At 40.4% G+C, this 57,671-nt stretch carries 29 protein-coding genes (2 of these 29 running past the window's edge); 24 read left to right on the top strand and 5 right to left on the bottom strand.

All coding sequences use genetic code 11. The features are described from left to right. Positions 1-2,014, bottom strand: partial view of a glycoside hydrolase family 3 N-terminal domain-containing protein gene (locus tag FRX97_RS08160; protein WP_170227078.1) — the 5' portion only. Its footprint begins 998 nt before the window's first position; only the first 2,014 of its 3,012 coding nucleotides appear in the window; it begins with the start codon at positions 2,012-2,014; the stop codon falls past the left edge of the window. A 119-nt stretch (positions 2,015-2,133) separates the two neighbouring features. Here FRX97_RS08160 and FRX97_RS08155 point away from each other — a divergent pair, with 119 nt between their 5' ends. Genes FRX97_RS08155 through FRX97_RS08135 form a run of 5 tightly spaced genes read left to right on the top strand, consistent with a single transcriptional unit; the run spans position 2,134 to position 7,087 of the window. Continuing rightward, the gene (locus tag FRX97_RS08155; protein ID WP_147014707.1) at positions 2,134-2,445 is read left to right on the top strand and encodes a hypothetical protein; all 312 of its coding nucleotides are present in this window, start codon (positions 2,134-2,136) and stop codon (positions 2,443-2,445) included. After that, positions 2,442-4,322 carry a DNA mismatch repair endonuclease MutL gene (mutL, locus tag FRX97_RS08150; RefSeq protein ID WP_147014706.1) on the top strand — a complete coding sequence of 627 codons (1,881 nt, stop codon included), beginning with the start codon at positions 2,442-2,444 and terminating at the stop codon, positions 4,320-4,322. Before FRX97_RS08155 ends, mutL begins: the two co-directional genes overlap by 4 nt. Beyond that, positions 4,322-5,101 (top strand): rhomboid family intramembrane serine protease, encoded by a 780-nt coding sequence (locus tag FRX97_RS08145; RefSeq protein ID WP_147014705.1) that lies wholly within the window; start codon positions 4,322-4,324, stop codon positions 5,099-5,101. The genes mutL and FRX97_RS08145 overlap by 1 nt, the downstream gene beginning before the upstream one ends. 1 nt (position 5,102) lies before the next feature. Beyond that, positions 5,103-6,026: a rhomboid family protein gene (locus tag FRX97_RS08140; protein ID WP_147014704.1), complete on the top strand. Its 924-nt coding sequence runs from the start codon at positions 5,103-5,105 to the stop codon at positions 6,024-6,026. Further along, a complete protein-coding gene (locus tag FRX97_RS08135) occupies positions 6,026-7,087 on the top strand; it encodes an endonuclease/exonuclease/phosphatase family protein (protein WP_147014703.1) in 1,062 nt (353 codons plus the stop codon). Before FRX97_RS08140 ends, FRX97_RS08135 begins: the two co-directional genes overlap by 1 nt. An 18-nt stretch (positions 7,088-7,105) precedes the next feature. Here FRX97_RS08135 and FRX97_RS08130 read toward each other — a convergent pair whose 3' ends face one another. Beyond that, the gene (locus tag FRX97_RS08130) at positions 7,106-8,743 is read right to left on the bottom strand and encodes an ABC transporter substrate-binding protein (RefSeq protein ID WP_147014702.1); all 1,638 of its coding nucleotides are present in this window, start codon (positions 8,741-8,743) and stop codon (positions 7,106-7,108) included. 303 nt (positions 8,744-9,046) lie between these two features. Between FRX97_RS08130 and FRX97_RS08125 the strand changes: the two genes are divergently transcribed. From FRX97_RS08125 to FRX97_RS08085, 9 genes are all read left to right on the top strand, one after another. Continuing rightward, complete coding sequence (locus FRX97_RS08125; protein WP_147014701.1) at positions 9,047-9,952, top strand: tail fiber protein; 906 nt, start codon at positions 9,047-9,049, stop codon at positions 9,950-9,952. A gap of 34 nt (positions 9,953-9,986) precedes the next feature. Beyond that, complete coding sequence (locus tag FRX97_RS08120; protein ID WP_147014700.1) at positions 9,987-18,350, top strand: LamG domain-containing protein; 8,364 nt, start codon at positions 9,987-9,989, stop codon at positions 18,348-18,350. A gap of 22 nt (positions 18,351-18,372) precedes the next feature. Beyond that, on the top strand, positions 18,373-24,426 hold the full coding sequence (locus FRX97_RS08115; protein ID WP_147014699.1) for a cadherin domain-containing protein: 6,054 nt from the start codon (positions 18,373-18,375) through the stop codon (positions 24,424-24,426). Positions 24,427-24,436: 10 nt separating this feature from the next. Beyond that, positions 24,437-25,324 (top strand): PorP/SprF family type IX secretion system membrane protein, encoded by an 888-nt coding sequence (locus FRX97_RS08110; RefSeq protein ID WP_147014698.1) that lies wholly within the window; start codon positions 24,437-24,439, stop codon positions 25,322-25,324. Between the two features lie 22 nt (positions 25,325-25,346). Next, entirely contained in the window at positions 25,347-26,924 is a 1,578-nt protein-coding gene (locus FRX97_RS08105; protein ID WP_147014697.1) for a sensor histidine kinase, read from the top strand. Continuing rightward, positions 26,921-27,577, top strand: a complete 657-nt coding sequence (locus FRX97_RS08100; protein ID WP_147014696.1) for a LytR/AlgR family response regulator transcription factor — start codon at positions 26,921-26,923, stop codon at positions 27,575-27,577. Before FRX97_RS08105 ends, FRX97_RS08100 begins: the two co-directional genes overlap by 4 nt. 269 nt (positions 27,578-27,846) lie before the next feature. Beyond that, the gene (locus tag FRX97_RS08095; protein ID WP_147014695.1) at positions 27,847-35,277 is read left to right on the top strand and encodes a PKD domain-containing protein; all 7,431 of its coding nucleotides are present in this window, start codon (positions 27,847-27,849) and stop codon (positions 35,275-35,277) included. A 141-nt stretch (positions 35,278-35,418) separates the two neighbouring features. Continuing rightward, the gene (locus tag FRX97_RS08090; RefSeq protein ID WP_147014694.1) at positions 35,419-35,994 is read left to right on the top strand and encodes a HupE/UreJ family protein; all 576 of its coding nucleotides are present in this window, start codon (positions 35,419-35,421) and stop codon (positions 35,992-35,994) included. Between the two features lie 89 nt (positions 35,995-36,083). Continuing rightward, positions 36,084-37,226 carry a hypothetical protein gene (locus tag FRX97_RS08085; protein ID WP_147014693.1) on the top strand — a complete coding sequence of 381 codons (1,143 nt, stop codon included), beginning with the start codon at positions 36,084-36,086 and terminating at the stop codon, positions 37,224-37,226. Between the two features lie 58 nt (positions 37,227-37,284). On the opposite strand, the gene sucC is transcribed toward FRX97_RS08085, so the two are convergent. Continuing rightward, positions 37,285-38,475 carry an ADP-forming succinate--CoA ligase subunit beta gene (sucC, locus tag FRX97_RS08080; protein ID WP_147014692.1) on the bottom strand — a complete coding sequence of 397 codons (1,191 nt, stop codon included), beginning with the start codon at positions 38,473-38,475 and terminating at the stop codon, positions 37,285-37,287. 113 nt (positions 38,476-38,588) lie between these two features. Between sucC and FRX97_RS08075 the strand changes: the two genes are divergently transcribed. Beyond that, entirely contained in the window at positions 38,589-39,251 is a 663-nt protein-coding gene (locus FRX97_RS08075) for an ABC transporter ATP-binding protein (protein WP_147014691.1), read from the top strand. Here FRX97_RS08075 and FRX97_RS08070 read toward each other — a convergent pair. Next, positions 39,248-41,971, bottom strand: a complete 2,724-nt coding sequence (locus tag FRX97_RS08070) for a T9SS type A sorting domain-containing protein (protein ID WP_147014690.1) — start codon at positions 41,969-41,971, stop codon at positions 39,248-39,250. The genes FRX97_RS08075 and FRX97_RS08070 overlap by 4 nt on opposite strands. A 108-nt stretch (positions 41,972-42,079) precedes the next feature. Here FRX97_RS08070 and FRX97_RS08065 point away from each other — a divergent pair, with 108 nt between their 5' ends. The 3 genes from FRX97_RS08065 (at position 42,080) to FRX97_RS08055 (ending at position 46,226) form a co-directional block, all read left to right on the top strand. After that, positions 42,080-42,847 carry a TIGR02757 family protein gene (locus tag FRX97_RS08065; RefSeq protein ID WP_147014689.1) on the top strand — a complete coding sequence of 256 codons (768 nt, stop codon included), beginning with the start codon at positions 42,080-42,082 and terminating at the stop codon, positions 42,845-42,847. A 116-nt stretch (positions 42,848-42,963) separates the two neighbouring features. Then, the gene (locus FRX97_RS08060) at positions 42,964-44,976 is read left to right on the top strand and encodes a BatA domain-containing protein (protein ID WP_147014688.1); all 2,013 of its coding nucleotides are present in this window, start codon (positions 42,964-42,966) and stop codon (positions 44,974-44,976) included. Next, positions 44,949-46,226 (top strand): dihydroorotase, encoded by a 1,278-nt coding sequence (locus FRX97_RS08055; RefSeq protein WP_147014687.1) that lies wholly within the window; start codon positions 44,949-44,951, stop codon positions 46,224-46,226. Before FRX97_RS08060 ends, FRX97_RS08055 begins: the two co-directional genes overlap by 28 nt. Here FRX97_RS08055 and FRX97_RS08050 read toward each other — a convergent pair. Next, entirely contained in the window at positions 46,213-46,977 is a 765-nt protein-coding gene (locus FRX97_RS08050) for an MBL fold metallo-hydrolase (protein ID WP_147014686.1), read from the bottom strand. The genes FRX97_RS08055 and FRX97_RS08050 overlap by 14 nt on opposite strands. 97 nt (positions 46,978-47,074) lie before the next feature. Here FRX97_RS08050 and FRX97_RS08045 point away from each other — a divergent pair, with 97 nt between their 5' ends. The 6 genes from FRX97_RS08045 to FRX97_RS08020 all read left to right on the top strand — a co-directional run. Beyond that, positions 47,075-48,520 (top strand): TonB-dependent receptor, encoded by a 1,446-nt coding sequence (locus FRX97_RS08045; protein ID WP_147014685.1) that lies wholly within the window; start codon positions 47,075-47,077, stop codon positions 48,518-48,520. 107 nt (positions 48,521-48,627) lie between these two features. Further along, positions 48,628-49,644: a hypothetical protein gene (locus tag FRX97_RS08040; protein ID WP_147014684.1), complete on the top strand. Its 1,017-nt coding sequence runs from the start codon at positions 48,628-48,630 to the stop codon at positions 49,642-49,644. 41 nt (positions 49,645-49,685) lie between these two features. Further along, a complete protein-coding gene (locus FRX97_RS08035) occupies positions 49,686-50,648 on the top strand; it encodes a hypothetical protein (RefSeq protein WP_147014683.1) in 963 nt (320 codons plus the stop codon). Positions 50,649-50,657: 9 nt separating this feature from the next. After that, positions 50,658-51,674, top strand: a complete 1,017-nt coding sequence (locus FRX97_RS08030) for an endonuclease/exonuclease/phosphatase family protein (protein ID WP_147014682.1) — start codon at positions 50,658-50,660, stop codon at positions 51,672-51,674. 32 nt (positions 51,675-51,706) lie between these two features. Continuing rightward, entirely contained in the window at positions 51,707-56,146 is a 4,440-nt protein-coding gene (locus tag FRX97_RS08025) for a hypothetical protein (RefSeq protein ID WP_147014681.1), read from the top strand. A gap of 256 nt (positions 56,147-56,402) precedes the next feature. Beyond that, positions 56,403-57,671, top strand: partial view of a hypothetical protein gene (locus FRX97_RS08020; protein ID WP_147014680.1) — the start only. Its footprint extends 1,641 nt past the window's final position; 1,269 of the gene's 2,910 nt are visible here — the first part of the coding sequence; the start codon lies at positions 56,403-56,405; its stop codon lies beyond the right edge, outside the window.

Below are 57,671 nucleotides of genomic sequence, written 5' to 3'. Positions count from 1 at the left end.
CCAATCCAGTGGAAAGAACCTTGGTAAGGGACGCCAAATCGTATATAGAAAATCGATTTACGGGCTGATTGTTAGCGTAGGTATAGTGTCCAAAACTCTTGTTGTAAACCATTTTACCCTTGCGCAAAACCACTATTCTACAGCCTGGAGTGGCTTTATCTTTTATCTGTTTTTGGATATAAGCATCTATCTCTTGAAGCTTAATCCCATCCATACCCACTTTTTCTGGAAAGGTTTCTATAAATCCGGTTTCTTTAGATGTAGTCTCACCTTTGTCGGCTACAAATTGCTTATTAAGCGTTACTGGAAGTTTTCCTTTAAAAGGAATTACCCCCAACAAGGCCTTTGCTGCCGCAAGGTGTTGCTCTTTGATATCCTGATAACCCAAAACCAAACCCTTTAATTCTCCCAATAAGTTTTCAGGCATTTCTGTAAGGGCGTATGGGTTACCCATCCACACTAGAATCAGCTTAGTTTTTGGTGCCAATTCCGAAATTAAGCCCAGCTCGGCGGGCCCAAGTCCATAATTCGATTTTCCTTTGTACTGGCTTCCATCCATTACCAATACTACCCGTTCTCTTTTACTAAGCTTAGCAATCAGTGGTTTGTTACTGTATGGATTTTCCGCAAAGCCAGTGGGAATGGCACTTAAGTCTTCCACAACATTTAGGAAGGGTTTGGTACCTCTTCCTACCCCAATAACTGCTACATCCTTGTCCAGCGGATCTATGGGTAAATTTGCCTCGTTTTTAAGTAGCGTAATACTCGCTTCAGCAATTTTAGTCCTTAGACTTTCCATGGACTTAGGAGACTTTATCTCCTCCATGGATGGAGTATCTACAAAAGCCTGTTCCATTTGGTGTTGCTTAGCCTTAAGAATTTTTAAACAGGCTTCATCAAGGCGATCCATAGGAATATCACCGCGCAAAATGGCCGCTTCAATTTCCGCTATCGCTTTGGGGACATCCAACGGAAATAGCAAGACATCGGCTCCAGCTTGCAACGCTTTAAGGTCGGTAATTCCCGCTGGGTATGCATCTGCAACACCCTTCATATTTAGTGCATCGGTAAAGATTAACCCTTTGTAGTTGAGGCTATCTTTTAACCACCCATGTACAATTTTAGAACTAAGGGTAGACGGGAGTCCAGAAGGTTCCATGGCTGGAACATTTAAATGCGCCACCATTACCGAAGAAACACCTGCTTTAAATAAATATTTGAATGGATAGAGCTCTATAGAGTCTAATCTGGCCAAGCCATGGCCAACAGTAGGTAATGTTTTATGCGAATCGCTGTCGGTATCTCCATGCCCCGGAAAATGCTTGGCGCAAGCCATTACACCTGAGCTTTCCATACCGCGGGCAAAGGCACCACTTAATTTTGCCACCCAAAATCTGTCTTCCCCAAAAGATCTGCTGTTTATTACAGGATTGGCAGCATTACTATTAACATCGCATACAGGAGCAAAATTTATGTCTATATCTAAAGCACGGCACTGGGCACCGATAGCAGCACCTGCCTCCTGGGCTAAAATTGGGTTTTGGGTTGCACCGAGCACCATATTTCTCTGAATACCGTAGGTACTATCCAGACGCATATTTAACCCCCATTCTGCATCTATCCCTATTAATAGCGGTAATTTTGACGATTTAGATAGGCGTTTATGCATGTTTAATTGCCTACCGGGGCCACCTTGGAAAAAAATTAATCCTCCAATTCCGTACTTTTCAATTTGCATTTTCAGCTCGGCTTCGTGCTCAGGCCCTCTGTTGCTATAAGCCGCGACCATAAACAACTGCCCAATCTTTTCACGGACAGTTAAAGTATCTAACACCTTTTTTGCCCAGTGCTCGGATTGTATCCTCGCAAAACCAGGCTCCTTATTGGTTGCATTCGCAAATCGAAATAAACTAGCTTCACGGTAATGGTTAGAATTTTGACCTTCGTTTACCGCTTGGGCGGTTAAAAAGGCAAACAACAAAAAAAGTGGGTGGAAAAATTTAATTCTCTTCATGGTCATTGGGCCTGCCAAGGTACAATCTTAAGACCTTTAATTCTTTTCATTTGAACAATAAATTGCACAATAAATTGTGGGTTTCGTTATAGTAATAGATAGATTACCTTTGTTTACCAATGGAAGCACCAAAAATCCCAGGATTATTTAAGTCGAAAGGCCCAAAATCCTTTCATTTCAAACCTCGTTATTACGACGAGCAAAAGGAACGCATTGCAAAGCGAAGAGCTCAAATTAAGAGAGAGCTAGTTGCAGAGGGAAAGCTGGATACCAGTGAAAAAGATCTTTTCAATAGACTAGAGCGTAGACATCGCTCACATATTTCATACCGCAAAAGCGCCAAAAAAAGTAATATCCGAATTACGATGATATTGATAGGGCTGCTTATTATCCTATTTTGGTTATGGAATGAAAGTGGAGGGATTTTATGAACATAATTAGGCTCCTACCCGACTCCATTGCCAACCAAATTGCCGCAGGTGAAGTAGTTCAAAGACCTGCATCTGTTGTAAAGGAATTAATGGAAAATGCCATTGACTCTGGTGCAACCGAAATAAAACTCCTCGTAAAGGACTCTGGAAAAAGTCTTATTCAAGTTAGCGATAATGGATGTGGAATGTCCGAAGGCGATGCCCGTATGGCATTTGAACGCCATGCAACGTCCAAAATAAAGAATGCAGACGACCTATTTAACCTGCACACCAAAGGATTTAGAGGTGAAGCCTTGGCCTCTATAGCAGCAATTGCGCAGGTGGAGCTTAAAACAAAACCCAAACAAGACGCAGTTGGCACCCGATTGATAATCGAAGGCTCCGAATTTACCTTGCAAGAAGCCTGCACTTGTTCCAACGGAAGTTCTTTTGCAGTAAAAAACCTATTCTACAACACTCCTGCGCGCCGTAATTTCTTAAAAAGTGACGCCGTTGAGTTTAAACATATAAGTGAGGAGTTTATCCGGGTTGCATTGCCCCATCCAGAAATAAAATTTAAGCTAGAGCATAACAAACAAGTCATTTTCGATTTACCCGCCGGTAACCTACGCCAAAGAGTGGTCGGAATTTTTGGGAAAAACTATAACGAAAGGCTAGTACCCGTTGAAGAGGAAAGCTTAATGCTTAACCTTTCTGGGTTTACGGGTAAGGCACAATTTTGCAGAAAAACTAGAGGCGAACAGTACTTATTTGTAAATCGTCGATTTATAAAATCAAATTACTTTAATCACGCCATCGTTCAGGCTTATGGAGATTTGATTGATTCGGGTTCCTTCCCCTCCTACTTCTTAATGATGGAGGTAGAACCCAATAGAATTGATGTAAACATACACCCAACAAAAACCGAAATTAAATTTCAGGATGAGCGTGCATTATACCAATTGATCCAGGCAAGTGTTAAAAAGTCATTGGGGATCTTTAATGTAAAACCATCCATTGATTTCGACCAGGGCGAAGTTCCTATAACCCCTGTAAATAAAGGAGACAAAATTGCCATACCTCAAATTAAGGTAAACCCTAATTACAACCCTTTTAAACGGGAAAGCTTTAGCAATAGCGAACGAACTACCACCAAAGCACCAGAAAAACTAAAGGAGCTGTATGATATAGAGCGTGAGTTTAATGTAGACTGGAAAAAAGAAGAAGCCGTAAGACCAACTGCCCCAATAGAATGGACAGAGAAGGAATCTAAGGAGCAAGATAATTCGCGCAAGGATCTGTATGAAGCCTCTTTGGGTGAATCGCCGGATAGGGACAAGGAAGAGTTTGTTCAAATTGGACAGAAATTCATCTTAACAAAAATTAAAAGCGGATTTATACTCATCCACCAACAAAGAGCTCACCAACGGGTACTATTTGAACGCTATTTAACTAAACTTGCAAGTGGACGGAGTGGCAGCCAGCAACAACTGTTTCCGGAACGTATAAAGATCAATCCATCTGATTACCAATTGCTAATGGATTCTAAGGAAGATCTCGAAAAAATGGGACTTCAGTTTGAGCAATTTTCCGAAGATGAAATTGTGATTAATGCGGTGCCCGAAGGATTGGAAATGAGTAAGCTCTCTGCCTTTATGGAGGAGTTTATAGAATTATTAAAAATGCCGAAGTTAAACGCGAATTACAATTTTCAGGAGAAACTGGCATACGGATTGGCAGCTTGTGGTTCCATAAAAACAGGTCGCCAATTAAGTTTTACCGAAATGCAAGCGCTGGTAGGGGATTTATTTAGTTGTAAAAACCCACAACAAGCCCCAAATGGTAAGGCTTGCTCCGTAACAATGAGTACCAACGACATAGACAAACTATTTAATTGATGAACAACTTTGGAGGCGGATTTGGAGGTGGAATAAATACACGCACCGTTGTAATCAACCTGATTATCATAAATGCCCTCGTTTACTTTGCCAGTGTTGTTTTTGGCAATGCGGGACCAGGACTTTCATGGCTGAACTACAAATTTGGATTGTACTTGCCTAATGGGGCAAATTTTGCTCCGTACCAGCTTATTACCCACATGTTTCTACATGGAGGATTAATGCACATCTTCTTTAACATGTACGCCCTTTTTCTTTTTGGGACTGTTTTGGAGAGATCTTGGGGCCCAAAGCGCTTTTTAATTTTCTATTTAACCTGTGGATTTGGTGCCGCACTTATTCACCTTGGAGTTAGCTACTGGGAAGCCCTTTCTTTAAAAGACGAATTACTTAACGCCGGGTTATCATCAGATTTCCTAGCACAAATTCGCGACGGAGTGCGCAACCTAAGCATTCCATCTAATGACCCTTCTGTAATCGACGCCGCCAGAGGGTATTTTGGTAAATATAACTACCCCACCGTGGGTGCCTCGGGTGCTGTATTTGGATTGCTTCTGGGTTTCGGAATGTTATTCCCCAACTCTGAGCTTTACTTACTTTTCTTCCCCTTCCCTATAAAAGCGAAGTATTTTGTAATCGGATATGGGTTGATAGAGTTATTTTCAGGTGTAATGAACAAACCTGGAGATAACGTAGCTCACTTTGCCCATCTTGGAGGAATGATTTTTGGTTTTATCCTAATTAAATATTGGCAGAAGGATAGACAGAATTTTTACTAGCATGTTCGATCAACTGAAATATCAATTTAAAAATGGCAACACCTTAATAAAACTGCTGATAATAAATGCAGGAATATTTATTGCCATAAATGTCATTGGTATCATCGCCTTTTTAGGTGGATTTGACTGGTATACTGCAGGAGGCGGTGTAAAGCAATTGTTTTTGGTTGAGTACCTAAGCGCCAATTCCGATGTGCTGCTTAACTTAAAAAGACCATGGACTTTTATCACCTACATGTTTACCCACGAAGACCAATGGCATATTCTAGTAAACATGCTAATATTCTACTACATCGGTAGCATTTTTATGGATTTGCTAGGGGAAAAACGGGTGCTTCCACTATACATAATGGGTGGATTATCGGGTTTATTACTTTACCTAATTGCCTTTAACCTGCTTCCCGTTTTTCAGGGAGGAAGAAGCCCTATAATAGGTGCTTCGGCTTCAGTAATGGCTGTAATGTTGGCAACAGCCACTTATGTGCCCAATTACCCCATTCGGCTGATGTTAATTGGCCAAATACCCCTTAAATACATTGCTGGATTTTATGTTCTGGTAGACTTATTAGCTTTAAGGGGCAGTGCCAATATGGGAGGCCATATTGCCCATTTAGGAGGCGCAATCTTTGGATTTGTATATGCCAAACAACTAACCCAAGGTAAGGATATCGCAAAATACTTTTACCTGTTCATTAATTTGGTAAGGGGACTGTTTGTGCGCCAGCCTAAGGTAAAGGTTGTTCATCGCAATAAAAAAGCCGACAAAACAAGAACCCCAAAAAGCCAGACTACTAATAAAACAACCACCAATTCGGCCGACAAGCAAGCTAGAATAGACGCTATTCTAGACAAAATTTCCAAATCGGGTTACGAAAACCTGACGCCTGAGGAAAAAGACTTTTTATTTAACGCCAGTAAAGAGTAATGGTTAAAAAACTAGGTAACACTGGTATAATTTTGTTTACGGCAATCTATTTGATTGCCTACTTTGCTCCTCAAGTAAATCCAACTACCTCGTGGCCTATCGCCTTACTTGGACTTGCATTTCCCTACTTGTTCTTGGCAGGTATTCTCTTTATCATCATTTTGGTTTCCTCTCAGCTTAAAGCGAAATGGATCTTATTAATCGCTCTGGTACCGGGATTTTTTAAAATAAACGAGTTTTACCGATTTAAATCCGACCCTACTCCTGCCCTCACGGAAAACCAAATTACAGTACTCACTTACAACGTCCGATCATTTAATCGCTATAAATGGATAGACGACGATGGCGTATTTGAGGATATACTAAGACTAGTAAAGGTTGAAAACCCTGATGTGGTTTTCTTTCAAGAGTTTTATGCATCTAGCGAAGAACAGCTCAAAACCATTATTCAACGTATAAACGAAGTATGCAATTTACCCTACTACAATAGCTTTGATAAGAGCGGTGGAGGAAAGGCAAACGGGTTATATACTTTTTCGAAATACCCCCTTCAACTTTCGAGACAACAACGTTTTAGCAAAAATGGGGTAAATGGAATTTTAGAATCGAAATTAAACTGGAATAACAAGCCCATTACCCTACTAAATTTCCACCTAGCTTCTTATCAGCTAAGCGAATTAAATAAGCAAAGTCAAAGTAAGGAGGAACAGTTTAAAGGAGCATTTTATAAAATTAGAAACGGGTTAAAAACAAGATCCACACAAGTTTCACAACTTATAACCGAGCTTAAAGGCGATTTAGATCGGACCTATATTATTTGCGGAGGCGATTTAAACGATACTCCACATTCTTACGCCTACCAGCAAATAACCGATATACTATACGATTCATACACCGAAGCTGGAAGCGGGGAAGGAAAAACCTATGTAGGTCAATTGCCAGGTTTTAGGATAGATTACCTCTTCCACAATGAAAAATTAGAAGCACTTCGCTACCACACCATTCGCGAAATTAAATCAGACCACTACCCTGTTGTTGTGCGCTTTGGGGTACAGCAATAATATCCTTAAGGGGGTGATTTAATTCACTATTTGCACCCTAGTTAAATCCAAAACATTCATGGCGTCTGTTTTAAGGTGCTTTACCTCTTTCCTTTTCAATTGGAAAATGTCATCGTGAAAAAGGGGAATCAATGGCAATTCCTGATTAACTATCCTTTGCATATCCCAAAGCAGTTGCTCCCTCTCCTCTCCCGTTGCAATATTTGATAGCTCATAAAGTACATCAAACTCAGGGTTATTGTAAAAGAAGTAATTGGGCCCTTTTGGAATAATTAAATCGGAACGAAATAGGCTAAGGAAATTTTCAGGATCGGGGTAATCGGCTATCCAACTTTTTCTGAACAAGGCAATTTGCCCTCCTGAAACTTGTTCTCTATGATGCGAAGATGGCAACACCTCAATACTTACGTTTAATCCGATATTGGACCAGGCTTTTTGAACGAATTCGCATACCTCCATTGCCATGGCAGGAGTAGAAATAACTATTGGATGCTTTTTTAATTGGGGAAGAGACTCCACAATGGCTTTAGCCTTCTCTGGCTGATAGGACAGTTCTTCGGCATTAAAAGATTGGGACCAAAGTACCGGTGGGACAAAGCCGGTTTTTGCTGCAGTACCCAGTCCATTAAGCACAAAGGCAACTAAATCTTCTCGGTTAATAGCCATGGATAATGCCCGACGCACTTGAGGATTATCCAAAACGCTATCCAAGCCCAAGCGAAAACCTAAATAATCGGTTTTAAGAAAGGGCGTTTTTATGGCGTTAAAATCCTCAGCAAATTCTGGAGCCAACTCCCCTTTTGGAGTCAGTACTCGGTGTTTAGAAGCCGCATCCAACCCAGACATAAAATCGAAATCGCCCCTTTGCATTGCCATCAATGCTGCACTTTGATCTTTTATAAAAGACACCGCGATTGCATCAAGGTAGGGCAGAGAATTACCATTTGCGTCTTTCAAGTAATAGCGAGGATTTTTATGCAATACCAGCTTATTCCCTTCTTCCCAGATAAATATTTTAAAAGGGCCAGTTCCAACGGGATGCGACCTAAAGTCCTCACCATAATAATCAATAGCTTCTTTGGGCACTATGGTACAGTATTGCATGGCGAGCAAGGAAAGAAACTGAGGTGCCGACTGCTTTAAATAAAGGGTTAAAGAATCGGAACTATGAACCGTGATATTAAGACTTTCATCCTCATTCCTTGCAACCAAATCCAGCACCCACCTTCCTGGTGAAGCTGTTTTAGCATCTGCAATGCGATTAAATGAATAGACAACATCGCTTGCGTTAACTGCTCTTGTTCCTTGCTTGAAGCAAGCATCCTCGTGAAAAAAAACTCCCGATCGCAGCTTAAAGGAATACCTATCCTTTTTATCGTTCATTGACCAGGAGGCAGCCATTAGAGGCTGTGGTTTTAGGTTGCTATCGAGGGCAACTAAACCATCAAATATTTGATTAACCGCCCAAATATTTTCGAGATTTCTGGAATAGGCAGGATCCAGGGAGCTAATACCACCAGGCTCATTGTAGCGAAAGACCGCCCCCTCCTTTTCCTGCATTTCATTTTGACAGGAAATAGCAGTTGCAGCAACAATTCCCAGACAAAATATGATTGGGTTTACGATAAAGTATTTTTTAATAGAAATATTTTTCACAAAAAACTTTTAATACTCTTTTAGTCAATAATAATACTCTCAAAACAATATAAAACCATTAAAAACACACCCAACCAATCCTTATTGATTTATTTTCGTCACATAGCATCCGTTTAAAACATTTTTTAGCTATTCACAACAAAATTTTGGGGTTAAAAAATGACTAGGAGTTCTTTGCACGTGCTTAAAATAAATTAACAAATCAACCTTAAAGATCTCAAGCCCTTTAAATCCTATGGCTTGGGGTAAATATAGAGCAAAGACTTAAAAGCAAAATCAAATCAACAATCAACTCCAAAAACTATGAAATCACTTTACACCTTTTTGGCTACATGCCTAATTACAATATCTGGATTTGCCCAGGATATTAACATAGCTGGGTTTAACTTTCAAGGTTATGCCATAGACAACGAAGGAAAAGCAATTACTACCGAAAATGTTACTGTAACCTTTACCATAGGTAGTTTTGTGGAAGAACATAGTTTAACTACTGATGCTTTTGGTGTTTTTAATGCTGTGATAGGTACGGTTAAGCCTACAGATTTCAGAAAGCTTGATTTCAAAAACCCCTACGAAGCATTGTCATTAAAAGTCCAGGTTCAAAAAAACAGTGGAGCGCAAGTGACCATATTTAACGGACCATTACAGTCGGTACCCTACGCCAGATCTGCAGAGAACGGAGTTCCCGTGGGAACCATCATTGCATTTTCTGGTGCTGTTGCACCAAAAGGATGGCTTCTATGCGATGGAAAAACTTATAACAAAACCGACTTTCCCAGATTAGAAGGAATTATAGGTTCTTCTTGGGGAAATAATGGTGGAAGCACCTTCAAAGTCCCTGATTTAAGAGGGAGATTTTTAAGAGGAGCAGGAGCTGGGTCTACCGGTTTAACTGGAGCAAATATCCCAGAATTGGGAAAAGCATACGGGGACCAAAATAAAAGTCATAATCATAAGGTTACTGTTCGCCCACATACACATAATTTTACCGACATATTTCACTCTGAAGGTGCCTTTGGAGTTCCAGGAGGAGCAGGAAGTGAAGCAGTACCAGGAAATAAAGGCTCAGGAGCCACAGACGAGGATAATGTTGGATATAATAAGTCTAAAGTAACGAACTCAACAACGGCAATAGCAGACTGCGAAAGTTCTGGTGGAGCAGAAGCCCGTCCGCACAATGCTGCCGTAACCTACATTATCAAGTACTAATCTCAGTACGCACTATTAATTCCAATTCATTATTATGAAAAGAATTTTGCAAATACTGGGGCTAGTACTTTGCACCCATCTTGCCTGGGCGCAACAATACTATCCCCACCAAATGGGCTACGCTGGTGGCACCTACTATAATTTAGATACCAGTACTACCAATACCTACACCACCTTTTTTAATGGCGGGGCCTACATGGGCTCGCCGTGGGTAAAATCTTTAGACAACGACTATTTCAAGGCAGATTTTAGACATAACCTTGTTTATGTAGACAATGCCTTTAAAGAAGACCTCTTTGCCTCCAAAGGGTATTTTGGAGATTATGTAGAGTTGCGCTGGACCATGATTCGATATGAGAATCAGGTTACCGGCTTTCGTGTTTTCAGAAAAATAGCAGGTTCTACAGAACAACCCAAGAGAATAGCCACCCTATCCAAGGATGTTAGAATGTGGCGAGACGAGTATGCTGAAACTGGGGTGCTTTATGAATACACCCTATATGCGGATGGTATATTCCCAGTATTTACTCACCTAATGAACCAAATTTCTGGTATAGGTTTTAGAGTCCCTACGGGTCAAATTTCTGGTCGTGTAACTTTCGAAGGAGGAGAAGCAGTAAAAGGAGTTGATATCATTGCTTCTACTACCGACAATTTTAGCGGAAAGAGTATAGACCTAAACGGAACTATTAATTCTTACCTAAGAGTATCCCACACCAACGACAACGATAAATGGAAATTCGATAATGGTTTTACTTTCCAGGGATGGTTTAAACCCAACTATGGTTCAGGTACAAGAGTTTTAATGCAGAAATTTGGTCAGGTCAGGTTGGAATATGACGCTGGCATTAAAAAGGTAACCTTTAAAGCAAATTACGATACCAATCCATATAACTCGGTATCCGTGACCCTTAATGGACTGGATGCAACAAAATTCTTTCAGGTTTCTGCCACCAAGAATAACAACAGAATTTATTTAAGAGTAACTCAGGACCACTCCAAGGAAAAAACTTGGGTAGACTCTGTTGATGTAACTAATAACGGTGCTATCCCTTTCAGAACAAACGATTTTCTGATAGGCAGCACTTCCTCAGCTGAAAGCTTCATTGGAACTGTTGACGAAATCAGAATCTGGCAAAAGGCCTTCTCCCTAGAAGACTTGGCAGACAATTCGGGAATGTACATTTCGGGCACTGAGGATAGCCTTACCGCTTACTTTAGACTTAACGAAGGTACGGGAACAAGAATGTACGACCTATCGAGAAAGGGATACACCTTTAACGAAAACCATGGTTATGTTCACGCAGCAGCAACTTGGTCTAATACCGTACCTACCAACACACAGTTAGCGGTTAAGGGTATTACTGATAAAAACGGTAATTACATTGTTTCGGGAATTCCGTATAATTCGGATGGATCTACATACAGATTCACTCCATTTTTAGGGATACACAAATTCGACCCTAAAGAGAAATTACTACTAATTGGACCAGGATCTACGACCCACAACAATGTTGATTTTGTGGATATCGCATCTTTCCCTGTAGACGGATATGTATATTACAAAGGCACTGAGTTTCCGGTAAAGGATGTTAACATTAAGATTGATGGTCAGTTAGCTGTAAACAGTAGCGGAATTCCTATAGGAACGGATAACGCTGGTAAATTCACTATTAGCGTTCCCATTGGAGAGCATCATTTGGAGTTTGTTAAACAGGGACACGAATTCGAGAATGGTAGATTTCCTGCGACTGGAAAATGGAACTTTCAGGAACCTTATACTTTTCAAAAAAGAATTTCTGACAAAACGCTTGTAAGAGTGGTTGGAAAAGTTGTGGGTGGGCCAAGGGAGGCCGCTAAACCAAAGGGACAAGGAACATGTAATAATAATATTGGTACCGCAACAATCCTACTTGGTACTGAGAGAGACTTTCAATTAGCTAGGCTACAACTTCCTGTAGATTCTACAAGAAAGGATACCCAGTTTGTTTTTATCAATGGTGTTCGAACTTCAAAAATAGTCAGTCCAAAAACCATTAAAAAGAATAGTTTAAAAGAGGTAACCATAAACACCGATTCTGAAAACGGCGAATTTATTGCATTACTTCTTCCAGAGAAATATGTTGTAAAATCAATAGCCACCGATACTGGTAGTGGTTCAGGATATAATTTTGGTAGTGAACACCATGTAACCTGGGACCTATCTAGCACCTTGCAAAGGACAGAAATTGACTCTACACTAGATTCCTTAAATTTTACCACTAACGGGGATACTTTATGGTATTATTCATACGATAGTAGTCACTACCAATACGCACACGACTTTATTTATCGAACACTTCCAACAATAGCCGTTACCAATAAAGAAGGTGGAATTGCTTTTTGGGATGAGAAGGTATCCATCGACGAATCTACCTCGATCGACGTCGTCAACACCACAACTAAATGGCCACTTACCCAATGGCCAATATTCACGCAACGTAAGACTTATGATTTAAAAATTTCGGTTTTCGAAGAGTATAGGAACGGCGTTGATTCAGATCATGTCCCCGTAACCGACGGAACGGTAGACGTTCAAAATGGCATTGCAATTAAAACAGATAGACAAATTTATTCGATTGATGCCCAAGGTGTTGCCAATTATCAATTTAAGGCTGGTAAGCCAAAAACGGTGGGTGACTTCACCCAACTTTTGACCATTACCGCTAATACTGGTAAAAATGGTGCCATAAAAACTTCATGGAAATACTCACCACCTGCTGGAGGTAATTCCGCAATGCAATTTAGGGGTTATATAATCGGAGCTAATCCTACCGGTAAAAATTTCGTAACCACGGGGCCTGATGAAGTGGAGATGATAATTAGAGACCCATATGGATCCAATAGTTATGCATGGTATGAAATAGGTAACTCCAAATCAAAAACCACAAGTTATTCGGTGGGTAATGGAGCAAATTCAGAAGCTAAAGTAACCGCTCATCTTGGGATGAAGCAAACTACCTTTGCGGGTGTTGGTGCTGGAGTAATACTAACCAATGATATCACAAATGATATTGCTGTTGGCTTAAAATCTGAGAAGCAATGGAATGAAGAAAATTCATCCACCACAACCATTACCAACACTAAGAGATGGCAAACTAGTGCTGAACCAGATTTTGTTGGGGCTAAAGGTGATGTTTTCATTGGAAACTCAACGAACATTGTATATGGAAAAGCAGAGGCCTTAAGGTTTACCAAAAAATCCGGGACTTGCCCTCCAAATTCAATTTGTATTCAAAAGGGTGGAGATTATTATATCTTGGAAAAACTAGATGACTTCAGGTTAACTCCAGAGTTTTCAACTGCATTTCAATATTCTCAAAATCACATCGAAAACTACCTAATTCCTAACTGGGAGATGCTAAGGAATGCTTATTTCAGTAAGGCTGTTACAGCAGGACTTATAACGCCCATCAATGGTGCGGATGGCTCAGTAAGTAATGACATTGATAAGGAAAAAAAGGTGGACAATTTCGCCAATGGTGATACCGTCATAACCATCACGGGGGATAAATATAATATCACATTGAATAGCACCACCCGACAGGCAATGGGCTACAAGTCAATCTCTGGTTTTATTGATACTGTAAGGTTGTACAATTCCCAGATTCAAAACTGGAAAAATATTTTGGGACAGAATGAACGTGACAAATTGGAGGCCACTCTTGAACAAAACTTGTCATATGATGCCGGGGTAGTATATTCTAGTGAATTTACAACGGATTCATCGTCATCAAAATCTAAATCCTTTGATTTCGCAATAACACCTTCATTGGGTGGTCAAAAAGGTGCTCAAATAAGTGGTATAGGTCTAACCATGCAGTTGAACATGGAATATTCGCGCTCCGAATCTAAAGCTTCTGGGGAAGAGGAAACATCCACCATTACCTTTGGCTATGAACTTTCAGACACCGATGAAGGAGATTACTTTAGTATTGATGTAAAAAAACCTAAATCTGCCACCGGCCCGGTTTTCTTTACTCGAGGTGGACAAAGTTCCTGTCCTCATGAAGGGGAAGAAAAAACGAAATATTTCCAGAAAGGAGCTATTTTAAGTGAAGCCACTCAACAACGAGAAAAGCCTTTAATTACTCCTAGGTCAGCAACCATAGTAAATGATATTCCTGAGGATAAACCTGCATTTTTCAATGTAGAATTGGCCAATATTAGCGAGGCTGGTGATGATACATGGCTCATGATTTCTGTTGACCAGAAATCGAATCAAACTGGAGCCATTGTTAAGTTAGATGGACAAAATATCAGTAATGGTAGAACCATCTTTATTCCAGCTGGCACAACAATTAATAAGGTTATTTCTATAGAAAAAAACCAACCGCACATTAACGAATTTAATGATATCGGTATCATTTTACATTCGGTTTGTCAATTCGATCCAGGAGACAACTGGCCCGATATTGCGGACACCGTCAAATTAACCGCCAAGTTTAAACCGGTTTGTACCAAGGTCGACCTCAAGGGTGTTCCTAACCAATGGGTAATGAATAGTTCCAATGAGGATAGAGAGCTTAATTTCACCATTGAAAACTACGATCTGGTCTTTACAGGATTTGAGGAAATCCATTTCCAAACCAAACCCACTACTTCTTCTTTATGGACCAGTAAGCAAGTATTTACAGTTGCAGATTGTGCTCCTACTTGTAATGGCAAAGAATGGATTAACGGCAAAACTACCCTTAATTACACCCTAGATATGTCGGATCTCCCGGATAGGTCTTACGACATCAGGGCTTATTCTACTTGTGCCAATGGTACCACAAACGAATCGGCCATTTTAACTGGAATTAAAGACACCAAAAGACCTCAGGTTTTTGGTACCCCCTCCCCTGGTGATGGAATTCTATCTCCTGGCGAAGACGTGCTGATCGTGTTTAACGAACCCATCTTTGCTCCAGATAACTTCGAAGAAACGAACGTTACGGTTAAAGGCGTTTTAAACGATGCCAAGATAGACCACAATAGTGTTCTTTTCTTCGATGGTAATGATGATTACGCCAGTGTCACTGCAGCCTCTACCCTAACTGATCTTTCGTTTAGCTTCGAATTTTGGGTTAAGCGTAGTACACTCGGATCCCAGCAGGTAATTCTTAAGCAGGAACAACTTGAAATTGGGTTTAATGCTAATAACGAGTTTTACCTAAACCTAGCTGGTCAATCTTTCACCGGGGAAACTAGCGCTGAAAACATTTTCGGTAATACGGACAAGTGGATACACTTTACTGTTAGTTATAATCATGACACCAAAAAGTTGAATGCCTACAAGGTTTTTGATGGGTCTACACAGCCAATTTTAATCGACAACAAAGATGTTACTAGCCCATTTAATGTTACGGGCAAAATGTACATCGCTGCGGACGAAAACAATGCAAACAACTTCGGCGGTTTCATGCACGACCTTCGATTGTGGGAGAAAGCACTAACTCAGGCCGAAGCCATTGCCAAAAAAGATGACATCCTAAAAGGTGATGAGATTGGATTAATTGGTTTCTGGCCTATGAACGAGCTTCGTGGACCCGTTGCTGCGGACCTATCCAGAGCGCATCATGCCGTGCTCAATGGCCCACTTTGGAAAGTTCTTCCATCAGGATTTGCCAGAAACTTTACTGCTTCCGGTCAGATGGACATCGACAACTCCAAAAGTGATATCCTAATCACTGATGAAATGGATTTCACCCTTGAATTCTGGTTTAAAGCCGATGCGAACCAAAAAGACAAGGTGCTTTTCTCCAATGGGAAAACTGATGGCTCGGAAAGCGCGGATGCCGAAGAGGATATTTGGGAAATTGGATTTAACGCAAGCGGAAACCTTTACGCCAAAAACAAAGGGGTAAATATTACCAATACCGAGTTAGATCTACTAGATGATACATGGCATCACTTCGCCCTGGTTTTAAGAAGAAAAGGAAATGCATCCATCTATGTAAACGGAGAACTATCTGGATTTAAACACAGCTCCTCTTTCGGTGGACTAAAAGGTGGTGAAATGACTTTCGGGGCGAGTAGAAAACAAACCACCGGAACACCATATACCAAGAATTTCACTGGTTCTATGGATGAGATCCGCTTTTGGAACCTTGCACGTACCAAAAAGCTATTGGAAATGGATATGTTCTCCAAATTACAAGGGGATGAACTAGGACTGGTAGGCTACTATCCGTTCGAGAAATTCGACATCACTTTGGCTTTGGTTTCTACCCTGGAAAACATGGATAAGGTTTATGACCCTACCACTAAGTCATATATCCCACACAACCCAGCAGTTTTAGCGGATCATAGCACTGGTACTTTCGAGACTAGTAACGTTCCAAACATTAAAAATGCTAGACCCGTTCAAAAAATTGGTAAAGCTATTGTTACCGCTGCCGACCGTGTAATCATTGAGTTAACCACAGAGGCTAACTTAATTGAGAAAACCATTGTAGAATTTACTGTTGAAGCCGTAGAAGACCTTTACGGGAACACTATGGCTTCTCCAGAGACTTGGACAGCGTACATCAAACGTAACACTGTGCTTTGGGATGAACAGAACAAGGAGTTCGAGAAAATGGTGTACGATCCACTTAGCTTCTCTGTGGATATCCTAAACATTGGAGGTTTAGAGGAAACCTTTACCATTTCTAATGTTCCAGCTTGGTTAAGTATCTCTGAAGAAACTGGAGTTCTTGGTCCAGATAGTAGAAGAACCCTGAATTTCACGGTTTCGGAAGCTCTAAATATTGGAACCCACGAACAGAACATCTACCTAACCTCTGATTTCGGATTTAATGAAGTTTTAAGACTTAAGATTAAAGTCATAGGAAACGAACCCGATTGGGAATTTGATCCAACCGCCTTTGAATATTCAATGAATATCATTGGACAAATTACGGTTGATGGTGTTATTTCATCTGACATCGACGATAAACTGATAGCTCTGGTTGGAGATGACGTAAGAGGAATCGCCAATTTACGCTATGTAGAAGAGTACGACATGTACCTTGCCTTTATCGATGTTTATGCGAATACGGCTGGTGGCGAATCGGTTAATTTCTACATCTGGGATGCTAGCGAAGGAAAAACACACACCGTTGTTAATCCTTCCAAGCCTATAACTTTTGCTTCTAACACTTTAGAGGGAACCCCTTCTGCTCCTATCGTATTTGCTGCAATTAATCAATTGTACGAACCCATTGTGCTAAACAGTGGATGGAACTGGGTTTCGTTCCCGCTAAGTACTAACGATCACCTTAAGAGTAACACGCTTTTAAGTGATTTAAATCCGGCAGATGGTGATTTGATAAAAAGTATGACCAAGTACGACCAATATGGAAGTACGGTAGGTTGGACGGGTAGCCTTTCATCTAGCGGAGGTGTTAACAATCGTGAGCTTTATAAAATTAAAATCACGGGTGCCGACACCATTGAGTACGAAGGAGCTAGAATCAATCCAGAAAACATAAACATAGACCTTAACCCTGGTTGGTCTTGGATAGGTTTCCCTAACCTAAGTAATATGTCTATCGCCGACGCCTTTAGTAACCTTGAGGTTAAAAACGGAGACTTTGTTAAAGGCCAGAATGGATTTGCAGTGTACGATATCAACATTGGTTGGATAGGTACCCTTGACTTCCTTAAGCCTAAGAAAGGATATATGTTTAAGTCGAGTGAAACGGTTACTAGAACCTTTACTTTCCCAAAACATAACCTTTATAGCAAGTCGCGTAAAATTGGACAGGATGAATTGGCGGCGTTGTACAATGAATATGGATTAAACCCCTATGCATTTAAAGAAAATGCCAGCATCATTGCCACTACAGATTTAAGCGACCTCAACCCGAAAAGAGCATATAGGTTATTGGCTTATGCAGATGGTGAATTAAGAGGAGTTACAGAATCTGATTTTGGAACCTTCTTCCTAACCCTTTACGAAAACACAGAGGAAAGCCTATTAAATTTTGTCCTTGAAGACGAGAGAGGTAATCGTTTCGATTTAAATGAAACACATCTTTTTGAAGCCAACTCCATTATAGGATCTAAGGACGAGCCTTTTCACTTTACGCTTGGAGAAAGCAGCTCACTTAACAGCGGAGAAACCGGGGTGAAAGTATTCCCTAGCCACTTCTCCGATGCGCTTAATATCAACCTGCTTTTAGACCGTGAGGAAAAAGTGGTTGTGAGCGTTCACACCCTTAACGGTGTACTGGTAACGCAGTTGGTAGACGAAACCCTAGGCGAAGGAATGCACAGAATAGCTTGGCAACTGAATAGCCAAGAGAAGGCTATGGCTCCTGGCATGTTCTTCATTAAAGTGGAGATTGAAGGTGCTACGGCGCAAACATTTAAAGTCATTAAAACTCATTAATACATCCAAATAAGAAGACGAAATGAAAAAGTTTGGAATCATTATAACCTTATTAACCCTAGTCTGCAGTGTATTTGCTGCAGACCCCAACGACCACAATACGTGGTCGGTAAACGCGGGTTCGTTTACATACAGTATGAACATTACCGCCAAGCTCAACATCAATTGTGTTGACCTGGAAAACCCTTCGAATAAAATTGCCGCTTTTGTTGGAAACGATTGTAGAGGGGTAGAATTTACCAGCAGCATTGTAAACGGAGAATACCTAGCCTTTTTAACGGTATATAGCAATAGTGTTAATGGAGAATCTATTAAGCTGTACATGTATAATGCTTCAATCGGAAATGTGGTAGCTGCAGCGGATGAAGTAGCTTTTCAGGATGGAGCAGCATACGGGTTTCCATCTTCTCCTTATATCACATACTCTAATCATGCTCCAACAGCCATAAATCTAACTGCAACAAGCATTGATGAAAACGCTGGAGCAAATGCATTGGTTGGAACTATGAGCTCGGTTGACCAAAATAGTGGCCAGACCCATAGCTACTCTTTTGTAGCTGGAACTGGTGATACCGACAACGGTAGTTTTTCCATTGACGGAAACAGCTTAAAGGCCACTAACAACCTTAATTTTGAGGTAAAAAGTTCTTATTCCGTAAGAATTAGAACTACAGATAATCTGGGTTGCTTTTATGACCAAACGGTTAGTATTACCGTTAACGATGTAAACGACGATATTACAGCTGTAAGTCTTGACAACAGTGACATCAACGAAAATGCCTCGGTAAATGCAGTTATTGGAAATGTAATTGTTAGTGATGAAGACCAGGGGCAGATCCATCAATATTTCCTGTCTAGTGCAAATGGTAAGGGAACTGATAATGATAAGGTGACCCTTTCTAGTTCTGGTTTGATTAGAGCCAATAACCAGGCCTTTAATTTCGAAGCTCAAGATGAGCTAGACGTTCAGGTTAGGGTTATAGACGGTGAAGGATCCGAGTTAATTCAGCCTTTTACTATCGCCATTAACGACCTTAATGATACACCCACAGAAATTGTAACATTTACCAATCAATTTGCAGAAAATCTAGCGGTGGGAACTACTTTAACCACCCTATCCACAACCGATGAGGATGCTGGTGATACCCATAACTACAGTTTTGCCACAGTAGAGGGTAGCGATAATGCAAGTTTCACCATTGTGGATGACGAAATTAGAAGCAACGTTATTTTCAATTTCGAAGAAAAGTCAATTTTTTACTTGTACATCATTTCTACCGATGCTGGTGGCGCCACGGTTCAGGAGCAGATTATTCTAACTGCAACCGACCAAAACGACACCCCTACTAACATTGAACTTAGCAGCACCTCATGTGCGGAAAATCAAAATGCAGGCGCTCTTGTTGCCATGCTTAGCGCAATAGATGAGGATGCAAATGATACCCACACTTATTCTTTAGTAGCTGGTGCTGGTGATACCGATAATGCAATGTTTCAGGTGGATGGCGACCAACTTAAAACAAGTACACTTTTCGATTTTGAAACAAAAAATCAATTAAGCCTTCGTTTACAAGTAAATGATGGTAATGCTACTTACTCCAAAGCTTTCACTATTTCTGTTACTGATAATAATGATACACCCTACGATCTTAACATCAGTAACAACGAAGTGTATGAAAACCTTGCAGATTATCAATTTGCAATTCTATCTACCTCCGATTACGACGCCAACGATGCTTTTAGCTATGCCTTAGTTTCTGGTTCTGGAGATACGCACAATAGCCAATTCAAAATTATTGGCAACTCGCTATACACTAAGAACGGTTTCGACTACGAGTCGGCTAACAATCTGTCTATCCGAGTAAAAACTACGGATGAAGCTGGAGCTAGTTTCGAAAAAACACTAGCCATTAGTATCCTCGATGCCAATGACAAACCATACGCACTAAGTCTTAGTAATAATGTGGTGGCAGAAAATGCAAATCTGGGAACCCCATTTGGTTTGTTTACCGGATCTGACGAAGACGCAAATACAACATTTACTTATGCTTTTGCAGAGGTTAGCGGTAACGATAACGCAAACTTCACCATTGTTGGAAATGAGTTAAGAACTAACTTAAAATTCAATTACGAGGATAGAAGCATCTACTACATTTATGTAAATGTTTACGACCAACATGATGCTTTTTTCCAAAAGCAGTTTACCATTAGCATAGATGACGCTAATGATATTCCAACCGATATTTCTATTAATAACCTTACCATCCCAGAAAACCAGGTAAGCGGAACCTTTATAGGAAAATTAAGCACCACTGATGAGGATGAAAACGATACGCATCTTTACTTTTTATCAGCTGGAGACGGTGATGATAATAACAATGCATTTGAAATAAGAAACGACTCACTTTTCAGTGATGCTGTATTCGATTACGAAACACAAGCAACAAGAAGCTTAAGAGTAAGTAGTTCTGACGGAAATGGGACAGTTTCCAAACAATTTACAGTTTCTGTGATTCCTGGAAATGATGCTCCCTACGGAATACTTTTAAGCAATGAAGAGGTAGTAGAGAACGCCAATAACACCTTAGTTGGAGTACTATCCACACTAGATTCTGATGCGGAAGACACCCATACTTATTCCTTGGTATCTGGAACTGGATCTACCGACAACGCCAAGTTTAAAATAATCGGCGACCAACTTTTAACCAATGTGGCTCTTGACTTCGAAACACTTGATACCGCTGAGATTAGAATTAAGGTAAGCGACTTATTAGGATCTACTTTCGAACGCACATTTAAGATTGCCGTGGAAGATCAAAATGACGTGCCACAGGATGTATTCTTAAGCACTAACATCTTTGACGAGAATCTAGATTTTGGAAGTACTATCGCCAACCTATCCACTCTGGATGAAGATGCCGACGAAACCTTCACCTATGAATTAACACAAGGAGAAGTAGATAATGCTTTATTCAGTATCGTTGGCTCTGAGCTTCGAACTAATAGCCAATTCGATTTTGAGACCAAATCGAGCTATTTTGTAAAAATCAAAGTAACCGATCAAGGAGGACTATCTCTTTCAAAGCAGTTCTCTCTAACGGTTAACAACACCAATGATATTCCAACCGATATCTCTTTAACCAGCTATACGGTAAAAGAGAACAAAACATCGGGGCAGGCTTTTGCAAAACTTGTTGCGACCGATCAAGATCCTTCAGACAACTTTACCTTTTCACTAGTTAGTGGGTTAGGTGACGATAACAATAGCAACTTCAACATTTTTGGTGACTCATTATACGTGAACACCAATTTGGATTTCGAAACGCAAAGCACCCACTTTATTCGCGTTCGTGTTTCAGACGGAACGGGTTCTTATGAAAAGAGCTTAACCATAGGTATCCTGGATGCCTTTGATGCTCCTACTGCTATTGAGTTGAGTTCGGACATGATTGCTGAAAACAAAGAAGTAGGGACTTTGGTAGCTACGCTATTAGCGATAGATGTCGATGCGCAGGACAGCCACACCTTCAGCTTTGCCGAAGGCTTAAACGACGACGACAATTCTTTCTTTGTAATTGAAGCCAACCAGCTGGTTAGCAACGCTAAGTTTAATTATGAGGCTAAAAGCCAGTACAAAATCAGAATAAAGGCAACTGATGCAGGTAACTTAAGCTACGAGCAGTTCTTCATCATTAACATTATCGATGAAAATGATGCACCAACTTCTATAGACTTAAGCACATTAAACTTTGACGAGAACATCCCGGTTTCTTCAGTAATAGCTGAAATTTCTGCTGAAGATCCAGATGCAAACGATGAGCTGAGATTTGAATTCGCCAACAACGGCGAGTACGATAACCATGCCTTCCAAATCGTAGGAAACAAAATCGTAACCAAAGAAAAAATCAATTACGAGGTTAAGCGCAAATACGTACTTAACATCAGAGTAATAGATATCGCTGGTGCATCTTTTGTTCAGCAATTTGTATTGGATGTTAACGATAAGATGGATGCTCCAACAGCCATTTTATTAGACAACGCATCTTTCTGGGAAGAATCTGCTTTAGGAACCTACATCGGAACTTTCGAAGTACACGATCAGGATGTAAACGACCAACACACTTTCCAATTTGTAGCGGGAATGCTAGGCGCTGACAATTCGAAATTTATGATTTCGAACGACAGCTTATTTACCAACACCTTCTTTGATTTTAATGCGCAAAGCGATTTTACGATTAAGGTTAAGGCAACGGATAAAACTGGGTTAAGCATAGACCAGAATTTCAGTCTATTCCTAAAGAACTCGAACAATGCACCTACATCCCTAACCCTGATTGGTAATGATGTAGATGAAAATCTACCAAACCAAAAAACAATAGGATACTTTGTTTCTGTGGATCCAGACTCAGGAGATGGTCATCAATACACTCTTGTTCCTGGAGAAGGTGATGCCGATAATGGAATATTCGAAATCGTTAACGGAATCCTGTACTCTTCAGCGAGTTTCGATTTCGAAACCAAGAACAGCTACTCGATAAGAGTGAGAACAACCGATTTTGCGGAAGCATACCTTGAGCAAGACTTCGTAATTAACGTAAACAATGTAAACGACAGGCCAAGTAACATTAGCCTTTCTACCAACACTTTCAACGAAAACCTTGAAAAGGGAAGCCGCATTTTAAGATTCACCACTACCGACCAAGATGCTGGTGCTAGCTTCACTTATACGTTTAACAACGATCAGCAAAACGACAATAACATGTTTGCGATTAATGGAGATAGCTTGGTACTGGATGGTTTTTTCAACTTTGAGGAAAAAGAGCTTTATACCATTAGAGTTACTAGTACCGATGAAGGTGGATTGGCCACTACGAAACAATTTATTGTAAACGTAAACGACATAAACGACGCCCCTACCCTTTTAAACCTAGAAGTACTTCCGGTGTATGAAAACGATTCTACTTCCTTAATCGCAATTGTGGAAACAATAGATGAGGATACTTGGGATGCCTTCAACTACGGGTTTATTCAGGATATCAATGGTGCTTCAAACGGCAATGTAATTTTCAGAGGAGACAGTTTATTCTTATCGCGTCCTTTTAACTTCGAGGCAAGCGCGACGGCAAGTCTGCATTTCTACGGAATGGACCTAGCTGGAATGAAGGTTGACACCGTAATAACCTTGGATATTATTGATGTAAATGATAAACCAACGGACATTTTCATTAGCAACTTAGAAATTGCAGAAAATTCGGCCCTAGGAACTATCATTGGGGCATTTAACACCGCGGATCAAGATAAAGATGAAACCTTTACTTACACATTGGTATCGGGTGATGGCGATGATAATAACGCCGCTTTCTTTATTGCAGAAAACGAGTTAAAAATCGCTACCAGCCCTAACTACGAGATCAAGCCAAACTATAGTGTTAGAATCAAAAGTACCGACTCTAGAGGCTTAAGCACCGAAAAGGCATTTACCATTGAAGTTCTAAACGTAAATGAAGCTCCAATTTTGGAAGATGCTATTTTGGATGTACCAGAAGACTTCGAAATTGGTGAGTACCTAGCAACCTTGTCTTACCTTGATAACGATCTTGGAGATCAGCACACCTTTAATGTTGTGGGGGCATCAAACGTAATAGCTGTTGATGAGCTAGGTGACATTTACCTAAATAGCATTCTAGATTACGAAGATGTGAGTGTTTATCCTCTTCAAGTTTCTATTACAGATCAGGGAGGATTGTCAGACACTGCAAATGTATTACTACGTGTAGTGGATGTTATTGAAAGCGGAGCCAACCAAAAGCTTCCGGTAAACAAAATCATCTCCCCTAATGGCGATGGTAAAAACGATGCCTTCCAGATTGAGAATGTACACCTATACAAAGATTACTCTCTTTCTATTTATAACGAAGCGGGTGGCTTGGTTTATCAAGTGAACCGTAACTACAGCAATGACTGGCAAGCAACGTATAATGGAAAGCCATTGGAAACTGGTAGTTACTACTACGTTTTTGTAAGCAATTTAAACCCTGCAGACATGTTCAAGGGGGTATTTTCAGTAATTAAATAATTCAGTAGCCATGAAAAAGGTACTATTCATATTAGCAGGAGTTTTGATTGGACATTTTGCCCAAGCTCAAAACTTAATTACCCATTATTCTTACCAGTTAAATTGGTTTAACATAAACCCAGGATTTGCTGCAATTGAACCAGGATTAACTGCTGTGGTTAATCCTCATACCCAATGGGTAGGAATGGATGGAAATCCAACTAACTCCATGTTTGGATTATACGGTCAGTATGGCGACAACATGGGCCTTGGAGCAAAAATCATCGTGGATAAGCGTGGATATTTCTCTAACTTTTCAGCAGAGGGAGTTTATGCCTACACCGCAAAAATAGATGAGCAGTCTAGTCTTAATTTTGGAATAAGCATGGGGCTTTACCAAACGCGATTGAATACGCAGGATTTAATCAATGACCAGTATACAGATGCGTCGGATCCTACGGTAACCACATTGTATTTCGATGAATCTCAATTTCTTTCCGGATTTGGGATGGTTTATCAGAACAAGGAGCTAACCCTTGGTGTAAGTGCACCACATCTAATTGTTACGGGAAGACCAATTTCTGATCATTTGTTTTTTATTGCTGGTTACAAATTTGATGTACCAGAAAGTAAATTGAAAATTGCTCCTAGCATTGTACACCAAAACATTACTAGAAGTCCTTCAATTACCGACTTAGGTATTGCATTTGAATGGGACCAAAAAGCATGGTTTAAGTTTGTTCAAAGAACAAATAGAACCAGTGTTTTCGCTATGGGTTTTAATGTTAATCAGTTTAGATTTTCCTATGCATACTCTTTGGCCTCCAGAGCTATGTCCGGGGCAAGTTCAGGTTCCCATGAATTGGGTATTATTATGAATTTCAGCGCTTTCAATTTTCAGACGAACACTGTAGATTAAGCCTACACTTCTACCCCAATTGATGAAATTTAGATTACTTGGCTTCCTTCTCTTTGCATCCACTTTGGTTTTTGGTCAAACGAAGGAAGCCAATTTTTTATCCAAAGCCCAAAACTTTAAGGAGCAAGGCATTTATGACTCCGCCTTGGTGTATTATAACCGGGCTTGTGATTATTATTTGGCTATCGGTGACACCCTAAACCATGTTTATGCCCTAACTAGTTTCGCCGAATTTCAAAGGTTTTTAGTGAAGCTTCCCGAAGCAAAAGAAAAGATAGACAGTGCAGAAGACCTTTCGGAAAAAATTCTAGTTCCCCCTGCATTTTTAGGTTACCTCTACGGCAGAAAAGCCGCAATTCTTTCCGAACTAAGGACCTCTCCTCAGGATTTGGTTTCGGCCTATGCAGACATGGCTTACCAACAAGCAGCCAAGGCACAAGACACCATTTTGATGGCAACATCTCTAAATGAGATTGGTTTTGTTTTGGAGAATAAAGACCGCGAAAACTGTTTCGATAAATACAAAAAAGCACTTAAGCTCTTTAAAGCAAAAAATGATACCGATGGATTTTTGTTGGTGTGCTTAAATCTTGCAAGAGCATACCATCACCACGCTATTCGAGACTCTGGTAGGGTTTATGCCGAAATGGGTATTAACCTACCTACTTTCTATCAAGACATTAGAAAAAATGAGCACTATTATTTCTATGCCGAAATACTTAGACACCAAGGTTTTCACAAAGAGGCATACGCTGCACTCCACAAACACCACGAGTTAGAATATCTCAAAAATCTCGATGGATGGAATTCCAACCTTGCCAAAATGGAGCGCCAACTTAAGTTGAAGGAAAAGGAAAACGAGCTTCTAAAAAAACAAGACTCCATAAACAAAACAGAAAACGAATTAAATAGCGAAAGACGAGTAAAAAGCTATGCTTTTGTAATCATTTTTATTCTGCTCGCATTACTCGGTCCGATTATTTATTTCAACCAGTTGTTTAGAAGGAAAAATAAATTATTGATGAAACTATCCAAGGAAAACAATTTCCTGGTAAGAGAATCAAACCACCGCATAAAAAACAATTTGCAGCTCATTAGTTCTATTATAAACAAAAAATTAAAGGTCGCACAACAAGACGAGCTTACACAACTACGAGAAATTTCAACAAAAATTGAAAGTATCGCTGGGGTACATAAGCAACTTTATACCAACAATGAGTTAGAATCTATTTGGTTAAAGCCATATTTAGAAAATTTGATAGCTGGATTAGGAGGGCTTCTTACAAAAGAAAATGTGGCTATCGCTTGTGAATTTTGTGATGTTCAAATTAATGCGAAAAAAGCAACCTATCTGGGTTTACTCATAAATGAATTGATCGTAAACTCCTTGAAACATGCGTTTAAAGATAGCAGGGCGAAAATCATCAAGATAAAATTAAATCGAGACGACCAAAACTTTTATCTTACCTATAAAGACAGTGGTACCGGACTTGGAAATGCCAATATCAAAATGGTGAAACTGTTAACATCGCAGCTTGGAGGATACTTTACACGAAGTGAAAGCGATTATCAAGAACTTAATTTCACATTGAAGCTATGAATGTTTTAATAGTTGAGGACGAATTACTAGTAGCCGATCACATTGCCGATATTATCCAAAGCCAGGGGGCCAACGTGGTAGGCTTGGCAAGAGATGTAGAGGAGGCTTCCACGTTTCTAAATTCACATACTCTAGACCTAATTTTCCTAGATATATTTTTAGAAAATAGCAATGGGATAGATTTTGGAAGAAAACTTCGCAACACGCACCCAAACATCCCTTTTATTTTCTTAACTGCTAATATAGACAAGGAAACCCTGCGCGAAGCCGTAGACTGCAAGCCTTTTAGCTACATTTCCAAACCGTTCCAAGAAACCGATATAATTGCCGCCATTGAATTAATTAAAAGTTCCAACCACGGTACAAACGGTTTGAAAATAAAATCATCGGATGGTATGGTAGATGTTCCATTCAATGAAATTTTTTACATAGTAGCCGATGGAGTATATTGTAACATTCATACAGAAAAAAGATCTTACCTGCATCGTGCAAGCCTTACAGAATTAATGAATCTACTACCCCACGCGGAATTTCAAAGAACACATCGGTCTTACATTGTGAATAGAAACCATATCCAAGCTAAAAAGTCGGATAACCTAATTGTAGCTAATGAATTAATTCCGGTGTCCAAGTCCTACCGAAATCTATTTTAAGTTAAGCTAGCTTCCTATCTGACTAATAGTTATTTGTCAAAATTGATTTTCTAAATCTTCCATTTTACTCCATAACATAACCGCAAAACTCCATAAAGGAGACATATCAACGGATATTCTGCTTTTCTCAATAAAGCCCAACCGAGTTCAATTTAAATCCAAAAGCTCGATGTAAGCCCTAGTAAAAGTTCAATTTGCAGCCCTTATCTGCCTAAATTGTTGCGCTGTTGAAATAACCTCTCAGCCCTGAAATTTTTTAACCGGCTTACATGAAGAAACTTTACCCACTTTTACTAGTGCTAGTGCTGCTAGCGCCTATTTTTTCTTTAGCTCAAACTACCACCATTACAATGGGAGCGGGAACAGCCACTTCCAATTCTACCGGCCAAAGTCCCAATAGCTCCTATTACGAAAGTAGACGCCTTCAATTTGTCTATACCGCATCCGAACTTAAGGCATCAGGAATTGAATGTGGTGTTATTTCTCAACTAGGGTTCTACGTTGTGCAAGCCAATGGTGTAAACATTCCCAACTATTCTATTAAGCTGAAAAACACCAATACCACCGATGCAACCAATTACCAAGGTGGACTTACAACGGTTTGGAATGGAACTTTCAACGATGTAGCCAATAGCTGGAACATGTTTACCCTCAACAATAATTTCTTTTGGAATGGAAATAACTTGTTGGTAGAAATATGCTGGCCCCATAACAATTACAGTTTCAATAATTCCGGAACGGTTAGGACTTATAATCAAGCTGGCACCAATAACGACATGATGGGTTACTACAGCGATACCCAAGACATGTGTAATACCACTACTGATATAAACGAAAACTACAAGCCCCAATTTAGGTTTGTGGTAAAAGAAGGTCCAGAAACTCCTTTAAATCCAGGCTCAATTAACCAAGCCAACAACCAAACTATATGCCAAGGTTCCTCTATTAACTACACCCTTACAGGAAGTAATGCAGACACCTACCAGTGGGAAATTTCTACAGATGGAACCAATTTCAGCAACGCTTCCGGTAGCTCTACAACTACATCCTATAACACTCCCACAACCTTATCTCCAGGTAGTTACTGGCTTAGGGTTAACACCAAGTACAATTACAATTGTGGAAGCGCCTATTCTAACCTCATTAAATTCAATATTGATCCAAGTACCAACCCTGGTAACCTAATTGCCGCAGCCAACGAAATTTGTGAGCAATCGGGAACCACACTTTCTATTTCTGGCCACACTGGAAGTATATTAAACTGGGAAGTAGCAAACACAGCCACTGGACCTTGGAATAACATCAACTTTCAGGGAACAACTTATAGCACAGGAAATTTAAGCAGCACAAAATATTACAGAGTTCGAATAAAAAGTGGCGTATGTCCTGCCCAGTACAGTAACGTAGTGGAAATAAAGGTTTTCAAATTCTCTAAGGGTGGAACTTCCTCCCCAGCAGAACAAACCATTTGTAGGTTTCAAAACGCTACCATAACACTAGATTTAGAAAATGGGGATATTCAATGGCAATCGTCTACCACTGGAACGGGGTCTTGGAACAACCTAACGGGTGAAACGGGCAATACCCTGGTGGTATCTCCTGCAGATAACTTGTTTTACCGAGCAACAGTAAAAAGTGGCCCTTGCGCATCAGATGTAAGCTCTATTGCCAAGGTAAATGTTACTCAACTGGCAGAACCGGGAACTGCCATTGCCAGCCCAGATCGAATTTGTAAAGACGATGAATCAACCTTAAGTGTAAGTGGTTTCGACAATCTAGCCACCCTTCAATGGCAAGACAGTATTGCCGGAGGATCATGGAATGATATTGCGGGAAAAACAACCGCTAGTTTTAACACCGGACCGCTTACAACTACCACTTATTACAGACTAAAAGTTCACAAAGAAGACTGCGATAATTTTGGAAATGTAGTTGAAGTAAAAGTTGACCCTCATTCCGTTGGCGGCGATGCTTCTCCAATTTGGCAAACCATATGCAATGGCGATAGCCCAGGTCCAATTAGTGCCAGCATGCATGTTGGAGGCAACTTTCAATGGCAGGATAGCCTTCCTGGTAGAATCTGGGGGGATATTGCCGGAGCCAATAACAATAGCTACACCCCAAGCACAACAGAAGGAAACTTTTACCGCTATATCATAACCAGTGGTGTTTGTCCACCAGATACAAGTTCCATGGCTTATATAAAAGTTGTGGATTGTATGAAAGATGGAAGCACGGAAAAATGTCGGGGAAGAATTACCGACTCAGGAGGAGAAAATAATCCTTATGGAAACGGTGAAGACTTTATCTACACCATTTCCCCATCAAACGCTAACAGCATCACACTTAATTTCGAAGAGTTTGACGTAGAACCAAGGCAAACTTTTCCGGGGGAAGTACTAACGGATTACCTCGAGATTTTCGACGGTCCTGATGAAAATGCTCCATCCTTAGGAGTTTTCGATAATACAAACCCGCCCACCATAATTTCTTCATCTGGTGGCTCAATCACCCTTCAATTTGTTTCGAATGTTGTGACAACACATAATGGATTTAACGCGGTATGGTCTTCCGATATCGGTGATCCAACGGTTTCTCCCCTATCGCAGTCTGTAATGCCAGCGGATCCATTTTCTATCAATGCGGCGAACTTCGATGGGTTCGTTCAGTGGGAAAGCTCTACAGATAGTTTAAACTGGTCGGATATTCCTGGTGAAAATGCATTCGACTTATCAGGAATTGCCACCACAACTAAATATTATAGAGTAAGGGTTAGCCAAGAAGGTGGATGTATTTACTACTCTCCAGGAGCTAAGGTTAGTGTAGCCGGAGGTACCACGGCATTTACCCAAGACACCAATAGAATTTGCGAAGGCAGTACAATTACCTTCGAAAACCAAAGCAGCAATGTAGATTCTATTAAATGGCTATTCCCAGGAGGATCTCCATCCACTTCTACTTCCGATAATCCCGAAGTTACCTATAACACCGAAGGTGATTATAGTGTTAGCCTGATAAGCTACTTCGGTGCTGCCGACCCAGATACCTTAACAAAAAAGGACACCGTAAAAGTTCTACCCAACCCAATGGCCGGAACCATTGCTGGAAATTCAGAGCTTTGTGAAGGAGATGATCTAACGCTAGGCCTCTCTGAGAACAAGGGAAGTATCCAATGGGAGGAGTCCGACGACAACATTACCTGGACTCCCATCGCTGGAGCAACAAGCGCCTCACTAACGGCTGATAACTTAACTGAAAGTAAATATTACCGAGCCATTTCAACTACCACATGTGGCTCTGCAACATCAGCAACGCACGCAGTTACCGTTTACCCATCTCCAGTAGGTGGGGCAGTTTGGGCCGGAAAATCTCAAACCGATACCACCGTTTGTTCTGGATCAGGCTTAATTATTGAATTACGAGGTCAGGAAGGAAATATCCAATGGCAAAAATCTACAGATAATAGTACTTGGAATAACCTGGCTGGCGAGACTGGACCGGCTATTGCCCAGGCTAACATTACATCTGGATTTTACCTAAGAGCAGAATTAAGCTCAGGAGTTTGTCCTTCCCAATATGCTGCAAGTGCTCAGGTTTCGGTTAACCCAAACCCTAAGGAAATTGCTATTTCTGGTGAAAACGAAATTTGTGATGGTAATTCAACCAACCTATCCGTTGCAGAACCCTACCTAGGTACAATCCAATGGCAAGACAGTAGCGCTAGCTCTCCTTGGAACAACATTCCCGGTGCCAACACTAACAACATTGCAGTTACTCCTACCGAAACCACTTACTATAGATTGGTAAATACCGTTTCTGGTTGTGGTTCAAAAATAGGACCGAGACATGAGATTGTTGTTAACCCTATTCCACAGAACGGGACAATTTCAGCGCTGGCAAATGAAATCTGCAAGGAGACTTCCACCTCCTTAACTATAGAAAATTACAGTGGAAATATTCAGTGGCAAGACAGCATTGGCAATGGAAGCTGGAAAAACATTGCAGGCGCCATTAACGAAACCTATAATACGCCCGCCCTTAATTCAGACACTTGGTATAGAGTTACTATTTCAACTGCAAATTGTGGAGGCCTAAGTAGCTCTCCGGTAAAAATTTCAGTTCAAGAGTTACCAGAAGCAGGAAATATCGGTAATGACCAAACCCTTTGCGAAGGCTCGGAATTAACGCTAAGCAGCGATGCAAGCAACGGCAACTTACAATGGCAACAAAGCAACGACCAAATAACTTGGAACGATCTTAATGGCCAAACCACCGCTATGCTTACCGTAACCGCTAATAACAGCAGTTATTACAGATTAATGGCATCTACCGACTTATGTGGTAGCGACTTTTCTAATGAAGTATTCATCAGCGTGGTGGAAAAGATCGATCCTTCCAGCATCAATGGTCCTACTGAAGCTTGTATCGGATCTAGCATAACTTTAGAAGTTGAAACCCAAGAAAACCTTGTTTGGCAAAGAACCATAGATGGATCTTCATGGGAGGAAATATCGGGAGCCACAAGCCGGGTATTGGAAAACATCCTAATAGAGGAAAACATCCAGTTTAGGGTGAAGTATGATAATGCTCCATGTCCGGTGGTTTATAGCCCTGTACACGCTGTTAATGCACTCGATAATCCACTGGCAGGATTTATTGGAAACGACACTACAATTTGCCCTGAGTCAATACTAGAGTTAAGAACCAATGAAAGCTTTGGAGATCTTCAGTGGCAGCAAAAATTGGCCTCCGGAGATTGGAAGGATATACTTGGTGCTAATGCAACAACCTATTCCTCTAACCCCATTAGTGAAAACGTTAGTTTTAGACTTATTAGTTCTACTGCAAAATGCAGTACGGACACATCGAATATTAGATTGGTCTCTATTATTCCAACTCCAGAAATGAGTGATGTGGTTGGGGAAAACTCGGTGTGCAGCGGAAGTTCTATTCAATTAGAAATAAGTGTAACCGACGGTAGTATTCAGTGGCAAGATTCCGTTGCAACTGGCACTTGGAATGATATTGCTAATGCAAATAGCGATTCCTACACCACGAATAACCTCAGCGTCACTACTTATTTCAGAGTTAAATCGGGTTCGAGTACTTGTGGCTGGATCTATTCCAATATCCACGAAGTGTTGGTAAATGAAACTCCGTCCATTTCACCGATAACCGGAGCTACAGATATATGCGCTGGAGAAAGCGGCACCTTTGACCTAACAGATTGGAATGGCACGCTACACTGGGAAACCAGTGAAAACGGGGAAGATTGGTTCGAAGTAGTTGGAGAAACAGCCTCTAGCCTAACTTTAAACAATCTTACCGAGGATTTTATGCTGAGAGCCATATCCAGCACAGAGTTTTGTGGTACCGACACCAGCGATCAATTGGAGATTACCATCAGACCTCAACCCGAATTAGGTGTAGTTGGAGGTGAAGAACAAGTTTGTACCAACGAATCTTTCCAATTAAATATTAGTTCATTTGTTGGAGATATTCAATGGCAAGACTCAACAGCTTCAGGTTCTTGGAATAATTTAGCTGGCGAAAATTCCAGCATTCTTACCCCCCCTGGAATAAGTGAAAAAACATGGTTTAGAGTTATTGTATCATCGGAATACTGTGGTAAAAAGACCTCTAATGAACACGAGGTAAGCCCATACCAAGTTTCTGTAGCAGGCAGCTTACCCACTACGTTAGATATCTGCGAAGGAGATTTAGTTACCCTTAATACATCGGACACCGAAGGAAACCTCACTTGGGAAATAAGTGAGGATAATGAAAACTGGAATGAAATTGGGAACGAAAATGATGAATCCATAAGTATAGTAATCAATACCAGTAGTTGGATTCGTCAGCTCGCACAAGTGGCCAGCTGTTTAATAGACACTTCCAATACCGTTAAAATTAATGTTACCCCAAATGCTTCGGGTGGTAATCTAACCGGACCATCTCAGGTTTGTGAGGGAACTGAAATTGAATTGGAAGTCTTTAATTACATCGGAACACTTCAGCTTCAAGAATCTTCGGATGGAATAACATGGCAAAATGTTTCTGGAGCCACTAGTAGCCCATTTAACCCTACCATCGGAGATAAAAATACTTGGTATAGAGTGTACCATACCTCAGGAGGATGTGGTACCGATTTCTCAAATGAACTACTAGTTTCGGTAGATAAATTACCTGTTCCTGGGAGCATATCTGGGGTAGACACCATTTGTAATAATGGTTCGGGCTCAATTAATACCACTGGATTTTTTGGTAATCTTCAATGGATAGCTTCCAATGATCAAGAAAACTGGGTGGAACTTGCGGGTGAAACCAATGCCACGCTAAACATTTCTAACCATGCTACAACTACCTATTACCGTGTTATTGCCACCAATGGAACTTGTACTCCCGATACCTCGGCAATAAAACAGGTGGTGGCCACAGCATTACCCGAAGAAGGAAATATAGACGGCCCATCATTCAGTTGCACTGGAAATAACTTTGTTTTAAACCTAGAAGGATCTCTGGGGCAGATAACCTGGGAAATCTCTACTGATGGAGGTGTTTCTTACAACCCTATTACTGGTGAAAACACCAGTAGCGTAAGCGGCAATTTTGCAACCGCGGGGACTTACTTTTACAGAGCAAGGGTAACAAACAGCCCTTGTGGTACGGTTTACTCTCAGGTGCATCAACTGGATATCGTAGAGTGTCTCCCTCCTACTTCATCAATCTCCTACACGGATGACGAAATATGTAAAGGCGGTGAAATCATTTTTACCAGCAATGCGAGCAATGCAGATTCCGTAAACTGGATATTCCAGGGAGGAAACCCACAGATATCAAATCAGACCAAACAAAAAGTGAAATACCAGGCAACGGGTACATTCTCTGTGCAGCTTATCGCTTACAACGCATACGGAAGCGATACATCAACCATGACAGTTAGAGTTACCAAGTGTAACTTCCCAGTTAGCTATTTCCGCCAGGATAACGACTCTGTGTGTAGAGGTGAAAGATTGCGCTTCACCAATTTCTCTCAATTTGCAGATTCGGTTCGGTGGTTCTTTGAAGGTGGCTCGCCATCGACCTCCACAAAAGACACGGTTGATGTTCTGTACAATAGCCTTGGAAAGTTTTATGTGTATCTCGTTAGCTATAACCCACAAGGAACAGACACCATAAAAGTTAGCAACGCGGTAACGGTTTGGAATTGCCCAACCAAACCAAACGCAAACTTTAGTTATGTCCAAAATGGATTGCTTACCAACTTCACCAACCTCTCTAGCAACGCAAGCTCTTACAGTTGGGATTTTGGGGATGGATTGGGATATTCTACCAGTACTAACCCAAGCTACACCTACCCCTTCCCAGGAACCTACGAAGTTTGTTTAACCGCAAGCAATGCGGGTGGCAGCGATACGGAGTGTAAATCAATAAGTTTTACGGTTGGAGTAAATACCACACTTGAGGAGTTGGGGATAAATATTTTCCCGAACCCCGTTGAAAATGTGCTTCAAATTTCATCGAAGGGTACTACACAAATTGAAAGTGTTCAGCTTATTGATGCTTTGGGAAGAGTATTGATGTACAAAGAATTTGAAAAAGACTTATACCTAGACATTTCCGAATTTGCCTCAGGAGTCTACCAGGTTATGATGAGCTATAAGGACAAATCAATAATTCACCGAGTAATTAAAAAGTAGTAGGGTAAATTTCCAAACACTTAAAGGACCATCTTTTTGAGATGGTCTTTTTTTGTTAATGGCGAGGCTGGATATAACCAATTGTGCATCCCCTTTGTTGATAATCAAGTTATATCTTCGCCAAAAATCAGACCATCTACCATGAATTTTAATTTTTATCTGCAACAAGGAATTAACCACATTTTAGATTTAAATGGGTACGACCATCTACTTTTTGTTGTGGCACTTTGCGCTATATATCAAATTAAAAATTTAAAGTCCGTATTAATTGTCCTTACAGCTTTTACGGTAGGACACTCCATTACTTTAATCCTGGCGGGATTGGAGATTTTAAAACTCCCCCAAGACCTTATCGAAACCTTGATACCAATTACCATAATGCTTACTGCCCTTAGCAATATTGTTTTTTACAAACGACTGAAACAGCGTAATGTAAATTGGAACTATTTTATCGCGGTGGTTTTTGGTCTCATTCACGGGGCAGGATTTTCAAATTTCTTTAGAGCAATGTTCACGGAAATAAATTCTGATTTAATCCTACCTCTTCTGGCTTTTAATCTTGGGATAGAAGTCGGACAAATAATTATTGCCATTGTTTATTTTATCGTTTTATTCTTATTGCAACTAGCCTTGAAATTTAATCACCAACGTTGGTCTAACCTCATCAGCGGACTGTGCTTTGTGATTTCAACGCTAATGTTATTCGGTGTTTTATAACATTCGATTACTTTCGTACCATGACTCCCTCCTCAAAATTCTTACTAGGATTCGCTAGTTATTTCTTGCTATTAATTTCTTGCAATAGCATGGATTCAACCTTGGGAACAAAGACTGCCATTAAAAGTGTTTCGCAGCATTTGGTAAACCGGATTAGCGAGGATGGATCATTAACCTTTAAGGTATTTGCCGATAGTACACTCCCCACCCCAGACCATCAAAACATACTTTGGCACGCTGCAACCGTAGAAGCCCTTTCTCGACATGGAAATCATCCAATTATAACATCGCACAAACAAGAATTAATAAAGGCGGCAAATCACCTTAAAGGTGAGGGTATTTCAAAGGCTAATATTTGCTCAGACTGCCTTGGAGTATGGATAGATAGTTACTCCTTATCTCACGAAAAGAATATTCGAAAGGTTAAGCTAGGGGCAGTTGGAATTGCCTTAGCTGCCCTGGTGGAAATGGAAACAACGCAGCCAAATTTCACATCTAAGGTCACCTTAAATGGATTAGCAAACTTCATTAAAAGTATGGAGATAGATTCGGGAGGGTTGGCAGCGCAATATATCCCTACGCAAACCGATTCCATTGCAGGCATAGCCCCCTTGCGCTTTGCTGGAATGGCCGCTTTTGCTCTAATAAAGTACTATGAGTACACCCAAGAAAAAAGTTGGTTGGATTTTGCTTACCGCATTTTAAACCATTACGCCCACGATAATATTAAAAACCAGTCATCAAATATCGATAACTGGATTACAATGGCCTACCGTAAGTTTATCCAAACCTATCCTTCCGCCCCAGGTATAAACAACTATGATTTAGAATATATAAAAGCACACACCCAAAAAATGGTAGAAATGACTTTGGAAAAACAGATTCTAGAGGATTCGAATTCTACCTTTTACGGAAGTTACGATTTGCAAGGACTAACTTTTAAAACGGCAGCAAAAGGCTTAACCTTGGCTTATGCTTATTGGATTTTAGAAAATAATACTCAACTGAAAGCGAAGATTATTAATTCCCTATATGCCAGTTCTTCTTTTATTATTCGTGCTCAAATAAAAGAGGGAAAATATAAGGGGGGAATTCCTCGAGCAATTATGCGCATTCCTTCGGCTAGTTCTTTCTTTAATTTAAAACAGTCCGAGATAAGACTCGATTATTTAATTCTATCCCTCGATTTTCTTCATGAGTGTCAAAACATTTTCAAATCGAGCGAGGTTTAGGCAAAAAAAAAAAATCCTCCCAAAACGGAAGGATTTTTAAAGTATGCTTGAAAAAATATTAAGCTAAAACTTCACCAACCTTGTCAGCAGCTTCTTTAAGAAGAACTACAGAGTGAACTTTTAGACCGCTGTTTTCAATTAATTCCTTCGCTTCAACAGCATTGGTTCCTTGAAGTCTAACAATAATTGGAACTGGAATATCTCCAATGTTTTTGTAGGCATCAACGATTCCTTGTGCTACTCTATCGCAACGAACAATTCCACCAAAAATATTTACAAGAATGGCTTTTACGTTAGGATCTTTAAGAATAATTCTAAAGGCCTTCTCTACGCGTTCTGCATTTGCTGTACCTCCTACATCTAAGAAGTTGGCTGGATCTCCACCACTTAGTTTGATGATATCCATGGTAGCCATTGCCAAACCAGCACCGTTAACCATACACCCAACGTTTCCGTCAAGTTTAACATAGTTAAGTCCTGCTTCACCCGCTTCAACCTCAATCGGATCTTCCTCAGTGATATCGCGCATTGCTGCGTAATCTGGGTGACGGAATAATGAGTTATCGTCTAAAGTTACTTTTGCGTCAACTGCAATAATCTTATTGTCAGAAGTCTTAAGTACTGGGTTAATTTCAAATAAAGAAGCATCACAACCTTCGTATGCTTTGTAAAGCTTTGTTACGAACTTGGTCATTTCCTTAAATGCCTGCCCACTAAGTCCAAGGTTAAAAGCGATTTTTCTCGCTTGGAAAGGCAATAATCCTACTGCTGGATCTACCTCTTCGTTGTGAATAAGGTGAGGCGTTTTCTCAGCAACTTCTTCGATATCCATTCCACCTTCGGTAGAATAAATAATGGTGTTACGTCCCTTAGCTCTGTCAAGTAAAACCGACATATAAATTTCGCTAGTTTCGCTTTCACCAGGGTAGTATACGTCCTGTGCAACAAGCACTTTATGAACTTTCTTTCCTTCAGCAGATGTCTGAGGAGTAATTAAGTTCATTCCGATAATGTTCGAAGCTTTTTCTTTAACATCATCAAGGCTCTTGGCAAGTTTTACTCCCCCACCTTTTCCGCGACCACCAGCGTGAATCTGAGCTTTAATTACCCACCAATCCGTACCGGTATCTTCGTTTAATTTTCTTGCAGCTTCTACTGCCTCTTCTGGGGTGTGAGCAACTATTCCTTCTTGGATAGCAACTCCAAAACTTTTAAGGATAGATTTTCCTTGATATTCGTGTAAATTCATGTTTTGGCTATTGGCTTAATTGCGAGCCAAAAGTAATTTATCCAAGCCAAATTCAAAACCCCTTTGGTGAGTATATTTTTCTCAATCACTAGATTAGCGAAAAAATAGAGCAATTGGAGTTACTGCGAGCCAAAAACATAAGCAAATCCTACGGCAATAATCAGGTTTTAAAACCTTTAGATTTAACCATAAACAAAGGGGATTTCATATCTATTACAGGCCCAAGTGGAGCTGGAAAGACCACGCTGTTGCAAATTTTAGGGACCTTGGAAAAACCCTCAGATGGTGAGGTTCTCTTCAATGGCTCATCCAACCCATACCAATTAAAAGAAAAACAACTAGCCGCCTTCCGCAGCAACCATTTAGGCTTTGTCTTTCAATTTCACCAGTTGCTCCCTGAGTTTACTGCTATTGAAAACATTATGCTTCCCGCATTAATAGCGGGAAAAGCTAAAAAAGAGGCTGAAAACAAGGCGCTGGAACTATTAGACTTATTGGGAATTTCAAACCAAAAAGATCAAAAACCCAGCACAATGTCAGGCGGTGAAAGGCAAAGGGCTGCTGTTGCAAGGGCACTCATCAACGAACCGGATATTGTTTTTGCAGATGAACCCAGCGGGAATTTAGATTCAGAAAACGCTGAAAAACTGCACCACATTTTTAAAGAACTTCAAGAATCCATCACCCAAACCTTTATCGTGGTTACGCACAACGAAAAATTGGCTCAAATTGCAGATCGTGTACTGGTTTTAAGAGATGGCGTTCTACAGTTTTAACCACCAGTAAATAGTAATTTAGACCGATACAATACCTGACCGCCTCTGGTAACCACAATTACCGTATAGTAACCTGGTGTTAGTTCTTTTTGAGGCGTAATTGTGTTTTTGCCGACAACCACCCCTTTTTGGAAAACCATTTGCCCCAGCGTATTGATTATTTCCACACTCATTTCACCTGAGTAAGGAGGAATTTCAATGGCAAACGCTTCCTTCGCTGGATTGGGATACAAGTAAATGTTTTTACTCTTTTGCCCTACCCAGACTAAACCCGATGGCGTTTTGACAATCTCACTAGAGTCTATTACCATTACTTCGTGAAGCGCAATAGTATTGTTGTTTCTAACATTTTGCAACATTTCTGTACCCTCCGGAAAAGACATACCATAAGTGGGACCATTCTCAGAACGTAAAATACGCGCCAATACACCAAACCTTCTATTTTGAAGATAGCCCAAAGAATCACTAGTTAAACTGGTGTCTATATGAGGCAAATTCTCCCATTTAATAGAAAGTGTAGTGTCAGAAAATGGCGGGATAACAGGAATGGGAACAAGCGTATTGTGCGCCCTATCCCCCAAAAGGGTATCTGCATTGGGGTAATATTTCAACCAACGCTCCGGCCAAACACTGTAGTGATCCACCCGCGAGAAATACAATTCCAGGTATTCCGAACCTAAACTGGGTTCTGCACTCGGATTATGCACGCTCACGTGTATATAATTTTCGTAACCCTTAATAATCTCCCCAGGCTCAGCTCCTTTTGCAGTATTGTGATCTGGCTCCTGATTTACCCAAATATCTGGGCTTTGCCATGGGTTAGCTCCCTCGTATGGTTCTACCCAAGGATTGGGATAATCTTTTTCGTCCCTGATATACAGCGAGCTATCCCTGAAAATTACTTTTACCGGCACCGAATATGTTTTACATCCCATTTCATCGGTTGATGAAACCATAAAATAGCGCTGCTCCGGAAAATTCCAGACCCGTAATACTGGATTGGCATTATCTGGAATTGGAATCATTTTTTCATGACTAAAACCATAATTCTCCTGGTTAGGCTTTAGCTTCACTTCATTCCACTCATAAATATTTCCTGCGGTGTTTAAATCCTGGGGTGCGCCCAATTTGGTTATAATCCTATCTGGATTGTGCACCTCGAGATAAATAAATTCCTTTTTCTTGCTTGGATAATAGTTAAAGCGCTCACCAGTTATCCCATCGATATTATGGCTAGATAGGCGATACTTACTGTGAAAAGGATTTTGCATACTGTAAACCATGTGCGGCATCACAGAATAACTAAACCACTGGGAACCAACAAAATGAAGAAATTCCCTTTCATAGGTTTCCCATTCTTCGATTTCGCCATTATCATTCTTATCGTAACCCCAAAAATCCTTATACCTCTCCTCTAGCTTGTAAATACTCTCCCCACCATTACTAGGACCCGAATTAACCCGGTCGCCCCAAAGGTTTCCTTTGTGTCTACCTGCTTCATCTGAATTCACATATCTGTTAGTCTCTGCCGAAAACATAGAGGCTATCTCCATTTCATAATCGTCCCCATACTCCTCGCGTTTCGACCGCGTTTCTCGCAGGATGATTAACGATTGATGAATAGATTGTTTTGATTGGTATATCAGGTCTATTTCATGTGGTCTGTAGTGGTTGGTCATAAAAATTCTATCAGCGAAATACACGATTTGAGCCAACCAGTTTTCCCAATAGGGATAATCGTCATCGGGTTGTACGTCTTCTATATCATTATAATAATCCTCTACGGTCTCTATATTTGGGTCCTTCCTAAATCGTTTGGAAACAGTGGGCATGGGACCTTGATACACATGAAAGGCAATATCCTTCCCGTGTGAATTTCCAGCAAATGCGTGCATGAGCTTCATAAAATCCACAAACACCTTAAATATGTTATCCGGACCGTTCAAGCTCCATTTGCCAATAGATTCAGGCTCACGGTCGGCCATGTTCCACCACTCGTATTCGGTTACTACCGACTTTATCCCAACAGTAAAATCTCTGTTTCCCTTTCGCTTTGCCTGCGGTTTATATGTTTTCTTAAAAGTTCTATTAAATTGATCGATCGCCGCCATAGCATAGGCTTCTTTATAAAATCCGCTGCCTGGCCCTCTTTTTTCCAAAACTGCAAAAAGCGAATCCCTATCCCTTTTTGGGAGATCTCCGCATAGAGCTAAGATATCTGCCGGGTTTATTTCTGGCTGGGTAACAACGATGTTTTGATTTGGATTCTCATAATCCTCGGACCTTATAATGTGTTCTGGCTCAAAAGCCAATCCCACCTCTATACCAAGGTCATTAGCCCGGGCAATAAAATCATTTAGCTGACTTAAAAGCTGTTGCCTTTTGGGGTAGAAATCCTCAAAGGATTTTTCGAATATTTTTTTTACATCAAAAAGGACGAGGTAGGTAAAATCGTGGAGTTGTGCATAGTACAACAGCGCCTCCTCGTTTTCTCGGTTCCCTAAAATCCCTTTTTTACGGAAAATCATATCCTTGTAAAAGGTGTAATTATAAAGATCCAAAGCAGGAAGTAATTCATCCACATAAAGCCCTCTGATTTGCCTATCTAGGTTGGTTCCTGATGAAGGATCTGGACATTTCCATGAACTTGGATCCGGAGGAATTTGCGCATAGAGAACTAGACCGGCGAACCAGAATAAAAGCGTTGAAAGCGACTTCATTAATTGGATATAACTGCAGTTGATTGCAGTTTAATTATTTAGTGGAGTGACCTCTTGAATACTATTTAGAAACAGTAAAAACCTTGACTAATCTTATAATTTTGCAGCATGAAAATTGGGCAAGAATTAAAAGCTTTTCTCGACGAAAAGGCCGAGCAATACGGAAATCCAGAATTATTTATTCCCAGTGACCCAATTCAAATTCCACATCAATTTTCAGACCCCAAGGACCAGGAGGTTGTAGGATTTTTCACAGCTTTAATTGCCTGGGGACAGCGTCCCACAATCATTAAAAACGCACAAAAGTGGGTAGAAGCATTAGATGGTACGCCTTACCAGTATTTAATGCACGCAAAACCGCAAGAGTTTAATCATTTAGATCGCTTTGTGCACAGAACCATGAACGGTATTGATGCCATTTTTATAACAGAACGATTATCCAGATTAATTAAAATGCATGGTAGCATAGATAGGTTTTTAATGCAGTTTCCCGGCGGTGCAAAGGAGAAATTGGTAGGATTGCACCATTTCTTTGTCTTTGAACAAACCCTTCCAAGAACGGCAAAGCATATAGCAAACCCCAGCAAGGGATCTGCAGCTAAGCGCTTAAACATGTATTTCAGGTGGATGGTGCGAAAAAACAAATCTACAGGCGTAGATTTTGGAATTTGGAAATGCCTTGAACCGAAAGACTTAATGCTTCCGTTGGACGTTCACACCGGGAATGTATCTAGAAAATTAGGTCTACTTAACAGAAAACAAAGCGACTGGAAGGCGGTGGATGAAATTACCCACAACCTTAGAAATTTAGACAAAATGGATCCTATTAAATACGATTATGCTCTGTTTGGGCTGGGCGCTTTCGAAGGGTTTTAATAGTTTGTCTGATTTCCCCACATTGATACAACGGTAAACTATTCCATTGCTCCATTGAATAACAATTTTCGCTAAAAACTTCGCGGGCAAGTGCTTTATTTTATTTTTGCGCTTTAATGATATTCGCCAACCCCACATTTCTGTATGCATTAGGATTTCTGGCCGTACCCATCATTATTCACTTTTTCAGTTTTAGAATTCCCAAAAAGATAGTTTTTACAAACCTGGAACTCCTCAAGGAAATTAAAGAGGAGAAAAAAAGCATTCAAAGAATCAAAAATTGGTTGTTATTGATTCTAAGGTGTTTGGCTCTGGCTTGTATCATACTAGCATTTGCAGAGCCCACCCTCCCCGCGTCTCAAGATCAGGCAGGAAATCTTCCAATTGCAATATACATCGACAACAGTTTCTCTGTTTCGGAGGGAAACATTGAAGACAACAAATTGCAGCTGGCTAAGAACTTAGCTCTTGATGTTATTAGAGAATTTCCATCCACCCAAAAGTTTATCGTTAGCGATAATTGCAGCGAGTTCCCAAGAGAACTGGGCGGAACAGAAGCTTCGGATTACATAAACGGGATAAGCCCTTGTGCCAAAGTTGGAAGTTGGGATAAAATAACCGACATCCAAACTAAAAACCCACAGCTCCAATCGCTTTTTGTATTCTCAGATTTTCAGAAAAGTACCTTTTCAAGCGATGTAGATTTTACTGATAGCACCACAGTCTACCTCAATAAGTTAGGCAAAAACCCCACCCCCAACCTCAGTGTAGATTCCATTGCAATAAATACCCCTACCATTTTGGTAAATAATGAATTCGCCATGGAGGTATTTATTAGCAACCACAGTGGGGAGGCCATAGAAAATTTACCCGTTTACATTTCGTTAGATGGAAAATCTAAGGCTCCTGTTTCCATTTCCATTGAGGCTGGTGCAACCAATGCGGCTAGGTTTCAAATGATAATTCCCAAAGCCGGAATTGTTAAGGGCAAAGTTTATATCAACGATAATCCAGTTGTTTTCGATAACAATTTGTTTTTCACCCTAAACGTAGAACAAACCAAAAGGATAACATTTCTGGGCGCGGAGAAGTCTAAGCCTATTGAAGCTCTTTTTAATGAGGATCCAGAATTTATTTACCAAAGCGTAAATCCCAAACAAATAGACCTCAACATTTTCGAAGATTACGAGCAGACTATAATTATTGGGGGAATTTCTGAAATAAGTAGTGGGGTGCAAAAGGCCTTGCAACAATTTGTTTTTTCAGGAGGTGTACTCATTGTCGCCCCAAATGCAAATTCGGATTTTAATGCCTTTAAGCAACTGGTGGAGAATTTGCAATTAGGCTCCGCATCTGAAATGTCGGCGCAAGGCTTAGAGGTTAGCAAGCTAAATTTAAGAAGCTCCTTTTTGCAGTCGCTTTTCAAAGCTTCACCAGATCGAATAAAGCCCATCTCCGTTAAGAGCCATTACCGTTTTAACCCTAATTTCTCTGGAGAAGTTTTATTAAGCGCTGAAAACAATGAAGTTGTATTAAGCCAGCACCCAATTGGAGCAGGAAATATATTTGTCTTCCCATTTAATATAAGCCCAGAGAACTCCAATTTCCCAAATCATGGGCTTTTTGCCCCTCTCTTTTTAAAAGCTACCCAGTATGCGGGAGGAAACAAACCAAGCTACTATAACATAGGGAAGGACAAGGAGGTTCTAATAAACATTCCAGCGGAAATAATCGGAGACCTCACGATAGTAAATGGAGATCAAGCACTAATACCAGCTTATCAGAAAACGGGCAGAAAAGTGAAGGTGTTTTTAGATCGGCTTCCACTTATGTCGGGACATTATGAGCTAAAGGACCAAGAAAAAGTACTGGGACAATTTTCCATGAATTTAAACAGAGTGGAATCTCAATTAGCCCATTACAGCGAAGCTGAATTAAAGGAGATAACTTTCGACAACAATTGGATAAAAATCCTAGAGTTTGATGCCGCTCAAAAAAGTGTGGCTATAACGGAAAGCCTACAATTAAAAGATTACCCCCTTTGGCCTATTTTTATAGGGCTTGGAATTTTGTTTTTACTCACCGAAATGCTTTGGATAAGATGGCAGAACAGACAACTTTCGAAATAGTTGGAGCTACACTAGTAGCGACCAAACATCCACTCAATGGTAAAAAAATTGTTTTAGCCGTAGAGAGCGGAAGGATAAAGGAAATTTCAGAATACCCTAAGGCAACCAAAAATTCCAAAAGCATTAATGGCGAGGGACTTTCAATAACTCCCGGCTTTGTAGATCTACTTGGTTCCTTTTGCGATCCGGGTATGGAACACAGAGAAGATTTTCTTTCTGGAGCCGAAGCTGCATTATACGGCGGCTACACTCACGTAGGGGTAAATCCTTTTAACGAACCTGTTGCAGACAGCAAATCGGGTATTTCCTACGTAAAAGCCGCTAACCAAAGCTCAAAAATTAACCTTCTCCCTCTCGGAACTTTATCCGTTGGAGGTGCAAACACAGACATCCCAGAACTACATGACATGGCCCACACTGGAGCCTACGCATTTTTTTCTGGGAAAAAGCAGTTGAGCGAAAAGCTTCTATTAACTGCATTGGAGTACTGTCAGGGCATCGATGCGCTCCCCATGGTTTTCCCCATAGTTGATTCATTAGCTGAAGAAGGGCAAATAAATGAAAGCATTGTATCGTCGCAAACCGGATTGAAAGCAATACCAAATATTGCCGAATCAATGGCCTTAGCCAATATTTTAAAGCTAGCTAAATACAGTGGTGGAAGCGTTCATATCAGCCATATATCTTGCGAAGAATCTGTAGCGCTAATTAAAAAAGCAAAAGAAGAGGGCGTAAGGGTAACATGCGCTGTAGCCAGTCATCAATTAATTCACACCGATAAAGATTGTCTAGATTTTGACACGCGACACAAAGTACTTCCTCCCTACCGAAAAGAACAAGATCGTCAGGCTTTAATTAGTGCTTGTAAGGAGGGAATTGTTGATGCCATAATCTCAGACCACAGCCCTGTAGATATTGAAGCGAAAAAAACAGAGTTTGACCACGCAGAATTTGGAATTATTAATTTCCAAACAGCATTTAGTTCTCTTTGGGCTGCAGATGTATTACCTATAGATAAGCTGGTTGAGCTAATGGCGGAAAACCCTGCCAAAATCCTTAAGTTAAAAACCGTTGGATTTGAAATTGGAACCGAGGCCAACTTCAACTTAATTGCTACCGACAAAAAATACAATTTCCCAGTTGCTGAGGTGAAATCTAAAAGCCTTAACTCCCCTTTCCTCAACAAGGAACTAAAGGGTGAAATCCTTTACACCGCAGCAAAAGGTAAGCTATATTCTAAAATTGGATAACCTGGCCATCGTAGGCTAAAGACATGTTTTTCGGCAATAGCTTTTCCACGCTTTCCGTGGTTCCGAGTTGGTGGCTAACGTGCGTAAAATACACCTTTTTAGCCCTTGACTTTTCTGCCACTGCTATTGCCTCTTCCAAGTTATAGTGAGAATGATGCCCCTCGATACGGAGTGCATTTAAAATTAGAATATCGCAGCCATCTATTGCCTTTTCTGTCTCGGCGCTCAACGCATTAGCGTCGGTTATATATGCGAGTTCCTTTATTTTAAATCCGAGAACTGGAAGTTCTCCATGAATAACACGCAGAGGTAAAATTTCTATTCCACCAACTTTAAAGGATTTGTTCTCTTCGATTTGGTGCAAGTCGAATTGTGGCGACCCCGGATAAGGATTCTCCTGAAAGGCATAGTAAAAATCTCTTTTTATTGCTTTTTCTACTGCCGATTCGCAAAAGATTTGCATAGGCTTTCCACTCCAAAAAAAATAAGGTCGCGTATCATCCAACCCAGCAATATGATCCCTATGCTCATGAGTAAAAACAACGGCATCGAGCTTTTCTACCCCGTATTGCAACATTTGGCTTCTAAAGTCTGGTCCGGTATCTATCACGATAGAAGTATCGTCGTCCGAAATCCAAACAGAGGATCTAAGACGTTTATCTTTTAGGTTGGTGGAGGTACAAACCTCACAGTGGCACCCAATAAGAGGTACCCCAGCAGATGTTCCTGTGCCCAGAAATGTTAATTGCATGCCATATTTTTTCGACGCTTGTAAAATAAACAAAGAAAAGCGGGGCGTCGTTTTATTAAAAGGCTTTAACTTTGTTTAGCGCAACAAAACTAGTCAGATGTCTACAAATAGGGTAATCCTAACTTCGAAGCAAAAAGCGTTAAAAATAAATCTAGATCCTGACATTTACGGGACCTTTGCCGAAATCGGTGCTGGACAAGAAGTGGTAAGACATTTCTTTAGAGCAGGAGCCGCTTCGGGTACTATTGCAAAGGCCATGTCTGCGTACGACAAGGATTTCTCCGATGCAATTTACGGGGCAGAGCCTCACTCGAGATACGTTTGCGAATCGCGATTAAGAAAAATGCTTTCGCACGAATACAATCTAATTGTAGAACGATTAGATCGCAGCAAACATCCAAATAGAAAATTCTTTGCCTTCGCAGATACCGTTACAACTATCGACTACCGTAAAACGGCTAAAGGCCATGGTTGGATAGGAATGCGTTTTCAAAGACACGCCGATGAAGCGCCTTCTGATGTTATCCTGCACGTTCGCCTGCACGATAACGACAGTGGAATCCAGCAAGAAAAAATTGGAGATATCGGGGTTAACTTACTATATGGATGTTATAACTATCACGAGGATCCCAGAGAGCTGCTAAAATCACTTTACGACAACCTTTCAAGAGATCATATCGAAATTGATATGATTAACATGGAAGGTCCTGCATTTAAAAATGTAGACAACCGCTTGTTAAGTCTTCAACTGGTTAAAAACGGTATGACCGAAGCGGTTATGTTCGGTCCAGACGGTAAAAACCTTCAACCCTCCGATGCGCTTTACAAGAAAAACATTCTAGCCATTCGCGGTAGCTTTAGACCTGTTACCAACGTGAACATTGATATGATCATGAATGGTTACAGCAAATTTATTGCTGATGAAAAGGTGGATAAAGACCGTTTAATGGTGCTATTTGAAATCACCTTAAACAACCTCCGTGCTGAAGGGGAAATAGACGAAAAAGACTTCCTAGATAGAGCAGATATCCTTTGCTCTCTCGGACAAACCGTTCTGATATCCAACTACCAAGAATACTACAAGCTCATTAAATATTTCTCCAACTTCACACAGCGAAGAATGGGACTTATTATGGGAGTTACCAACATGTTAGAGCTCTTTAAAGAGCGCTACTATCGCAATCTGGCAGGTGGAATGCTAGAGGCGTTTGGTATACTCTTTATGCGAGATCTAAAAATTTACATGTATCCACAGTTGGATGAAGAAAAAGACGAAGTTCTAAACTCTTCTAATTGCCCTATACATTATCGCCATAAACCATTATACGACTACCTTGTAAGCAATAAGCGAATCGTAGATTTAGAAGATTTCGATCCAACTGTACTAAATATCTACTCGAGAAAAGTACTTGCAATGATTAAAAACGGAGAATCGGGTTGGGAAGAAATGGTACCTGGATACGTTGATAATATTATTAAGGAAAACAGACTTTTTGGTTACCAGCCAAAAGAAGAGGTGGAAGAAACCAACAAGACTCAATAAAATTTGAACTTTGAAAATGTAAGAATGTTCAATTAATGTAAAAGGCCTCTATGAGGCCTTTTTGCTTTTTATCCCTTAACTTAGTCCACAACCTTACCCCATTACCCATGAAGAAGTTAGTTTTTACCGCGGCCTTATTGGCTACTTTTGGTTGCACCAAAAATGAGCTCAATCTAGACAACATCCCAAAAGACTTGGGGCCATCTCGAAATTCTAAGTACGAATTGGCTAACGTCTCCTTTTATAACATAACGCTGGAAACCCAGGGTAACGAGGAGGTTGAAGTAATTACCGATTCGGCTAGAATAGATTTGTTGGAACTGTACAATGGAAATATCCTTTCCATCCACTCATTTTGGGATGACAATGGTTTTAGTCAGAAAATTGAAGGAGAATATAGTTATGGACCAAACGGCTGGATTAATGCTGTAAAAGAGCCTGGATCCGGAGAATTCATCCTCAATTCCACTATTAACAAAAACTTATATGTTATAACCGATCTGAAAACAGGTTATAAAGCCGAATATCCTCAAAATAGCGGGGGGAATGTACCGTACTACACCGCTGAAATCGAATCGGATTCTGTGGTGAATCAGAACACTAGAACTTGTACAGTTGAAATCTATTCAGACTCATCAACTTTCTCATATACAGGTAATTACCTATCTCAATACGAAGTTTACTACTATAGATCAGATTCCTTAACTATTGCTTTGGACAGCAATGGGAATCATAGCAACAATGTTGCAATGGGTAGCAAGCAAAAAACGGTAGAAGCTTGGAAAAACTTTATGAAGGTTCAAAACATGCAGGACAAACGGGAAAACTTAAAAAGCGCAACCCTTAAAAAAACGGTATTCCTATCCGCTGCTGAGAATCCAATTTTAAATCCGCTATACCAACTACTAGCACCGTTAAACTTCGATATTATGGAGGTGCCATTTTTGCATAGTCAAGAGCTACCCAAAATGGTAACCACAAACCAATCTAGTGGAACCCTTATTCGCCAATATCAATACGAGGTAGATTCCAATTCTAGACCTACGAAAATTAGAGAGTTAATTATCACCCCTGGAAATGAAAAAATCCCAAACCGAGACATCATTTTCAGGTATAAAAAATAATCTAGCAAGCTGCCTATATTTACGGCAAATTACATTTTACTATGCGTAATCTATTTCTGTTAGGCCTCGGTGCCTTGGCCTTATTCTCCTGCGAAAAAAAGCAAAACCCAGAGGAGTTTCCGGTAACTTTTAATGACCTCAATTACAACCTAACAGAAATTAGAAAAGTAGATTCTATTCCTGGAGGTTTCGACTCTACATATACCGAGGTAGCTATTTCAAGATCTAAGGTAGCAACTGAAGTAATTGCCGCTTTCGACGCCAATAACCAAAAGAAGTACGATCTTACTAAGTCTTTCGCATACAACGAATTTAAACGAGTATCTAATGTAAGCTACAACGGTGGTGCAACTCCCGAAAACCTAGCAGTTAGCTATGCGAATAACGGCAGGCAGGTTAGTTACAATTACCAGGGAAATACCGAAGACATCTACGATGATTCCACCATTGTTTTTACCCTAAACGACGCAGATGTTAAACGACCAAGTCGTGGAGTTGTAAGTTATTTCTGGGTTAATGGAAAAAGGAAAATCGCTTATCGCATTCAAGAGGAATTAAAATTCACATATAGCGGTAACTCTGTCGCTCAAATAGAAGTAAATCTTCTTGGAGCGGTTGATTCTATTTTCGATCAAAGCATACCAGATTCAAGGGTTAATTACGACACTACCCAAGCCATAATATTCGCAGCAGATACGGTACCCATGAAAAAAGAGGTATATCGATATGTATCTCAAAATAGAAAGAACGATATCCAATCTTACTATCCGATATTTTTCAATGGCTTTAAGCACTTCGATCTTTCGGGATCGGACTACCCGAAACAAATAATTGTTGATTACTACGAAAACGGAAGTGTAGACAGAACCCAATACATCAGTTTTGTATATCTAACCAACGTAACTACTGGTGAAATTACCCAGATAAGCGAACATAGATCTTACGTTTCAGCTGCAGTTAATTCTGGCAACTTAAAAGCAACTTTCTATTACAACAGGCCCTAGAAAATGAAAATGGTCTGGCACCTCCTTCAGCTAATATTTCTTTTTACAGCTTGTAATTCTCAAAGCAATACGAGTCAACCAAATATAGACGCTAAAGGAGAAACCATTGCCATTGCTTTTTACAACGTCGAAAATTTGTTTGATACCGTTGATGATCCGGGAGTCAATGATCAAGAATTTACACCAAATGGCCGTTTAGCCTGGTCGGAAGAAAAGTACGAGTCTAAAATTTCCGCTTTAGCTAAGACTATTTCAGAAATTGGAGATAGAAACCCAGAAGACGCACCAGCATTAATTGGTTTGGCAGAGGTGGAGAATTTAAGAGTTCTTCAAGATTTGGTTAACTCCAAGCCACTTAAACCATACAACTATCAAATTGTTCATGGAAACTCCTCCGATCCCAGAGGAATTGATGTGGCACTACTGTACCATTCCCATTATGTTGAGGCGAAAGAAATTGATTTCATCTCCATCCCATCAGGACAATGGAAAACTAGGGAAATTTTAAAGACTACTGTTAGGCTATCAAACGGGGAAGAGCTTACTATTTGGGTAAACCACTGGCCATCGAGACGAGGAGGTGTTAATGAAACAGAATATAAAAGACTTCTTGTTGCCAATACCCTGAAACAAAACTTAAATTCCGGAACACATATTATTATGGGGGACTTTAATGATACCCCATTAAACAAATCCATCAAGGAACTTTTTTCTACTGAATCTAAACCAGAAGATTTGGATGCTGGAGAATTCTTTAATCCGTTTGAAGAAATAAGTAAACAAGGAAAGGGAACCATCGTTTACAAGGGTGATTGGTATCTGTTTGATCAAATTCTCCTAAGTGAAGAGATATTCTCATCTAATCATTTTAATTACCAATTCGCGGATATTTATAGCTCCAAACACCTATTGCAGCAAAAGAATAACAAGTACAAGGGATCACCCTTTAGAACCTATGCCGGACCGAATTATATCGGCGGTCCATCGGATCATCTTCCCGTTTATGTGCTTTTAAATCTGAATTGATTTCTCTATCTTATTAGAGTAACAATTCTACCATGAAACCAAGTATTCTACCACTGCTTGGAATAGTGCTACTCTCCTCTCCTGGACATGCACAAGTATTCCTACCCTCATTCAATAACACAATAACCATTGATTTTGACAGCACCCAAACAGGTGTAAACAAGGGAGCATTCCTAGGTTATGGTCTCCATCCCGATCCGCAAATTGGATATCTAGATTCTGATGCTTGGCGTTTCACCGGATTTAGCGACGGAAACTCCTCATTTGGCGGAAATGAAAGCTCTGGCGATTATGCCCGAGGATGGTCCTCAGGAAACACCTCCACGGGTGGAATCTATGGTTTTGAAACATCCTCTGGTAATTATGCTTTAGGGATTCAGGCGAGCTCAAATGACTGTACTCCAGGAAGCATAATTCTCCGCGGCACCAATGGCTGTGGAGGAAGGATCGGTAGTTTACGCTTAAGCTTCACCATTTGGGTCCATAACAATGAAAACTACGCAAGCAGCATTACTCCTTTTTTCAAAACTGAACAGGGCGATTTTCAATATTTACCTGAACATACGGTATCGACAGGTGGTAATGAGGATAGTAGCCCTGAATGGTCTGCAGTTCAAGTCTCCTATAGCCTAGAAGGAATTTCCATTCTGCAAGATTCAATCTTTGAAATCGGTTGGTACCTAGATGACCTAAGCGGTTCGGGTTCAAGAGATGAAATAGCATTAGATAATATTTCAATTACCGCTACCGAAGCAGTCTATTTTCAGGGATTTGAAACCATAGACAATTGGAATCTGAATCAGGGTTACGATAACATTTCTTCTAATACGGGAGCCACTGACAGCCCTGCCAGCCAGCGCGTGTTAAAAGGTGCCAATTCTTGGCAATCTAGTAACAGTAATGACACCTTATGCCTCTCCCCTATTTACATTGGAAATATTACAAATTCGGCTTTGTTTCTTAGAATTAGCGCAAGCTCTAAAAGTGGTGGAAACGGATTGGATAGCGACGACTATCTCAAAATCATTCTCAAATATCCCAGTTTAAACGATTCATCCATTATGCAAATCCAAGGTTTAAACAATGCAAAATGGAGTTTTTATACCGACAGTAATTTTCAAGCTCAATCCCACGATAGTTTGATAACAGGATTATATACCCCAGCAGCCGGTGGGAACAGAGATGCATTTGGGGATGGTTTCGGGTTGGTAAAAATAAGTATTGAACCAAATACCGACTCGCTGGAACTTATGGTAATCAGTCAATCCAATCATGTAGATGAAAACTGGAATATCGATAACATCGCCCTAGTAGGAAGAAGATGTACTCCCCAAAATGAAGATTTCATCCCCGTTAAGCTTTGGAGCAATTGCGGGAATAAGATAAAAATTAAACCTCCTATTCCCGATGGAGAATGGTGCCTATTGTTGAGGGAATCATTACCTGTGGATCGTATCCTTCAATGTAGTAACAATTTTGAATTTAATACTAGCTTTTCATCGGGGGAAGAAATACAGCCCAATACTGGAATTTACCCCATGTATTGTGGTTCGGACAGTATGATTACGCTGAGTAATTTAAATCCCAACAGCACCTATTTCGCCAGATTCTTTTCTAAAGTAAATGGGGTGTATTCAAAAAATTATCTGGACACCCATTTTATAAGCTGCAGTTCCCGTGGACTAGGAATTAACGAAGATTTTAAACACGGTTTCGACACGGTACCTCCAGGTTGGGAGTTTGTTGGGATAAGCAATGACGGATCTTCATCGTATAGCCCCGGATCCCTAAAATTGGACCACAGCCTAGATAGCATAATAAGCCCCGAACTTTGCAACGTAGCAAGCAACATAAGATTTTGGGTGCGCGGACAAGGGGTAACAAGTGGATCTGCACTCTTTATTTTGGGAAAGAGAAAAAACCAGAGTTGGATAATTATCGATAGCCTCACCCCACTTCCTGGAGCTAATGATGAAAACTGGATAAACATTGGTCTAAATCCCGCCGACAGTCTGATACAATTTGCCTGGTATTACATAAAACAATCTGGGAATGTAGACATTGACGACATCACCATTTCTATCTCTGAAGGCAGTGGTAAAACATACACTTGGACCAATGCAACCGGAAATTTAGATTACCATGATGCCCTTAACTACCAGCCTCACCGAGAGTTTATTAGTACGGAAGATAGCATTATCATTTCCTCGAACACATCATGGCTAAATCCCAGCTCGGTTACCCTAAATAATTTACGGCTTGTAAACGCTAGTACGCTAGAAATTTATCAGGCTAACGAAGACGGTATTATACATTTGGCCGAAGGAGAAAACAGTTTAGAAATCTGTGACAATTGTAGCTTAAAACTAAAGGGGAACTACCCAACAACTCTTGTTTTAAATGGGGGCTCACAAAATATATTTGGCCACATCTTTTTCGAAAACAGTCAGGCACATCAATTATTAATGCAGAAAGATAGCCTCCGATTCCATCCTGGTTCGAGTTTTATTTACTTAGCCCTCTCTTCAACGCAAGGTAAAAAACACCCCTTTGGGGAAAGCGCTTCTTACAATGGTTCGGTGATTTTCGATTCCCTCTCCTCCTATCACAGTCTTGGCCCTTCCTCCCCTAACCCTTTTGGCCCATCCACCGAGATAAACGCCGTAAAATTCAAGGCTGGATCCAATTTTCATTTCAATCAAAGCTCGGGAAGTCCCTCTATTAGCGGTAGGAATTACTCCAATTTTTATTACGAAAAATCCGGTCCTACAAGTATTGTTAGTGGTACTTCGCAATGCAAAATGGATAGCTTAATCGTTAACGCTGGTTCATTAAAAATTGTGGCTCCACTTAACCTTAAAATAGGTGGAAGTATAAACTGTATTGCTGGGGATAGCTTTGTTTTTGACCCGCCGAGCTCCCGGAGACTCATTTTGGAATCAAAAAACGGAAAAATAAGAGGAGATGCAGCCTTTAGACTTGGGCCAAAAGCTTCCGTTGTATTTGGAGAGCAGGCTACCTACCTTTTAGGGAATATTAGTTTTAATGACAGTTTGATTTTAAAGCCAAATTCGAGTTTATCCATACCCGAATCAGACAGCTTGGTTCTATGGGGAATTTGCCAGTTCGATAGTTCCTCGCAAGTAATGCTCCCAAATAACAGCTCCTGGATACAATTGACCTCGTCTGTTAATATTGGTACCGCCAATTTTCAAATCACCCGTACCATACCCTTAGAATTCGCAAACCAATATTGCTACTGGAGTTCTCCGGTTCAAATCAATGACAGCTGCATGGTTGGTCCTTCAGGAAATTTAAAGGGTAGCAGGATTTATGAGTACACCCCAGGATCTTCAACAAGTGAAGGTTACTTACCAATTATTAATAATTCCCAAATGATTCCTGGAAAAGGATACGCCGTTTACGGAGCCCAAGGTTTTACCGCGAAGGGCATGATTAATAACGATACCATTAAAGTTTCTTTTCCAGTTGAAAATGGAATATCTGGTTACTCCTTAATCGGTAATCCCTATCCCTCGGCAATTAATGCCCGGAAATTCCTAAACGACATAAATAACCAACCCGTATTGGATGGCACCCTTTATTTATGGAGTTACAATGGCGAAGAAAATTATGAAAGCAGTAAACAATATATTGCTGTAAACCAGGTGGGGACCAGCAATTACACCAGAACCCAAATCGATGCACATACCCACATAAGTTCATTTCAGGGATTTATGGTAGAGAGCAATAGTAATTTACCTACGGGAACTTACAACATTCAATTTACCAATTCCATGCGGAGTGGTAATAACAGCAATTTTAAAAGTGCTCATAAAAATAACACCTACCTAAACTGGATTTTTCTAGCTAACGAGATAGGAGATACAACATCTTGTTTGTTGGCCCAAAATAAAAACTTCGATTTTAGCTATGAGAGAGGTTATGATGCCAAGGCCTTTGAAAACAGCTTTTCTGTGGCTTTCATAAATCATGGTCTTAAACAAAGTATCCTCGCAGTGCCCTTTGCCAAACATTTAACCCGCATCCCGATATCAATTTCTACACCCATTACCGGTACCTATTCCATTGGAAATTATTTCGATTTCAAAATCCCAGAAGAGCATGTAAAGGTATATCTGGTGGATGAATATTTGGAAACTAGCACAACCCTTAATCAGGTTAATGCTACCACCTTTTTTATGGAAGCTGGTACAGCGAACGACAGATTTAGTCTAGTCTTTCTTGAATTTCCCAAAAGCCCCACAACCAATATCGCCACACTTTCTGAACAATGGCTAATGAAAAATGAAGAACAGGTTATCGAAGCCACTATTTTCAACCTCATGGGGCACTTTCGGCGGATACCCAAGCCACAATTAATCCATTACTATAAGGAATCCTGGAAAAACTACCCTTGGATTCATCTAAAAATGAAAAATGGCCAGGAGGCTATAATGCGGGCAAACTAAATTATAATCCAGCTAACACATCAATTTAGTTCAATTATTAAATGACCGCTATTTATTAATTGAAGTGTAAGTCAAAATAGGAATCCAATTTTAAAACCATTCCAAAAAGGACAAAGTGATTACTTATTGGACACTCTAACCAAAAAACCAGACCAACGGACATATATAAGGATTCAAAAGTCGAAAAAGGAATACAGTAAAACCTGTTGCTTTAGCACTCTTCTATTCAGATATTAATCCAACCATTATATCTGACATGAACCAATCCTTCAACCTTTACCTTGCCATTCTTGGATGGATTATCATAGGTCCATCCGTTTTCGGACAAAAAAGTATCACTACTGTTGGAGCCACTCACACCGAAGATTTTAATGGCTTACCCAGCAGTGGTTCTGGAGATTTCTCTGGATTAGCAGAAGGCTGGTTAATTTATAACAACAGCTCTGAAGAAAGCAGTAATATCAGCTCTGATGGATCTAGCACCACTACAAGCTATCATAGCTATGGATCAACGGGTGACGGCGACCGGTCTTTAGGCTGTATTGACGATCAATTTTCGAATTATGTATTTGGCTGGTTATTTGAGAATAACACCGGCAAAACCCTTTACAAAATATACGTAAGCTACCAGGGAGAACAATGGAGAGTTGGCGCTACCAATGGATCGCAAAAAATAGACTTTTCCTATGCCATTGGAAACAATATCACCGATTTAACTAGCCCCTCATTCAGCGATATTAATGTTTTAGACTTTGTGTCCTCTGTAGGATGCGGTACGCTCTCTTGTAACCCGAGAGCTCTTGACGGGAATGCAAATGCTACTACCGAAACCTACCTTATCCAACTACCCGATGGGCTTGCAGATGGCGAACAAATTATCTTTAAATGGCAATACCCTAACCCTAATAATAACGCTACTTCGCACGGCTTAGCTATAGATGATATCCATATCACCTTTTTTGACGAGGCTTTTTACCTAAATACAGGAGAAACAGATATAACGGATGAAGAAAGCTGGACACCATTTTCAGACGGCACCCCCATTAGCGAAACTCCAACCAATAACAATTTCGGAGAGTTTGTTGGCGACAACCAGCATTTTATAATCGACCGTGATGTTACCCTAGGCTCAAGTACATGGAGCGATCTATTTATTGAGGGTGACAATTCATACTTCATCATTGATAGCGGTGTCACTTTTACTGTACAAGACGACAACATAAATTATTCCTTTGAGCTTATTGTAAAGGAAAATGCTACATGGGAAGTGTATGTTTTAGATGAAGATAATTTTGGTCCAGACACCTATGACCCAGCAGATTTCCCAGGAGTAAGGTTCGATTCGCTTTACACGGGATCGACCATAATTTACAAGCCTACATTTTCCTACAATTTTGATGTACCCATTGCAAACTACTACAACGTAACTTTTGATACAGGAGATGACTTTTTTGAGGAAGACCACGAGTTCACCTTTGCTGGATCCTATAAAGTTAGAGGTAGCTTAACCTATAACCTAGCATAC

Origin of the sequence: Luteibaculum oceani (genome assembly GCF_007995015.1) — a bacterium.
GTDB classification, from domain to species: Bacteria; Bacteroidota; Bacteroidia; order Flavobacteriales_D; family Luteibaculaceae; genus Luteibaculum; species Luteibaculum oceani.
This window is presented reverse-complemented; position numbering and strand designations above follow the sequence as displayed.

Excerpts from the sequence above, each read along its gene's own strand:
- FRX97_RS08110 (WP_147014698.1), top strand. The coding sequence starts at position 24,437 with ATGAAAAAGGTACTATTCATATTAGCAGGAGTTTTGATTGGACATTTT.
- FRX97_RS08140 (WP_147014704.1), top strand. The coding sequence starts at position 5,103 with ATGTTCGATCAACTGAAATATCAATTTAAAAATGGCAACACCTTAATA.
- FRX97_RS08105 (WP_147014697.1), top strand. The coding sequence starts at position 25,347 with ATGAAATTTAGATTACTTGGCTTCCTTCTCTTTGCATCCACTTTGGTT.
- FRX97_RS08065 (WP_147014689.1), top strand. The coding sequence starts at position 42,080 with ATGAAAATTGGGCAAGAATTAAAAGCTTTTCTCGACGAAAAGGCCGAG.
- FRX97_RS08045 (WP_147014685.1), top strand. The coding sequence starts at position 47,075 with ATGTCTACAAATAGGGTAATCCTAACTTCGAAGCAAAAAGCGTTAAAA.
- FRX97_RS08055 (WP_147014687.1), top strand. The coding sequence starts at position 44,949 with ATGGCAGAACAGACAACTTTCGAAATAGTTGGAGCTACACTAGTAGCG.
- FRX97_RS08085 (WP_147014693.1), top strand. The coding sequence starts at position 36,084 with ATGGATTCAACCTTGGGAACAAAGACTGCCATTAAAAGTGTTTCGCAG.
- FRX97_RS08025 (WP_147014681.1), top strand. The coding sequence starts at position 51,707 with ATGAAACCAAGTATTCTACCACTGCTTGGAATAGTGCTACTCTCCTCT.
- FRX97_RS08090 (WP_147014694.1), top strand. The coding sequence starts at position 35,419 with ATGAATTTTAATTTTTATCTGCAACAAGGAATTAACCACATTTTAGAT.
- FRX97_RS08035 (WP_147014683.1), top strand. The coding sequence starts at position 49,686 with ATGCGTAATCTATTTCTGTTAGGCCTCGGTGCCTTGGCCTTATTCTCC.
- FRX97_RS08040 (WP_147014684.1), top strand. The coding sequence starts at position 48,628 with ATGAAGAAGTTAGTTTTTACCGCGGCCTTATTGGCTACTTTTGGTTGC.
- FRX97_RS08070 (WP_147014690.1), bottom strand. The coding sequence starts at position 41,971 with ATGAAGTCGCTTTCAACGCTTTTATTCTGGTTCGCCGGTCTAGTTCTC.
- FRX97_RS08060 (WP_147014688.1), top strand. The coding sequence starts at position 42,964 with ATGATATTCGCCAACCCCACATTTCTGTATGCATTAGGATTTCTGGCC.
- FRX97_RS08125 (WP_147014701.1), top strand. The coding sequence starts at position 9,047 with ATGAAATCACTTTACACCTTTTTGGCTACATGCCTAATTACAATATCT.
- FRX97_RS08050 (WP_147014686.1), bottom strand. The coding sequence starts at position 46,977 with ATGCAATTAACATTTCTGGGCACAGGAACATCTGCTGGGGTACCTCTT.
- FRX97_RS08120 (WP_147014700.1), top strand. The coding sequence starts at position 9,987 with ATGAAAAGAATTTTGCAAATACTGGGGCTAGTACTTTGCACCCATCTT.
- mutL (WP_147014706.1), top strand. The coding sequence starts at position 2,442 with ATGAACATAATTAGGCTCCTACCCGACTCCATTGCCAACCAAATTGCC.
- sucC (WP_147014692.1), bottom strand. The coding sequence starts at position 38,475 with ATGAATTTACACGAATATCAAGGAAAATCTATCCTTAAAAGTTTTGGA.
- FRX97_RS08145 (WP_147014705.1), top strand. The coding sequence starts at position 4,322 with ATGAACAACTTTGGAGGCGGATTTGGAGGTGGAATAAATACACGCACC.
- FRX97_RS08030 (WP_147014682.1), top strand. The coding sequence starts at position 50,658 with ATGGTCTGGCACCTCCTTCAGCTAATATTTCTTTTTACAGCTTGTAAT.
- FRX97_RS08135 (WP_147014703.1), top strand. The coding sequence starts at position 6,026 with ATGGTTAAAAAACTAGGTAACACTGGTATAATTTTGTTTACGGCAATC.
- FRX97_RS08100 (WP_147014696.1), top strand. The coding sequence starts at position 26,921 with ATGAATGTTTTAATAGTTGAGGACGAATTACTAGTAGCCGATCACATT.
- FRX97_RS08095 (WP_147014695.1), top strand. The coding sequence starts at position 27,847 with ATGAAGAAACTTTACCCACTTTTACTAGTGCTAGTGCTGCTAGCGCCT.
- FRX97_RS08115 (WP_147014699.1), top strand. The coding sequence starts at position 18,373 with ATGAAAAAGTTTGGAATCATTATAACCTTATTAACCCTAGTCTGCAGT.
- FRX97_RS08155 (WP_147014707.1), top strand. The coding sequence starts at position 2,134 with ATGGAAGCACCAAAAATCCCAGGATTATTTAAGTCGAAAGGCCCAAAA.